This is a genomic window from Lysinibacillus sp. NPDC097279 (genome assembly GCF_044761745.1).
Taxonomy (GTDB): Bacteria; Bacillota; Bacilli; order Bacillales_A; family Planococcaceae; genus Lysinibacillus.
The window spans coordinates 232,477-290,147 of the sequence record NZ_JBIWDA010000003.1 but is presented as its reverse complement, the minus strand read 5'-3'; the positions used below and the strand labels follow the sequence as shown (position 1 = coordinate 290,147).

At 37.1% G+C, this 57,671-nt stretch carries 56 protein-coding genes, 1 riboswitch and 1 other annotated feature (1 of these 58 running past the window's edge); of the genes, 16 read left to right on the top strand and 40 right to left on the bottom strand.

All coding sequences use genetic code 11. The annotated features are described in order from the left end of the window. Positions 1–298: 298 nt before the first annotated feature. Both ACIQ1H_RS15120 and ACIQ1H_RS15115 read right to left on the bottom strand, forming a co-directional pair. Complete coding sequence (locus ACIQ1H_RS15120; protein ID WP_402889816.1) at positions 299–1,603, bottom strand: HD domain-containing protein; 1,305 nt, start codon at positions 1,601–1,603, stop codon at positions 299–301. A 178-nt stretch (positions 1,604–1,781) separates the two neighbouring features. Beyond that, entirely contained in the window at positions 1,782–2,009 is a 228-nt protein-coding gene (locus ACIQ1H_RS15115) for a YuzB family protein (RefSeq protein ID WP_024362844.1), read from the bottom strand. Between the two features lie 234 nt (positions 2,010–2,243). On the opposite strand from ACIQ1H_RS15115, the gene ACIQ1H_RS15110 reads away from it, so the two are divergent. Continuing rightward, positions 2,244–2,894: an RsfA family transcriptional regulator gene (locus ACIQ1H_RS15110; RefSeq protein ID WP_173478662.1), complete on the top strand. Its 651-nt coding sequence runs from the start codon at positions 2,244–2,246 to the stop codon at positions 2,892–2,894. A gap of 24 nt (positions 2,895–2,918) precedes the next feature. Here the strand turns inward: ACIQ1H_RS15110 and lipL are convergent, their stop codons facing one another. After that, positions 2,919–3,752: an octanoyl-[GcvH]:protein N-octanoyltransferase gene (gene lipL / locus ACIQ1H_RS15105; protein WP_402889814.1), complete on the bottom strand. Its 834-nt coding sequence runs from the start codon at positions 3,750–3,752 to the stop codon at positions 2,919–2,921. A gap of 161 nt (positions 3,753–3,913) precedes the next feature. Between lipL and hemQ the strand changes: the two genes are divergently transcribed. Next, positions 3,914–4,666 carry a hydrogen peroxide-dependent heme synthase gene (gene hemQ / locus ACIQ1H_RS15100; protein ID WP_402889812.1) on the top strand — a complete coding sequence of 251 codons (753 nt, stop codon included), beginning with the start codon at positions 3,914–3,916 and terminating at the stop codon, positions 4,664–4,666. A 41-nt stretch (positions 4,667–4,707) separates the two neighbouring features. Here hemQ and ACIQ1H_RS15095 read toward each other — a convergent pair whose 3' ends face one another. Then, positions 4,708–4,890 carry a hypothetical protein gene (locus tag ACIQ1H_RS15095; protein ID WP_139860235.1) on the bottom strand — a complete coding sequence of 61 codons (183 nt, stop codon included), beginning with the start codon at positions 4,888–4,890 and terminating at the stop codon, positions 4,708–4,710. Positions 4,891–5,139: 249 nt separating this feature from the next. Continuing rightward, positions 5,140–5,310 (bottom strand): hypothetical protein, encoded by a 171-nt coding sequence (locus ACIQ1H_RS15090; protein ID WP_337982123.1) that lies wholly within the window; start codon positions 5,308–5,310, stop codon positions 5,140–5,142. 389 nt (positions 5,311–5,699) lie between these two features. Between ACIQ1H_RS15090 and ACIQ1H_RS15085 the strand changes: the two genes are divergently transcribed. Both ACIQ1H_RS15085 and gerQ read left to right on the top strand, forming a co-directional pair. Continuing rightward, positions 5,700–6,125, top strand: coding sequence for a cell wall hydrolase (locus tag ACIQ1H_RS15085; RefSeq protein ID WP_402889810.1), 426 nt, complete (start codon positions 5,700–5,702; stop codon positions 6,123–6,125). A 20-nt stretch (positions 6,126–6,145) separates the two neighbouring features. Then, positions 6,146–6,481: a spore coat protein GerQ gene (gene gerQ / locus ACIQ1H_RS15080; RefSeq protein ID WP_173478664.1), complete on the top strand. Its 336-nt coding sequence runs from the start codon at positions 6,146–6,148 to the stop codon at positions 6,479–6,481. Positions 6,482–6,670: 189 nt separating this feature from the next. On the opposite strand, the gene ACIQ1H_RS15075 is transcribed toward gerQ, so the two are convergent. From ACIQ1H_RS15075 to ACIQ1H_RS15055, 5 genes are all read right to left on the bottom strand, one after another. Beyond that, positions 6,671–7,849: a M20 family metallopeptidase gene (locus ACIQ1H_RS15075; RefSeq protein ID WP_402889808.1), complete on the bottom strand. Its 1,179-nt coding sequence runs from the start codon at positions 7,847–7,849 to the stop codon at positions 6,671–6,673. Between the two features lie 195 nt (positions 7,850–8,044). Further along, a complete protein-coding gene (locus tag ACIQ1H_RS15070; RefSeq protein WP_139860109.1) occupies positions 8,045–8,425 on the bottom strand; it encodes a DUF423 domain-containing protein in 381 nt (126 codons plus the stop codon). A 68-nt stretch (positions 8,426–8,493) separates the two neighbouring features. Continuing rightward, positions 8,494–8,760 carry a YwdI family protein gene (locus tag ACIQ1H_RS15065; protein WP_139860107.1) on the bottom strand — a complete coding sequence of 89 codons (267 nt, stop codon included), beginning with the start codon at positions 8,758–8,760 and terminating at the stop codon, positions 8,494–8,496. Continuing rightward, the gene (locus tag ACIQ1H_RS15060) at positions 8,757–8,936 is read right to left on the bottom strand and encodes a uracil-DNA glycosylase (RefSeq protein ID WP_402889806.1); all 180 of its coding nucleotides are present in this window, start codon (positions 8,934–8,936) and stop codon (positions 8,757–8,759) included. The genes ACIQ1H_RS15065 and ACIQ1H_RS15060 overlap by 4 nt, the downstream gene beginning before the upstream one ends. A gap of 74 nt (positions 8,937–9,010) precedes the next feature. Continuing rightward, positions 9,011–9,688: a uracil-DNA glycosylase gene (locus ACIQ1H_RS15055; RefSeq protein WP_402889804.1), complete on the bottom strand. Its 678-nt coding sequence runs from the start codon at positions 9,686–9,688 to the stop codon at positions 9,011–9,013. A 172-nt stretch (positions 9,689–9,860) separates the two neighbouring features. Here ACIQ1H_RS15055 and thiD point away from each other — a divergent pair, with 172 nt between their 5' ends. Then, positions 9,861–10,691, top strand: a complete 831-nt coding sequence (gene thiD, locus ACIQ1H_RS15050) for a bifunctional hydroxymethylpyrimidine kinase/phosphomethylpyrimidine kinase (protein ID WP_402889802.1) — start codon at positions 9,861–9,863, stop codon at positions 10,689–10,691. A 453-nt stretch (positions 10,692–11,144) separates the two neighbouring features. Here the strand turns inward: thiD and ACIQ1H_RS15045 are convergent, their stop codons facing one another. After that, positions 11,145–11,690, bottom strand: coding sequence for an acyl-CoA thioesterase (locus ACIQ1H_RS15045; protein ID WP_337982127.1), 546 nt, complete (start codon positions 11,688–11,690; stop codon positions 11,145–11,147). Between the two features lie 174 nt (positions 11,691–11,864). On the opposite strand from ACIQ1H_RS15045, the gene ACIQ1H_RS15040 reads away from it, so the two are divergent. The 3 genes from ACIQ1H_RS15040 to bshB2 all read left to right on the top strand — a co-directional run bounded on the left by ACIQ1H_RS15040 (position 11,865) and on the right by bshB2 (position 13,767). Then, positions 11,865–12,146 (top strand): hypothetical protein, encoded by a 282-nt coding sequence (locus tag ACIQ1H_RS15040; protein ID WP_139860330.1) that lies wholly within the window; start codon positions 11,865–11,867, stop codon positions 12,144–12,146. Between the two features lie 567 nt (positions 12,147–12,713). After that, positions 12,714–13,064, top strand: coding sequence for a YojF family protein (locus ACIQ1H_RS15035; protein ID WP_024362827.1), 351 nt, complete (start codon positions 12,714–12,716; stop codon positions 13,062–13,064). 13 nt (positions 13,065–13,077) lie between these two features. Beyond that, the gene (gene bshB2 / locus ACIQ1H_RS15030; RefSeq protein ID WP_139860328.1) at positions 13,078–13,767 is read left to right on the top strand and encodes a bacillithiol biosynthesis deacetylase BshB2; all 690 of its coding nucleotides are present in this window, start codon (positions 13,078–13,080) and stop codon (positions 13,765–13,767) included. 40 nt (positions 13,768–13,807) lie between these two features. On the opposite strand, the gene ACIQ1H_RS15025 is transcribed toward bshB2, so the two are convergent. Beyond that, positions 13,808–14,554, bottom strand: a complete 747-nt coding sequence (locus ACIQ1H_RS15025) for a TerC family protein (protein WP_402889801.1) — start codon at positions 14,552–14,554, stop codon at positions 13,808–13,810. 286 nt (positions 14,555–14,840) lie between these two features. Between ACIQ1H_RS15025 and ilvA the strand changes: the two genes are divergently transcribed. Beyond that, positions 14,841–16,103, top strand: a complete 1,263-nt coding sequence (ilvA, locus tag ACIQ1H_RS15020) for a threonine ammonia-lyase IlvA (protein WP_173478667.1) — start codon at positions 14,841–14,843, stop codon at positions 16,101–16,103. A 217-nt stretch (positions 16,104–16,320) separates the two neighbouring features. Here ilvA and ACIQ1H_RS15015 read toward each other — a convergent pair whose 3' ends face one another. From ACIQ1H_RS15015 to ACIQ1H_RS14995, 5 genes are all read right to left on the bottom strand, one after another. Then, a complete protein-coding gene (locus tag ACIQ1H_RS15015) occupies positions 16,321–17,718 on the bottom strand; it encodes a DUF1565 domain-containing protein (RefSeq protein WP_402889799.1) in 1,398 nt (465 codons plus the stop codon). A 102-nt stretch (positions 17,719–17,820) separates the two neighbouring features. Further along, a complete protein-coding gene (locus tag ACIQ1H_RS15010) occupies positions 17,821–18,615 on the bottom strand; it encodes an ABC transporter ATP-binding protein (RefSeq protein WP_337982129.1) in 795 nt (264 codons plus the stop codon). Next, a complete protein-coding gene (locus ACIQ1H_RS15005) occupies positions 18,608–19,636 on the bottom strand; it encodes an ABC transporter permease (RefSeq protein ID WP_402889798.1) in 1,029 nt (342 codons plus the stop codon). Before ACIQ1H_RS15005 ends, ACIQ1H_RS15010 begins: the two co-directional genes overlap by 8 nt. Positions 19,637–19,863: 227 nt before the next feature. Then, positions 19,864–20,886, bottom strand: coding sequence for an ABC transporter substrate-binding protein (locus tag ACIQ1H_RS15000; RefSeq protein ID WP_173478671.1), 1,023 nt, complete (start codon positions 20,884–20,886; stop codon positions 19,864–19,866). A gap of 359 nt (positions 20,887–21,245) precedes the next feature. Further along, positions 21,246–21,758 (bottom strand): hypothetical protein, encoded by a 513-nt coding sequence (locus tag ACIQ1H_RS14995; RefSeq protein ID WP_402889795.1) that lies wholly within the window; start codon positions 21,756–21,758, stop codon positions 21,246–21,248. A 497-nt stretch (positions 21,759–22,255) separates the two neighbouring features. Continuing rightward, a riboswitch (PreQ1 riboswitch) is annotated at positions 22,256–22,300 on the top strand. A 6-nt stretch (positions 22,301–22,306) separates the two neighbouring features. On the opposite strand from ACIQ1H_RS14995, the gene ACIQ1H_RS14990 reads away from it, so the two are divergent. Beyond that, a complete protein-coding gene (locus ACIQ1H_RS14990) occupies positions 22,307–22,789 on the top strand; it encodes a QueT transporter family protein (RefSeq protein ID WP_173478673.1) in 483 nt (160 codons plus the stop codon). A 107-nt stretch (positions 22,790–22,896) separates the two neighbouring features. Further along, positions 22,897–23,095: a binding site (T-box leader), on the top strand. A gap of 58 nt (positions 23,096–23,153) precedes the next feature. Then, entirely contained in the window at positions 23,154–24,317 is a 1,164-nt protein-coding gene (gene trpB, locus ACIQ1H_RS14985; protein ID WP_402889793.1) for a tryptophan synthase subunit beta, read from the top strand. 118 nt (positions 24,318–24,435) lie between these two features. Here trpB and ACIQ1H_RS14980 read toward each other — a convergent pair whose 3' ends face one another. The 3 genes from ACIQ1H_RS14980 to ACIQ1H_RS14970 all read right to left on the bottom strand — a co-directional run bounded on the left by ACIQ1H_RS14980 (position 24,436) and on the right by ACIQ1H_RS14970 (position 29,294). Next, positions 24,436–26,061: a long-chain fatty acid--CoA ligase gene (locus tag ACIQ1H_RS14980; RefSeq protein ID WP_402889791.1), complete on the bottom strand. Its 1,626-nt coding sequence runs from the start codon at positions 26,059–26,061 to the stop codon at positions 24,436–24,438. Positions 26,062–26,343: 282 nt separating this feature from the next. Next, entirely contained in the window at positions 26,344–27,297 is a 954-nt protein-coding gene (locus ACIQ1H_RS14975) for an L-threonine 3-dehydrogenase (RefSeq protein ID WP_402889789.1), read from the bottom strand. 323 nt (positions 27,298–27,620) lie between these two features. Further along, positions 27,621–29,294, bottom strand: a complete 1,674-nt coding sequence (locus tag ACIQ1H_RS14970) for a methyl-accepting chemotaxis protein (RefSeq protein WP_402889788.1) — start codon at positions 29,292–29,294, stop codon at positions 27,621–27,623. A 173-nt stretch (positions 29,295–29,467) separates the two neighbouring features. Between ACIQ1H_RS14970 and ACIQ1H_RS14965 the strand changes: the two genes are divergently transcribed. Beyond that, complete coding sequence (locus ACIQ1H_RS14965; protein WP_402889786.1) at positions 29,468–30,640, top strand: FtsW/RodA/SpoVE family cell cycle protein; 1,173 nt, start codon at positions 29,468–29,470, stop codon at positions 30,638–30,640. 56 nt (positions 30,641–30,696) lie between these two features. Here the strand turns inward: ACIQ1H_RS14965 and ACIQ1H_RS14960 are convergent, their stop codons facing one another. The 14 genes from ACIQ1H_RS14960 to ACIQ1H_RS14895 all read right to left on the bottom strand — a co-directional run bounded on the left by ACIQ1H_RS14960 (position 30,697) and on the right by ACIQ1H_RS14895 (position 47,037). After that, complete coding sequence (locus tag ACIQ1H_RS14960) at positions 30,697–31,677, bottom strand: N-acetylglucosamine kinase (protein WP_402889784.1); 981 nt, start codon at positions 31,675–31,677, stop codon at positions 30,697–30,699. A gap of 12 nt (positions 31,678–31,689) precedes the next feature. After that, positions 31,690–32,691 (bottom strand): asparaginase, encoded by a 1,002-nt coding sequence (locus ACIQ1H_RS14955; RefSeq protein ID WP_402889782.1) that lies wholly within the window; start codon positions 32,689–32,691, stop codon positions 31,690–31,692. Positions 32,692–32,708: 17 nt separating this feature from the next. Beyond that, on the bottom strand, positions 32,709–33,860 hold the full coding sequence (locus tag ACIQ1H_RS14950) for an ROK family transcriptional regulator (RefSeq protein WP_337982135.1): 1,152 nt from the start codon (positions 33,858–33,860) through the stop codon (positions 32,709–32,711). Positions 33,861–33,874: 14 nt separating this feature from the next. Next, positions 33,875–34,756 (bottom strand): sugar phosphate isomerase/epimerase family protein, encoded by an 882-nt coding sequence (locus ACIQ1H_RS14945; RefSeq protein ID WP_402889781.1) that lies wholly within the window; start codon positions 34,754–34,756, stop codon positions 33,875–33,877. 1 nt (position 34,757) lies between these two features. Continuing rightward, the gene (locus tag ACIQ1H_RS14940) at positions 34,758–35,816 is read right to left on the bottom strand and encodes a Gfo/Idh/MocA family protein (RefSeq protein ID WP_402889780.1); all 1,059 of its coding nucleotides are present in this window, start codon (positions 35,814–35,816) and stop codon (positions 34,758–34,760) included. 13 nt (positions 35,817–35,829) lie between these two features. After that, positions 35,830–36,708 (bottom strand): sugar phosphate isomerase/epimerase family protein, encoded by an 879-nt coding sequence (locus ACIQ1H_RS14935; RefSeq protein WP_139860082.1) that lies wholly within the window; start codon positions 36,706–36,708, stop codon positions 35,830–35,832. Between the two features lie 18 nt (positions 36,709–36,726). Further along, complete coding sequence (locus ACIQ1H_RS14930) at positions 36,727–37,692, bottom strand: ABC transporter ATP-binding protein (protein ID WP_139860080.1); 966 nt, start codon at positions 37,690–37,692, stop codon at positions 36,727–36,729. Next, positions 37,685–38,677 carry an ABC transporter ATP-binding protein gene (locus tag ACIQ1H_RS14925; protein ID WP_402889777.1) on the bottom strand — a complete coding sequence of 331 codons (993 nt, stop codon included), beginning with the start codon at positions 38,675–38,677 and terminating at the stop codon, positions 37,685–37,687. Before ACIQ1H_RS14925 ends, ACIQ1H_RS14930 begins: the two co-directional genes overlap by 8 nt. 11 nt (positions 38,678–38,688) lie before the next feature. Beyond that, the gene (locus ACIQ1H_RS14920; protein WP_139860674.1) at positions 38,689–39,585 is read right to left on the bottom strand and encodes an ABC transporter permease; all 897 of its coding nucleotides are present in this window, start codon (positions 39,583–39,585) and stop codon (positions 38,689–38,691) included. Positions 39,586–39,598: 13 nt separating this feature from the next. After that, on the bottom strand, positions 39,599–40,522 hold the full coding sequence (nikB, locus tag ACIQ1H_RS14915; protein WP_337982140.1) for a nickel ABC transporter permease: 924 nt from the start codon (positions 40,520–40,522) through the stop codon (positions 39,599–39,601). Between the two features lie 64 nt (positions 40,523–40,586). Continuing rightward, positions 40,587–42,170 carry a glutathione ABC transporter substrate-binding protein gene (locus ACIQ1H_RS14910; protein WP_402889774.1) on the bottom strand — a complete coding sequence of 528 codons (1,584 nt, stop codon included), beginning with the start codon at positions 42,168–42,170 and terminating at the stop codon, positions 40,587–40,589. Positions 42,171–42,655: 485 nt separating this feature from the next. Beyond that, positions 42,656–44,008: an aspartate aminotransferase family protein gene (locus ACIQ1H_RS14905; RefSeq protein ID WP_402889773.1), complete on the bottom strand. Its 1,353-nt coding sequence runs from the start codon at positions 44,006–44,008 to the stop codon at positions 42,656–42,658. Positions 44,009–44,068: 60 nt separating this feature from the next. Next, a complete protein-coding gene (locus ACIQ1H_RS14900; RefSeq protein ID WP_402889771.1) occupies positions 44,069–45,601 on the bottom strand; it encodes a CoA-acylating methylmalonate-semialdehyde dehydrogenase in 1,533 nt (510 codons plus the stop codon). Positions 45,602–45,615: 14 nt separating this feature from the next. Further along, positions 45,616–47,037, bottom strand: a complete 1,422-nt coding sequence (locus ACIQ1H_RS14895) for an amino acid permease (RefSeq protein WP_402889769.1) — start codon at positions 47,035–47,037, stop codon at positions 45,616–45,618. Positions 47,038–47,271: 234 nt separating this feature from the next. Between ACIQ1H_RS14895 and ACIQ1H_RS14890 the strand changes: the two genes are divergently transcribed. Next, positions 47,272–48,840, top strand: a complete 1,569-nt coding sequence (locus ACIQ1H_RS14890; protein WP_402889767.1) for a PucR family transcriptional regulator — start codon at positions 47,272–47,274, stop codon at positions 48,838–48,840. A gap of 166 nt (positions 48,841–49,006) precedes the next feature. Here the strand turns inward: ACIQ1H_RS14890 and ACIQ1H_RS14885 are convergent, their stop codons facing one another. Further along, positions 49,007–49,798, bottom strand: a complete 792-nt coding sequence (locus tag ACIQ1H_RS14885) for a carbon-nitrogen family hydrolase (protein ID WP_173478687.1) — start codon at positions 49,796–49,798, stop codon at positions 49,007–49,009. A gap of 612 nt (positions 49,799–50,410) precedes the next feature. Between ACIQ1H_RS14885 and ACIQ1H_RS14880 the strand changes: the two genes are divergently transcribed. The 3 genes from ACIQ1H_RS14880 to ACIQ1H_RS14870 all read left to right on the top strand — a co-directional run bounded on the left by ACIQ1H_RS14880 (position 50,411) and on the right by ACIQ1H_RS14870 (position 53,187). Beyond that, the gene (locus ACIQ1H_RS14880) at positions 50,411–51,109 is read left to right on the top strand and encodes a polysaccharide deacetylase family protein (RefSeq protein WP_402889765.1); all 699 of its coding nucleotides are present in this window, start codon (positions 50,411–50,413) and stop codon (positions 51,107–51,109) included. A 335-nt stretch (positions 51,110–51,444) separates the two neighbouring features. Next, complete coding sequence (locus ACIQ1H_RS14875) at positions 51,445–51,858, top strand: hypothetical protein (RefSeq protein ID WP_402889763.1); 414 nt, start codon at positions 51,445–51,447, stop codon at positions 51,856–51,858. A 159-nt stretch (positions 51,859–52,017) separates the two neighbouring features. Continuing rightward, a complete protein-coding gene (locus tag ACIQ1H_RS14870) occupies positions 52,018–53,187 on the top strand; it encodes a pyridoxal phosphate-dependent aminotransferase (protein ID WP_402889761.1) in 1,170 nt (389 codons plus the stop codon). Between the two features lie 43 nt (positions 53,188–53,230). Here ACIQ1H_RS14870 and ACIQ1H_RS14865 read toward each other — a convergent pair whose 3' ends face one another. The 5 genes from ACIQ1H_RS14865 to ACIQ1H_RS14845 form a co-directional block, all read right to left on the bottom strand. Further along, the gene (locus ACIQ1H_RS14865; RefSeq protein ID WP_173478692.1) at positions 53,231–54,082 is read right to left on the bottom strand and encodes a MetQ/NlpA family ABC transporter substrate-binding protein; all 852 of its coding nucleotides are present in this window, start codon (positions 54,080–54,082) and stop codon (positions 53,231–53,233) included. A 20-nt stretch (positions 54,083–54,102) separates the two neighbouring features. Beyond that, the gene (locus ACIQ1H_RS14860; RefSeq protein ID WP_173478693.1) at positions 54,103–54,771 is read right to left on the bottom strand and encodes a methionine ABC transporter permease; all 669 of its coding nucleotides are present in this window, start codon (positions 54,769–54,771) and stop codon (positions 54,103–54,105) included. After that, on the bottom strand, positions 54,764–55,774 hold the full coding sequence (locus tag ACIQ1H_RS14855) for a methionine ABC transporter ATP-binding protein (protein ID WP_402889759.1): 1,011 nt from the start codon (positions 55,772–55,774) through the stop codon (positions 54,764–54,766). The genes ACIQ1H_RS14860 and ACIQ1H_RS14855 overlap by 8 nt, the downstream gene beginning before the upstream one ends. 247 nt (positions 55,775–56,021) lie before the next feature. After that, on the bottom strand, positions 56,022–57,221 hold the full coding sequence (locus ACIQ1H_RS14850) for a glycine C-acetyltransferase (protein ID WP_173478695.1): 1,200 nt from the start codon (positions 57,219–57,221) through the stop codon (positions 56,022–56,024). A 233-nt stretch (positions 57,222–57,454) separates the two neighbouring features. Further along, positions 57,455–57,671 carry the 3' portion of a nucleotide kinase gene (locus tag ACIQ1H_RS14845; RefSeq protein WP_402889757.1) on the bottom strand. Its footprint extends 860 nt past the window's final position, so 217 of the gene's 1,077 nt are visible here — the last part of the coding sequence; its start codon lies beyond the right edge, outside the window; the stop codon is at positions 57,455–57,457.

The window sequence follows — 57,671 nt, the reverse complement described above, 5'->3', positions numbered from 1 at the left end:
TTGTACCAGTTGTATGTATCCTAAGTTGATGTGATGCCTTTACCAATATAATGGCCTCACCCCCTTTTTAGGTTTTACTTCATTATAAAAAGCATATCTAAACAAATTCTAAACATTACCATATTTTTCATTATCATTTCCTAGATATCTCGCCAACACTTTAAACAAATATGAAATTATACATAATAAAAAACACTAAACTGTCACTATATTCAAGTGAGTTTAGTGCTTTTATATTATATATATACAATTTAGTTTTGTATATTCTTAAAATAGATATAATTTCTTATATTTTCTTTTATTGTATTTGTAATAACTTTAAAATCTGTTGTTTAACTCCCGCTTTTGTACTATTATCCTCTAATATATCAAGCGGGAAATATACTTTATGATCTCGTTTCATTCGACCAGAAATGGAATCAACAATAATAGATTCCCTAGATAGTTCACGCAATTCTCCATTTTTCATCTCTAAAAAAATTGGGACACGTACTTCTTCCTCCCCTGGTCGATAAAAATCATAAGGAAGATCTGCTGTTGTATCATGTACAAGGTAGTATTCTGGATTAATATCTGCTTGTTTAAATAATTCTTGGAGCTTTTGATATTTCTCAAGTTCCACGCCTGGATCTAAATCAATGTACTGGAATAGCTTACGATTGACAAAACGGCGACTTAAATCACTTAATATCGCGTCTTCTTCTTGCATCCATAATTGAAAATATGTAAAAAGAATACTTTCATCAAGAGCAAGATAATCTTCCAATGTAATGGATTTTTGGAAAAATGCTAAAAAGTGGGTAGGCTCATGCTTAAACTTATAGCCCGCTTTGCTTAATTGTTTCGCTCGTTTTAATATATTATTTAAAATAACCTCTGCGCTGCGTGAGACAGGATGGAAATATATTTGTAAGTACATTTGATAGCGGCTCATAATATAATCTTCTACGGCATGCATACCTGTGGCTTTAATTACTACTTGATTTTTGCGTGGACGCATTACTCGTAGTATGCGTTCCATATCAAAATGGCCATAGCTTACACCTGTAAAATAAGCATCACGTTGTAAGTAATCCATACGGTCAGCATCTATTTGGCTCGATATTAAGCTTATGACTTGCTTATTCGGATACGTTTTTTCTATTACTTGTGATACTTTCTCAGGAAAATCAGGTGCTACTTTTTTTAGCACTGCATGTACTTCCGTATCGCCAAGTAAAATTTGTCTCGTATAAAATTCATGATCTAATTCGAATACATTTTCAAATGCATGTGAAAATGGGCCATGCCCTAAATCGTGTAATAGGGCTGCACAAAGCACTAATAGCCGCTCGTCCTCATCCCAATCTTGACGACCTACAAAAATATCATCGACAATACGACGCACAATTTCATAAACACCAAGTGAATGACTAAAGCGACTATGCTCTGCTCCGTGGAATACTAAAAACGTAGTGCCAAGCTGGCGAATTCTACGCAAACGTTGAAATTCTTTTGTCCCTACTAAATCCCAAATAACCTGATCACGTACATGTACATAACGATGTACTGGATCCTTAAAAACTTTTTCCTCTTGTAATTTTGCCTTGGCATAGTGTGTCAATTGTACAGCACCTCCATTTCATCTTTCTTCTATTATATGCAAACAATATAGAACTAGCATAGAGATTGCACTGTAAGTAGAGAGACTATCAACCTAATTGAACGCAATTTTCGCATGTTATAGGTGACTATCGCTCTAAAACAAAAACTACCTTCAGCCACGTGAAGATAGTTTTTTATTACTTATTTTTTAATTTTGCTAAAACTTTTTCCATTAGTTCTTCTTCTGTTAATGCAGCTACAGGGCGACTATTTACAAATGTAAATGTTTTTTTTCGTCCTGGGCCACAATAAGAGTGACATCCAATTTCGATGGTTGCATCAGGATCGATTTCCTTTAATTTTGGAATTAACGTTTTTAAGTTAACGGCCTGACATTCATCGCAAACTTTAAATTCGTTTGCCATTTTGTCAACAACCCTTTCTATATAGTATTTTGTTTAATACAATTTTTTAATGCACGCATAACCTTCACATATTTAAGTATGCAGCATACGCACAAACCTACATCCGGTATTGTATCGCATTTTTCCCCTTGTATTCAAGCATAATTCCTTTCACTTGGATGAATAAAAGGTTAAAAGATTGGTCATGCTAGACATAAATAAGGAAGTTCCAAATAAAGGTGGGAGGATTATATGATGAGTAAAGTAAGACAAGATGCTTGGTTAGAAGAAAACGATGAATTGCTAGCAGAGGCAGTAATTCGTCACGTAACAGAAGGTAGTACACAGTTAAATGCCTTTGAAGAAGCTGGTGATGCGTTAAATCGTACTGCTGCTGCATGTGGTTTCCGTTGGAATGCAGTTGTTCGTAAAACTTATGAAGAGCAACTAGCAGAAGCGAAAAAAGAAAGAAAAGAGAGAATGCGAGTGTTGGGTGCACCAGCAAGACGCCGTTCCTCAAATATGTTTACCATTAATAATAGTGATGCAGATAGCAAGTCAATTCCACTGTCTGCCTTATCTCTTGATATTGTCATAGCATATTTACTACGTTTACAACATTCTGGTGAAATAGGAAATGAGTCTTCAAAATGGAGACAACTTGTACACGTAACCTCTGAGAAAAATAAAAAGCTAGAGAAAACTATTGCTCAGCTAGAAGAGGAAAATCGAGCAATTCGCAAAGATTATGAGCAGTTTGTACAAATTATGAACCGTGCTAGACGCCTTGTAACGCTAGATGAAGAGGAAGAACGCATTGCTCCTGTTTTCAAAATGGAGAAAAACGGTAATCTAGTTGTTAGTGGTCCAACATATCAAAAAGAAAATGGCGATGTGCTTAGTTAGCACATTCGCCTTTTTTATTTACCATTATTTCAACTCAAGCATTTTAGCATTTCGCTCGAGCACACGTTGTAAATAAAATGCATATAGTTGTATTTCTTCATCATGAAAGGGCTCTAATCGTACTTCCTCTGCAAATGCAAGGACCATTTGTTGTAGCCGAATTACAACGGCTTCTACTGTTAATGAGGCATCCACTAGTTCACTTAATGAAGCCATTACATCTGGTGTAATTTTAGGATACGTAAATTTCGTTACCTCTCCTCGTAAACTCTCAGTGTAAAAATCACGAATAAGTGCTGCTCGTTCCGCACCGCTTCCTTCAATACATAAATATATTTGTACCGCGACACCTTGTCGTAATCGTCTTTGTGATATACCAGCAAACTTCTTACCTTCAATACTTAAATCATAGGACCCTGGGCAATAAGAGCCAACAATTTCATAGGCTTCAATTTTATCGGCGGCTTCTGGAAGTAAAGCTTTAATTAGCGCTACCATTACATCATAGCCGTCATTAATGCCAATTGCGCTAGTTTGTTCTGATAAAACAAGGGAAATATTCAGTATACCTTCATCCAGCACTACTGCTAGACCGCCTGAATTGCGTACGATTGGGTGATAGCCTCGTTCCTCGAGCAACTTCATTCCTTGCTGTACATATGGTAAACGATGATCTTGAATCCCGAGCACAACGGAGGCTTTATGTACCCATGTGCGTATCGTTGGTGGAGATTCAAGCTGTCCTACTAATTGACACAATGTATCATCGGTTGCAAACGACTCGAGTGGGGAACTGTTTTTCATGCTAATAGATTGATCATATAAACGCCATATTGGCTGTTGTAAATTACTGTTCATTTATTTTGAAAGCTCCTCTATTTACATCTCTTCTCTTTAGCATACAGCATCCATCGAAGGTGTCAAATTAGTGAATTTCAGTCATGAATTTAGGGATTTTGTACAAACTATGATAAACTAAATTAAGAATGATTTTCACTTAAAAAGGAGTGCTTTGAATAATGAATGAAGCAGCAATTACATTAGATGGTTGGTACGCATTACACGATTTCCGCTCAATCGACTGGGCTTCTTGGAAACTTGTATCTGCTGAAGAACGTCAAGCAGCAGTTGAGGAATTTATTGCTTATTTAGAGAAGCTAAATGAAGCAGATGTTGCTAAAACAGGTGCTCATGCATTTTACGCAATCGTTGGTCAAAAGGCCGATTTTATGATTATGACATTACGTGAAACGATGGATGAATTACAAGAGATTGAAGCGGAATTTAACAAATTGGCAATTGCTGATTTCACAATCCCTACATACTCTTATGTATCTGTTGTCGAGCTTTCAAACTACTTAGCTGGTGAATCAAACGAAGACCCTTATCAAAATCCACATGTTCGTGCACGTCTATACCCTGAACTACCTCGTTCTAAGTATGTATGCTTCTACCCAATGGACAAGCGTCGTCAAGGCAATGATAACTGGTACATGTTATCAATGGATGAGCGTAAGTCTTTAATGCGTTCACACGGTATGATTGGTCGAGGCTATGCAGGAAAAGTAAAACAAATTATTACTGGTTCTGTTGGATTTGATGATCACGAGTGGGGCGTTACACTATTCGCAGATGATGTATTACAATTTAAAAAATTAGTATACGAAATGCGTTTCGACGAAGTATCTGCTCGCTATGGTGAGTTCGGTGCATTCTTCGTTGGTAACCTTCTTGATAATGAAAAATTAGTGAACTTCCTATCAGTTAAATAAAAGAAAAAATGCGCGTCCATATAAAATGGGCTCGCATTTTTTTATGCTTCATGTTCCTCGCTGTTTTCTGATTCTATGATTAAAATAATGGTATGGATAAAAAAGCCTATTAGAATCATTACAAATACTAAATACCAATCATAAGGTTGATTGTAATACTCAGCAATTCCAACAGCCATGAATGCACTTACGATAATTGCTACAAACATACTGAAAATACGCATAGTACTACTCCTTTATAAAAGCCATGATCATTTCAATTTAGTATGTCTCAAACAAATTTCAATATACTTGCAAAAACAAGTTTTTTCATAATATAGACGCAAATATTTATTATAAATTGCCCCATGGCTATGTTAGTCATTAAAAAGATTTTTCATTTACTGCAACTTGTACAGGAAAATAGGGTGCTCCCTGTTCAAAATTGAACGAGAAGCACCCTATTTTCCAATGTTCAATGCGCTAATGTAGCTTCATGAGCTTTCATCCTTAACTTTTAAAATTATAATAATCGTATGAATGAAAAAGCCCACTACAATTATTAATATAAAAAGATACCAATGGAGAGGCTGACCATAGATATTTCCGAGTAAAAAAGCTAGTACAGCACTCAATAAAATCCCAATCCAAACACCAATCTCCATGCCTTCCACCTCACATGTATTAATACACATGCAAACTTTTATTCATTCCCCACACCAATTGCGTCCTGATTATCTCCAAGCAAACTAGAAAAAATTGAGGACGGTGCCTTTAATTTGATTAAGACAGAGTTTACTCCACGCTACACTTACATAACCATTTGGCTTTCATCTCCAAATTATAAAAAGTGAAGGACTTCTGTAAAAATAAATTAAATTTTTTCTATTTTTCTTTACCCCATTTAGATGAATACTATCTAAAAACTTCCTTATTTTTACGGACTACTCACTATTACTAATATATGCTTCTGCAAATTGAAATGTGATTTTCTTTCTTATGGAAATTAAACATGTCTACAACACCTTTGAGCATATACTGGTTGCGAGGAGGTTTGAAAATCGCTGTTATAAAGACGAATGAAGCACAAACTGCTTTGCTTGCAAGGCTTATGCGTTCGGAAGCTGAGGGTGAAGGTGAACTGGGCATGCTAATGGTTGGCAATGTTGGCGTCAATCGTGTACGAGCAGATTGTCTCGATTTTGGTGATATTCGAACACTCGAGCAAATGATTTATCAACGTCCAGGGGGGTTTGAAGCTACAACAAAAAGTTATTTTTATCAACGGGCACGTGATCAAGACATTCGATTAGCAAGAAGGGTTATTGAAGGTGAAAGGTTCCATCCGGCTACTCGCTCGCTGTGGTTTTTCAGACCTGAGGGTGATTGCCCTGAACAATGGTATGGTCAATGGAATACGGGGCGTTACAAATCGCATTGCTTCTTCTCACCAACCGAAGAAGATTGTCCTCAAATTTAAATGAAAGAAGGTCGATACTTATGATGCCTTACTATTGGACACCGACAACTCAACAACAAATGACACCTCCTCCAGTGACGCTTCCAAGCGGACGGCCACCTGGACGTGAGGAGTCGTACATTGAAAACATCTTACGTTTGAATCGAGGAAAACCTGGAACATTCCACTTTTCCTTTGAACATGCTGTTGAGCAAGGAAAAAACACAAAAACGGTACGTGGTGTAGTAGAAGCTGCAGGTAGGGACCATGTTATTTTAAGAGAAATCAAGTCAAATCATCGCTTTTTATTCCCCATGATTTACTTTGATTTCGCTGAATTCGATGAGGAAATGTCTTATTTCAATCAAAATCCATAACTGAAATGAGGTTTGGACAAAAGAGAAAAAGTGTTAGATTGACCTCAATCAATCTAACACTTTTTTTGTTGCACAGTTGTTGTCCAGCACCGTAAGCAGCAACCTTTGACATCATGGCGAATAGCTGTGTCTAACGCTACGTGCGTACCCGCAGGAAGCACCGCCTTCACTCGTTATGTCCAAGACTTACTAGTTATTTTCTTGCAAATATTGCAAAATCGCTTTTCCTAATGTTTTTGCTGCAATTAGCATTGCACGTTCGTCAAAATCAAAACGTGCATGATGATGTGGATAGGCTGTTTCCCACTCAGGTTTTTTGGCACCTGTAAAGAAAAACGTACCAGGAATGTTCTCCAGATAATACGCAAAATCTTCTCCAATCATAAACGGTGGGCACGTAATAACATTTTTCACCCCAGGAATATCCGCTGCAAGCTGTTGAACAAATTGTGTTTCTTTCACATGATTATATACGGGTGGATATCCTCTTGTATAACGATATTCATAACTTGCACCAAAGGCAAGACACGTAGCTTTTAATATTGCCTCTAGCTCATGTTCCATTTGTGTACGTACTTGCTCCTCGAATGTTCTTACAGTACCAGTTAAAACTACTCGATCTGCAATCACATTAAATGGATTTATCGCTTCAAAATGACCAATTGTTAGGACAGCAGATTTTAAAGGGTCTATACGACGAGCGACTAATTGCTGGGCATTTATCACAAATTGAGAAGCTAGTACAACCGCATCGATGGAATGATGTGGCTCTGCACCATGTCCTCCTTTTCCTTGTAAAACAATTTCCGCTTTATCAGCAGCCGCCATAATCGCCCCCTCTCTCACTAAAATATCCCCAAGTGGAGTCGGTGCCCATAAATGTGTACCAAATATTACGTCTACCCCATCAAGACACCCATCTTCTATCATCGGCTTTGCTCCGCCTGGCGCAACTTCCTCTGCATGCTGATGAATGAACACTACATTGCCTGCAAGCTCATCCTTCATAGCATTTAGTACTTTGGCAAGTCCAAGTAGTGTTGCGGTATGCCCATCATGTCCACAAGCATGCATTTTACCGTCGACCTTAGACTTATAAGGCACATCATTTTCCTCTTGGATGGCTAATGCGTCAAAATCAGCACGTAACGCCACCGTTTTTCCTTGCTTGGCACCACGTAACGTTGCCACGACGCCTCGTTCACCGACTTGCTCCCTTACTTCATGCCCTAATGCTTTATGAAAAGCTGCTATGTAGGCAGGTGTTTCCACTTCTTCAAAGGATATTTCTGGATTCTGATGTAAATGACGACGAATTGCTACCATCTCATCAAAGCACTCATCAAGCAAATTAAATAATTTTTCCATCACTATAGCCCCGCTTTCTTTTTGTTCCATTTTTAGTAATACTAGTGTACTCCACTAATCCTTACGAAAACAATAGGAATTAAAATTAATCATAAGCCGTTGCCGTTTTAGCTATAAAAAATAGCATGCCAGCATTACCTAGCACACTACTTTTTGAATATTTCTGTCCAAAGGTGGTGAAAAAATCCCCGTTAATCATTTTGCATGTTTTAATGCGCTAACAATAATCAAAACCCAACCGGCTAAAAATAACACACCACCTATTGGTGTAATTGCCCCAAGTACTTTAATGCCGCTTACCGCTAACACATATAGGCTACCTGCAAAAAACACAATCCCTAGGTTAAAGAAAATCCCCGCTAACTTTAATTGTTTGACCTCACCTAGCAATTTCGAGCTCATTAATAGACCGATTATGAGTAAACCCGTAGCATGGAACATTTGATATTGCACAGCTGTTTCCCAAATGCTAAGACCATAATCATCTACAATATCCTTTAAAGCATGTGCACCAAATGCACCTAATGCTACTGCTAAAAAACCATGAAGTGCACCTGTGACAATAAATTTTTTCATCTTAATTACCCTACCTTTTTCATCTTAGTGCTCCAATTACTAGTATTAGGAACGTTTAATGTCTTTATTTAAAAATCAAAAATCGAATCCCCATTTGCACCATCGTCATGCTGTATCTTAGTTGCATTTAAAGTAGATGGCTTTTGCTCTGTAACTAACATTTGTGGTAAATGTTTTGGTTGCATGTTTGTGTTATTTGTAGGTAAATCCAGTACTACATCACATAATGCACGAATGGCTGTCAGTGCCTCGCGAATTTGCTGTTCATTCGTTGCATTATTTGCACTAGCTAATTGTTTTTCAAGTTGCTGCATGACAGCTTCATATGAAATCATTGCGCTCTCTCACCTTCTGCTTTTGACACAAATTTTAGGCAGTCCATGCCAGACGATTGTTTGACAACAACTGATGGTAGTTGCTTTGTTTTAAAGCCGTATGCTACACAAGCACGCGGTGTTTGCGGGTCCCATGTTACTTTGAAATAATGACATTTAAAACAATTTACCTGCATTGCCGTGCCTCTCTTTCTTCTTATTAACTGTACCATGATTTTTATAGTGTATAAAGCAAACGATTTGTGCCACTTTATCCTAGACACCAATCGATTGGCTGTTCTCCCCAATCATTTAATTGCTCATTTATTTTTGAATACGGTTTGCTGCCAAAAAAGCCTCTATAGGCACTTAATGGACTTGGATGTGGCGCTTCTAAAATGACATGGGGTGTTGCATGTTGATAAATTATTTGCTTTTTACGCTGTGCTGGTTTGCCCCATAGCACAAAAATAATTGGTTTTGGTCGCGCTGCCAGTTTTTCAATAACAGCGTCTGTGAACTGTTCCCATCCTTGGTTTTTATGAGAATTGGCCTGTCCCGCTCTGACTGTTAGTACAGTATTTAAAAGCAGGACACCCTGCTGTGCCCATTTCGTTAACGTACCATGCTGAGGAACTGGGCAGCCAATATCGTCTTGTAATTCCTGTAGCATATTGCGTAAGCTTGGCGGGTGTGGCACATCTGGCTTCACAGAAAAACTTAAGCCATGTGCTTGGTTCGGGCCATGGTATGGATCTTGCCCTAAAATTACAACCTTTACATCATGATAAGCAGTACAATGAAATGCATTCATTACATCGCTTATCGGTGGATATATCGTCTGTGTCGAATATTCATGTGCCACAAATTGACGTAACTGTTGGTAGTATGGTTTTTCTAATTCATCTGCTAGTATTGTTTGCCAATCATTTGGGAATACTTCTTTCATTGAAATTAAGCCCCTTTCTTTCTTACAACGGTACAAAAAAATAATGTGTTATTCAAGTTTCAATTTATACTGACCTTATAAAAATATTGATTTCTGACTATTTTTACAGAACCAGAATAGGACTATACTAAACGGTAGATGAAACTATTCAAAAACGAAGGAGATCTTTCACATGGCTCTTAAAAAAACTTTAACAATTGCAGGTTCAGACACATCTGGTGGCGCTGGCATGCAAGCAGACCTTAAAACATTCCAAGAACATGGCACATACGGTATGGTGGCACTAACAGTAGTTGTTACAATGGATCCAAATGGTTGGACACATAATGTAACTCCATTACCAACAGAGCTTCTTCAAAAACAAATTAATACAGCATTATCTACAGGCATTGATGCAGTAAAAACAGGTATGCTTTCAACAGAGGAAATTATTCGCATAGCTGGTGAAGCAATCGCAAAATCTGGTACTTCTAATGTTGTAATTGATCCTGTTATGGTGTGTAAAGGTGATGATGAAGTATTAAATCCTGGGAACACTGACGCTATGATTCAATATCTTCTACCGCTAGCTGCAGTTACAACACCGAACCTTTTTGAAGCTGGTCAATTAGCTGGCACAAGTACACCTAAGTCAATTGATGACATGAAAACAGCAGCTCGTAAAATTCATGAGCTAGGTGCAAAAGCCGTTGTCATTAAAGGTGGTAAAGCATTAGCAACAGAAAAAGCAACAGACTTATTTTTTGATGGTGCGACATTCTACTTATTAGAATCAGAAAAAGTGGCTTCTACTTATAATCATGGTGCAGGCTGTACATTCGCTGCATCAGTTACAGCTAATTTAGCTAATGGTCTATCTGTGAAAGAAGCTGTAATTGAAGCAAAAGAATTTGTTTCAGCTGCTATCGCACATGGTTGGGCGTTAAACGACTATGTTGGACCAGTAATGCACGGTGCGAAATCTCGCTTCGGCGCTCCAGTAGTGACTGTAACTGAAATTTAAAAATTGTAAAAGTACATTTAAATAGTAAAGAGAGCGTGCTCTCTTCTTATTAACAAAAGAGATTAAGAATGAATTCTTAATCCCTTTTGTTTTTTTATTATAAAAATTAGGCTCTTACTTTCGTCTTGACCATACTGTCTGAACTTGATTTATATTGGCGATACCCTTCTTCGTTTTATAATAGACTGCTTGCATTACTTATAAAGTTGATTGGAGCGGAAAGCGGGCGACTCCTGCTCAGAACGCACAGTACGTAAGATGCAACAGACCGCGCGCTAGCGAGGGTTGCGGCTTACGATGTGCCCGCGGAAAGCGCCCGCCTGTAGATGAAATCAACAGCAGTAGTCATCACTTCTATATTAATAAGACTATTGAATAGAAAAAGGTATCTAATTAGAACTGACCTATCCCCCTTGCCTACAGGTCAGGATTTTGCTAATTAGATACCTTTTTTTACATATAGTTAACCATTAGTTCGAGCCGATAATCCCATGGATCGTTCATGGAGATAAAACTAGCTAATGCTTTACTTTCCTTTTTACGCTCCGCACGTGCTTTTGCTCGTTCAGAAGCAGTCTCATGCAATTTAGTTTCCTCTACTGTTTCAGGTATAACGCGCGGAACTGCCGTAGGCTGATTATGTTCATCAAGGGCAACAAAGGTTAATAATGCTGTCGCAGCAACTTTTCGCTCACCTGTTTTAAGATTTTCCGATATAACTTTCACAAATACCTCCATCGAGGAAGTCCCTGTCCATGTCACATAGGATTCAAAATAAACAGAGTCCGTCGGTCGAATAGGTTGTAAGAAATCGACTGAATCTGTGGAGGCAGTGACACAATCTCTTCTACTATGTTTGGCTGCGGAAATTGATGCGACTTGATCGATATCACTCATTAAGCGACCACCAAAAAGTGTATTATGATTGTTTACATCATTCGGAAAAACACGACTTGTCCGCATAACTCTAGATTCTTTACAAAACTTATAATCCTTCATCCCATCAATTCCTCCTATTACTTATTTTTTGTTCCTATTATAATGCAATATTTTAATTGAAAAATCAATCTTATTTTCTGAAAATTTAAAATTTTTACTTTTACACAATAAAATAGGACAAGATACAGTATCGCTATATATGCCATATATTAGCTGTATATGGGAGGGAGACGTATGAAAAAACAAAAATCTGAGGAAACAACTGAAGAATCACGCTTGTTAGCTGGAGAAATCACTTCTTCTAAAGTTGAAGTAATCGCATCCATTATATTAACTCTCGGTTATTCACTATCTACCCTTGCCACGATTTTAGCGTTACAGGAGGAGGAGGAAGATGCACAATTACTTGCTTCCAATTCACAAGATCAAAATCAACAATTTAAACAAATGTGCAAACAATTACAAGCTGTTAATAATCGTTTAGATTCCATTGAAAAGAAGCTCAATCGTTTTTAAAAGGTACATATCCTATTCGCTCCGTTTGCCTGGAAGATTAGTAAGTAATTTTGATACGTATACATGTAAAAAAACCACAATCCCCCGTCATAAAGAGGATTGTGGCTTTTTTACTATACTATGATAATGAGCTTTCATGTCTTCTCTACACGCAACAGCTCTAAACCTAAATATGTAGAAGAACGTCATCTATTGTACCAAGATAGAAATCGTTTTTGTTCAACTTAAAATCCCCTTCTACATGGTAAGCTGTCCCACTCTACGTGAGAGAAGTCAAATATGCAACATCTTTTTATTTTGTGAAACCGCATACAAATTAAAACGACACTTTTTGTACATATTTGCTTTCACACTCTATATATTGATACATTACAATAACTTTTTCAAGGATTTTGCTTTAAAAAAAGAACTAAAGAATCATAAACTTTTACAATTTCACTATTTTACATGCGTATAAAATATGAAAATCAGCCTCAACAAAAATTGGTCATAAAAAGGTCATTCAATTTCCCTTTGTGACCTTTTTTGACTATACTTAAGAAAGACATAATCGAGAGGAGTGTTAAGATGCAAGAAGTACAAGTAGAGACGTTGCAAGAATTACTAAATTCTTTCGCCAACAAAGACGTTTATATCCATCTTGAGACGACAAACGGTTCTTACGCAGCACACTATGATGAAAAGTTTTTTAACGCTGGTGCATTCATACGTAATGCAAAAATTAATTACGAACTGGCAAAAGTGGTAGATGACTCTCCACATCGTGTCGGCTTAAAAATGGCACATGGTTGGGTTTATGCTCAAGGCATTACACATTATGAATTAGATGATTTAGGCCGTTTGTTAATGGCTGGACTAGACTATTCAGGTAAATTGGCGATAGCACTTGAAATTAGCGAAACGCCATTTACTTATTAAGGGGGACAACTATTTGAATTTACAACCACAACGTCATATTTTAATTGTTTACCCTCACCCAGATGATGAGGCTTTTTCAGTTGCTGGAACGATTGCCTATTATACAAAAAAGATGAATACACCTGTTACATATGCCTGCCTAACATTGGGTGAAATGGGTCGTAATTTAGGAAATCCACCTTTCGCTACGCGTGAATCGTTGCCAGAAATACGCCGCAAGGAGCTAGTTGCGGCAGCAGATGCTATGGGTATTCAAGATTTACGCATGCTCGGCCTACGCGATAAAACAATTGAGTTTGAAGATGATGAAAAAATGGTCAAACTCGTGGAAGGGCTAATCGAAGAATTGATGCCATCGCTTATTTTCACGTTCCTTCCAGGCTTTGCAGTGCATCCTGACCACGAAGCAACAGCACGTGCAGTTGTTGAGGCTGTTCGTCGTATGCCTAAAGCAGCACGCCCTCAAATTTTAGCGTGTGCCTTTGCCAATGATACACTCGAGAAAAACGGTGAGCCACATGTAGAAATCGATATTCGCGAAATGAAGATGGATAAATTACAGGCATTACAAGCTCACGCTTCACAAACAGGTTGGATGATGCAAGAAACAGAAAAACGCATTGACGACGGAGAGCCAATGAGCGAAAGCTGGCTGAATGTTGAAAAGTTCTACATTGTTAATCCTGACAATTATATAAAATAATACGAAAAGCGGTTGTGCCCTAAAAAGGTCACAACCGCTTTTATTTCGCTACTTTTAATTTATTAATTACATGAATAATCATCGTTAAAACAAACGCAATCACTAATATTACAAAAAATAAATAATGTGGTACATGTATACCAAACACAGTCACTAACATTTTGATTGCAATAATGCCAATAATAATAAAAGCTGTTGCTTCTAACTCTGGTATTTTTTCAATAATAATTAAAAATAAACCTGCTATTGTTCGCATCATTAAAATGCCTAACATTCCGCCAACTAATAGTACCCAAACTTGATCAGATATCGCAAATGCAGCAAATATTGAATCAATCGAAAAAGCAATATCCATTAACTCAACAGCAATAACCGTTGCCCAAAATACGCCAAAAATACGTACCATTAAGCCAGACTTTTTTACTTCTTTGACACTATCCTCTTGTCCTAGTTGTAAAAAATGAGCGATACTAATCCACCCTAAATACAAAGCCCCTAACACTTTAATAAACCAAAATTCTACGAGATACACACCAATTCCAATAAATAAAAAACGGAAAAAATAAGCGCCAAGCATACCATACATTAATGCACGTTTACGTTGCTTATCTGGTAAATGTTTGACAAGTACCGCGAGTACAAGGGCATTATCCGCTGAAAGTAATCCTTCAATTATAACGAGCGATGAAATTAATCCCCATGATACTGGATCTGCCAATACTTGTTTCCACATGTCCCAATCGAAAAATTGCATATATGTAGATAGTATCCCATGAATAATGTCCAATTGCTTCCTCCCTACTTGTCCTAAACTAATCTAGTATATGCTCACCAATTATCGTTATGAAATGTCACCGACTTGGCGATTTAAAAAAAATAAAATAATTCAATTACTACTAAACTCGAAAATAGGACGTTTTTTCTCGAACATTACAGATTATGCTGCCCCATTAAAACGCTATGATAAAAATAGACACCGAAAATTTAGAATTTACTAAAAATTTATACCAAAAGTCGAGAAAAATATGCTATCATAGATGAATGTTTTATACGTAAAACGGAGGATGAATACTATGGAAGTAGCTGATACTAAAACGGTGCAAGTAGAAAATATCTTAATTGCACATCACTTTTTAAAGGATGTAGTGGTACATACACCACTGCAGAAAAACGATTATTTATCGGAGAAATACGGAGCCCATATTTATTTCAAACGCGAAGATTTACAACATGTTCGCTCTTTTAAACTACGTGGTGCTTACTATAAAATTAAAAAAATTGAGGAAGAAGCTCGTGAAGCAGGTGTAGTTTGTGCAAGCGCAGGAAATCATGCACAAGGTGTTGCATATGCCTGTGCACAACTAAAGATTCAAGCTAGCATTTTCATGCCTCAAACTACCCCTAAACAAAAGATCGACCAAGTTCGAATGTTTGGCCGTGATTGTGTTGAAATTATTTTAGCAGGAGATACGTTTGATGATGCTGCTGAAAGTGCAATGGTCTACTGCGAGGAACAAGGTAAAATCTTTATCCATCCTTTCGATGATTTTGACGTCATCGCTGGACAAGGAACGGTCGCTGTTGAAATAATGAACGACATGGAAGAACCAATCGACTATGTATTCGGTAGTATCGGTGGAGGCGGATTAATGTCAGGTGTTTCAGCTTATGTGAAAAACCTCTCCCCCAACAGTAAAATTATCGGTGTAGAGCCAGCTGGTGCAGGCAGTATGAAAGCCGCGTTTGCAGAGGGCGGTGCAGTGGCTCTTGATTGGATTGACAAATTCGTAGATGGTGCGGCCGTAAAATGCGTTGGTCACCACACATATGATGTTTGTCGTCGTTACTTAGACGATATCGTACTCGTTCCCGAAGGAAAAGTATGTACAACAATATTAGATTTGTACAATAAACACGCTATTATCGCTGAACCAGCTGGCGCGTTATCGGTCGCTGCTCTTGATAGCTATAAAGAAGAAATTAAAGGAAAATCTGTCGTCGTGATTATTAGCGGTGGTAATAATGACATTGGCCGTATGCAAGAAATAAAAGAGAAATCTTTAATACATGAAGGATTACTATACTACTTTATCGTAAGTTTCCCTCAACGTGCAGGTGCACTTCGCCAATTCCTTACAAGTGTTGTAGGACCAAATGATGATATTACTACATTTGAATATACAAAGAAAAACAACAAGGAAAGTGGCCCAGCCTTAGTCGGCATCGAGCTCGGTAATCGCGATGACTATGACGGATTACTAAGACGCATGAAAGAATTTGGATTCAACTACAAAGAAGTAAATAACGATATCCAATTATTTGGCTTACTCGTATAAATTCTAGTGCCAGTCACCCAAACAATTCTGAAAATTAAATTAATAATTAAGAAAAAATTCACGTAGACTCCTGCGTGAACAGCATAAAAAGTAAGCCGCAACAGACGGCGCGACAGCGACGGTTGCGGCTTACTACAGTGCCTGGCACTCAAACAATTCTGAAATCTCCCGACACGCACACTACAGTTCTGAACGAATCGTGTCCTAAAAAACAAAATTAGTTTACAATTTTTCTTGCAGGCGAATCCTCATTTAGCCTAAAATCATATTCGTTTGCATTAAGATATTTCGGGTCTATATAACTCGACTTGTTATCACTTTTTGAGGCTTTTTGGAATTTAGAAAAGGAAGTATATTCTTGTTCTTTCCATACCCAAATACCCCTTTCGCCTTTTTCTTTATGAAATACATTCTTTATTAGTTTGTTTTTTTGATTAGTTGTAAAATAGTTGGAGATAAAAATCCGCGATGGTCCAGCAGTGAGAATATTTTTTTCTATTACATTGTTTTTTGTTTCATATTGTAATAATAGTTGTCCCCCACCTAACCCCTTCGTGTCATTTCGATAAAGAATATTTTGAGAGATAGTAGAATTCCTCGTTCCTCCTCGATGTTCATCATAACCACCTATCGATATCCCAGTGTAAAAGTTTTCATAAATACTATTATTCTTTATTGTAATATTATCAGCGTATTTTTTAGCATGCTCGGAGGTAGCTTCTATTCCAATATCATTTTTATAAACAGTATTCTTTTCAATAGTTATATTTTTTCCACCATCTACATAAATTCCACCTGCAGAATATTCCTCCCCATAAGCAGGATTGCCGTAAGAGGATATTTCAGTCACTAGATTATTTTTGACGACGCCATTCCGCACAAAGTCTACTGTTTTATCTTTTGAAATGCCTTCATAACCAATTAAATCAATCCCGATATTATCACTCCGACGGACTATATTATTATTTACTTGAAAACCGTCAATATTTCCATTTAGAACAAGTGATTCACTAGCCCCAAGTTTCAAATCTTCCAACGTATTATGAGAAATATTTATATCTTTCATTGTGCCTGTTCCGTATATAGCAATCCCATGCCCATTCCCATCAGCTGCATTTGTTTCAATGCGCTGCACATGATTATTTTCCAGTGTAATATGGCTACTAGAGCCTGTAACATATAGCCCTATTACTGTTTCATCTGCTAAATCAGTAAATAAATCCTGAATTGTTAGATCACTGATAGTTACATAATTTTTATTATTTATCGCTACTATAGCTGTATCCCCTTCAACATCCTTCATGTCCTTTCCACTAAGAACAACTTTCTCCTTATTGTAAGCTTTAAATGTAATGGGTTTTGACTTTGTGCCACTATGTTTTACGACAAGCTTTTCATGATAGTTTCCTTTTCGTATAAAAACGGTAGTACCAGCATTTGCTTCTGAAGCCGCTTTTTTTAAGGTACGATATGGCTTTGATTTTGTACCATCATATTGATCATTTCCATCTGTCGCAACATAAATAGCTTGATTTTGCTTATCTTCTTTATTGTATAAAACAAAGACAAGCACCGTAGCAACTGCAAGTAAGAGGATCACATAAAATTTTTTCATTAAATCATTCCTTATTAAATTTATAGTGCCAGTCACCAAAACAATTCTGAATTCTCACTTGGACAATAAAAACGCCCATACTAATGTATGGGCATTTCAATTTTATCCTAGCAACGCACGGTCTGAATTCATTTTCTCGCCACGAATGCGTTCAAATTCAGCCATTAAATCAGGAATTGTTAGTTCGTGTTTACGATCCTCACCAACTTCCAAAATGATTTGACCTTTATCCATCATAATGAGGCGATTTCCTAAATCCAATGCTTGTTGCATATTGTGTGTGACCATCAGCGTTGTAAGGTTATCTTTTTCAACTAAATGCTTCGTAATACGCGTAATAAGCTCCGCACGAGACGGATCGAGTGCCGCTGTATGTTCATCTAGCAATAAAATTGATGGCTTAGTAAACGTAGCCATTAAAAGTGATAATGCCTGACGCTCTCCACCCGATAGGAGACCAACCTTTGCCGACAGGCGATTTTCCAAGTTTAAGCCAAGCATCTCTAATGATTCCTTAAAAACTTGTCGACGCTTTTTATCAACGCCGATACGTAAGCCCCGACTCTTATTTCTAGAATACGCTAGTGCTAAATTTTCTTCAATTGTCATTGTCGGTGCTGTCCCCGCCATAGGGTCCTGAAACACTCGCCCAATAAAATGCGAGCGTTTATATTCTGGCAACCCCGTTACGTTATTGCCATCGATTAATACAGAACCGAAATCTGGCGTTAACGCGCCTGAAATCATATTCATCATCGTTGATTTACCAGCACCATTACTACCGATAATTGTAACGAAATCACCTGGCGTTAAATGCAGGTTTATTTCCGCAAGTGCGATTTTTTCATCAGGTGTACCTTCATTAAAAATTTTATTAATGCCGTCTAATTTAAGCAAGGCCTTTTCCCCCTTGCTCTACTGGTTTTACTTGTTTTCGCTCCGCCGCTCGCTTTGCTTTACGTTTCCGTTCTTTATTTTTATCAACAAATTGAGGTACAACAAGCGCCAAAATAACGATAATAGCCGTAATTAGCTTCATATCTCCTGAATCTAGGAAATCTACACGTAATGCTAATGCTAAAATGATACGGTAAATAATAGCACCTGCGATTACAGCTAAAGTAGTTCGCATAATTGTTTTTGTGCCAAAGATTGCTTCACCAATAATAACAGAGGCAAGACCGATAACAATCATACCAATCCCCATACTTACATCGGAGAACTTCGAATATTGTGCGATTAAAGCTCCAGAAAATGCGACAAGTGCATTTGAAAGACCTAGCCCAAGAATAATAAGCGTATCCGTGTTTGCAGAGAAACTACGAATCATTCGTTTATTATCACCTGTTGCTCGAATAGCTAGCCCGACTTCTGTTTTTAAGAACCAGTCCGCAATAAATTTAATTAAAATCGTGATGAGTAAAACTACAATCAACGTACCCCAAGTAGTCGGTACTTGCTGAATGCCGATGCTTTTTAATACGTTATTTAATGCAGCATCGATACCTAAATTACTCCAAAATGTTTGAAACTTTGAAAACAACGTTTCAGAGTTTAACAATGGAATATTCGGACGACCTATCGTATTTTCTGCAGTTAACCCCATGATACGTAGGTTAATAGAATACAAGGCAATCATCATTAAAATCCCTGATAAAAGCGGATTGATCTTCCCTTTTGTGTGAAGAATTCCTGTCATACATCCTGCAATAAATCCAGCAACAATTGCCACTAAAGTCGCTAAGATTGGGTGGTAGCCAAGCAGAATCATTGTCGCTGCTGTTGCCGCCCCTGTTACAAAGCTTCCATCAACCGTTAAATCCGGAAAATCTAACACACGGAATGTTAAGTACACACCGAGTGCCATAATTGCATAGATGATTCCTTGCTCCACAGAGCCAAATATTGCTGTAAACATCGTTGAATCATCTCCTAAAAAATTATCGTATCATTAAGCCTCATCGCAATTTCGTCCGTGTTTTTAAGCTTGCTCGAAAAACACCTCTCAAAACATGTGGCAACCGCCATTACTTTGGCATCATTCCCTCTAGCGAAGCGGCAAACACTTACTGAAGCAAGTTAAAATGAAGATAAAGCGGGGATAATTCTCCCCCGCTTCAGCTTAAAATTGACTTCACATATGCATTATTTCTCTAAAAGCTCTGCGCCCCAAGAATCTTTAATTTCGATTCCTAATTCGTCAGCTACTTTTTTATTCACTACTAATTTTAAATTTTGAGGATATTGAGCTGGCGTATCAGCAGCCGTAGCCTCACCTTTTAAAATTTTCACAGCCATTTGACCAGCCTCATAACCGATATCATAGTATTCAAAGCCGAATGCTGCTAAGCCACCACGTTCCACAGAATCAAGCTCTCCTACAATAAGTGGTAATTTATTTGCATTAGCAACATCAATGACAGATTCTAATGCAGAGACTACTGTATTATCTGTAATAATATAGAAAGCATCTACTTTACCAATTAATGATTCAGCCGCTTGTTTTACATCTGCTGAAGTTGCAGCTGAAGCCTCTTTTACTGCAAGACCTTGCTCAGCCATTACCTTTTTCACTTCTGTTACTTGTGCTACTGAATTTTGCTCACCAGCGTTGTAGACCATACCTACATTTTTAGCACCAAGTTCTTTTAAGAATGCTACTGTTTTAGAAATCGTTTCAGGATGTAAGTCAATCGTACCTGTTACATTTTTCCCTGGTTTCTCCATTGATTCAATTAATTGCGCACCAACTGCATCTGTTACTGAAGTAAAGATAATTGGCGTTTCACTAGTTGCAGTCGCTGCTGCTTGTGCAGAAGGTGTAGAGTTAGCAAAAATCAAATCTACGCCATCACTTACTAGGTTATTGGCAATTGTCGTATTCAGACTATTATCACCTTGTGCAATTTGTTGATTATATTCCACTTGTAAGCCAGAATCTTCAATCGCTTTTTTAAAGCCTTCCGTTGCAGCATTTAAAGATGGATGCTCAACAATTTGTGTAATCCCGATTTTATATGTTTTTTGATCTACACTACCGCTTTCACTTGCATTATTTTTTTCGTCGCCTTTTGAATCAGATGAACTAGAACCTCCGCTACCACAAGCAGCAAGCAGTAATACTAATCCAAATAATAGGAACGAAAGCTTTGTCATATTGCGCTTCACAATTAATCCCCCCGACTAATATCTCTATTATCTATCACACTTCACTCTAGCAAAGTGTGAATGTATCGCTATATTATCGTTATTATTGATATTCGTCAACAACATTATGAATGTTCTGACTTTTATATTTGACAAAATATTTTACTTTTTCGTACAATTTGGCGCTTTAAACCGCTAAACCGCTGCATTTCTAGCGTTATAATTCTTTTGTAATATAATAAAAAATTGTATGTCAATTTTTCGAAAGTTAAAGGTTGCTTCCCTAATCCAAAAGTCTATACGTGCATAAAAAGACCAGGTTTATAAAACCTGGTCTTAAAAATAAATTGGAATACTTCTTCTTTTTAAAATACTACTTATTAGGAACTTACAGATTCAATAGTAGCAAAAATTTGCGAGTACACATCTTGAATATTTTGTTTCTTTCCCAACGTATATCTCCATGTATGTTCTTTAATTTTCTCATCTGTTCCTAAATCGAGAAAGCCTGTAGCGAAATTAGCAGGGTCAACTTCGATAATATCATCATACTGAACACCTTCATTGACAAATGGTACGTGTACTTTAGATGATTGCATAAAAAATGTAGGAATTGTTAACGACCTATAAGCAGCTACATATTGGTTATCATCTGCTTCATGTAAAAATTCCTTCATAATCATAATGGCATCTAGCTCTTTAGATAGGAATTCTGTATTATATTTTAACTCCTCAAAAGTAATAACTTGAAAATCTATATTTTCTTCCCTTACTTCTGGAATCGCCCCAATTACCCCGATTTTTAAATCTCGTCCTTGATAAATACTAAATGTATTATCGCAGCCAACGACACAGATTAAAACCCCGATAAGCAAAGATGCAATTTTCTTCAAACGACATCCCTCCAGTTACGGATAAGATCATTTTACTTTATCCTATCTAATAACCTAACACATCCCGTTTTGTCCTTAAGATTGTTAACGCTGCATAATAATTACTAGTTGAGGCAACTGAATACGTAGCACTGAAAACCGTAGTGACCCCAACAGTTCCTGTATGAGTTGTCATTGTTGAATTATAAAAATTCCCATGCGTTGTATAAAAGAATCATGCTTTGCACCCCTTTTTCCTTTTCCAAATCACCTTATATTTCTAAAGTCATTTAAAGTTGGTGCTATAGCAAACAATATACTCGAGTTAATTTAATTTTATCTAACACAACACCGACATTTCAACCGACATTTTTTCTGTCGGTAGCCCAGTCCCTTACACTTAAAAATTGGTTTTTTATACCTGCACCAATAGATGCAATACTACGAATATTCAGGCTACACTTATTTTACACATACCTATTTACAAATCCGCATGAACACTGATATGATTGCATTTGCTCTACGTGGTTCGTAACCATCCCACGAAAAAAAACTAAGGAGAAATGAATATGAAAGTAAAGTTTTTAGCAGCAAGTGGTATTATTGCCGCGCTCTACATTGCTGTTACATTGTTAGTCGCACCATTCGGGTTTACAGAGGTGCAATTCCGTGTTTCAGAAATTTTTAATCATTTAGTTGCCTTTAATCCTCGCTTTGCTGTTGGGATTATTATGGGCGTCTTTATTTCTAACCTATTTTCACCACTCGGTGCTTACGATTTAGTTTTCGGCGTTGGTCAGACAATGATTACGCTCGGCCTATTGATTCTTATTTGTAAATTCGTTAAAAATACGTGGGCACGATTAATCATTAATACATTTTTATTTACGTGCACGATGTTTATTATCGCTTTCGAATTGAACTTAGCACTTGAATTGCCATTCTTCTGGACATGGCTCACATGCGCAGCAGGTGAATTTGTTGTAATGGCTATTGGTGCGCCGATTATGTATATGCTCAATAAGCGCTTAAACTTCAAAAACTTGATTTAACAGACGGGTCTTTATAGATTCGTCTTTTTTTATCCCTAAGTCCTAACATGCGAACCCATTTTCTTTCTCTTGACACTATTTTGAAAATACTTTAAAATTTTTCAATAATAAATGCTAAGAAGAAGAATAGTAGCGAGAGCTTATACTTTTAGAGAGCTGATGGCTGGTGCAAATCAGTAGTATATACTCGTGAATGGACTTTGGAGCAGCCTCAGTAATAGGAGGCCGAACTAACTCCCCGTTACAGGAGTACAGAAGCGCGCAATTTTGCGAATAAAGGTGGCACCACGGTTACTCGTCCTTTTATAGAGGGATTGAAGTGGCTTTTTTTTATGGAAAATTAGATTAGAGGAGTCGAGAGCAGATGAGTACAACAGTCGAGCAAAAAGGATATTTTGGTGAATTTGGAGGTAGCTTCGTTCCTGAAGAGCTTCAAAATGTTTTAAATATTTTAGATGAGAATTTCCAGAAATATAAGGATGATGCAGAATTTAATAATGAACTAGATTATTATTTCCGTGAATATATAGGCCGTAAATCGCCACTATACTTTGCTGAAAACTTAACAAAACAACTAGGTGGCGCTAAAATTTATTTAAAGCGTGAAGATCTAAATCATACTGGTTCTCATAAAATTAATAATGTACTAGGTCAAATATTACTTGCAAAACGCATGGGTGCTAATCGTGTAATAGCAGAAACAGGTGCAGGTCAACATGGTGTTGCCACAGCAACTGCTTGTGCAATGTTTGGCATGGATTGCACAGTTTACATGGGTCTCGAAGATACAAAGCGTCAAGCATTAAATGTCTTCCGTATGGAGCTACTCGGTGCTAAAGTCGTTGCGGTCGATAAAGGGCAAGGTCGTTTAAAAGATGCTGTGGATGAAGCATTCGCTGATTTAGTAGAAAACTATCAAACAACTTTCTATTTGTTAGGTTCTGCAGTGGGACCACACCCATTCCCTTCAATGGTGAAGCATTTCCAATCGGTTATTAGCCGAGAAAGTCGTGAACAAATTTTAGAAAAAGAAGGTAAGCTCCCAGCAGCCGTACTTGCTTGCGTAGGTGGAGGCAGCAATGCAATCGGTGCATTTGCAGAATATATCGCGGATGAGGGCGTTCGTTTAATCGGCATTGAGCCCGATAAAGCTGCGACATTAAACGAAGGTACACCAGGTGAATTACATGGTTTCAAATGCTTACTATTGCAAGATGCACAAGGTAATCCGCTACCAACGTATTCAATTGCAGCTGGTCTTGACTACCCTGGCGCAGGTCCTGAGCACAGTTATTTAAAAACAATTGGTCGCGGTGAATATGTAACAGTTACTAACGAAGAAGTACTTGAAGCATTCCAAGTGCTTTCTAAAGTTGAAGGTATCATTCCTGCACTAGAAAGCTCCCATGCTGTTGCACATGCATTAAAATTAGCACCCACTTTATCATCTGAAGAGAGTATTATTATTAATATTTCAGGTCGTGGCGATAAGGACGTTGAACAAGTATTCCATATGTTAAATAAATAAAATCCCTCAAGAACAGCACGAGCTTTTAAATTGAAGTCGTAGCTACACATAGGGAAATCCCAATAGTTGTTTCATACTGAAGGCATCGAGAAATCAATTCTCGATGCCTTTTATCATGTTATACAAGCGTACTTAATTTCGGATAAATTTCAGCCACATTGTCTCGTAATTTAGCTTTTAAGAACTTCCCGACAGACGTTTTTGGAATTTCATCTAAAAAGACAATATCCTCTGGCACCCACCATTTTGCAAATTGACTTTCTAAAAAGGCTAGTAATTCTTCACTCGTCGCTGACTTTCCTTCCTTTAAAACGACACACGCTAGCGGACGCTCCTGCCATTTGGCATGTGGGATTGCAATTACCGCTGCTTCAAAAATGGCATCATGTGTCATTAATGCATTTTCTAAATCTACAGAAGAAATCCATTCACCGCCAGATTTAATCAAATCTTTTGTACGGTCGGTAATTTTAATAAAACCATCTGCTGTACGGACCGCAATATCCCCTGTAAATAACCAACCATCCCGATAAGCGTCTTTCGTACGCTCATCACGATAATATTCATGTGAAATCCATGGACCACGTAGACGTAATTCCCCCATCGTCTCACCATCCCACGGTACTTCACCATGATCATTGACAATACTAGACTCAATACCAGCCATCGTCATACCTTGCATAGCACGTGCTTCAATACGTTTTTCAATCGGCCATTCATCCATCCATGACATATAATTCGATAATGCAACGATTGGTGTTGTCTCTGTCATCCCATAGACAACGATATATGGAATACCATATTTCTCTTCAAAAGTACTTATTAATCGTGTTGGTGAAGCTGAGCCACCACAGCAAATTGCTCGTAGCGAACTAATATCTCGTTCACGCTTCTCCTGTTCCTGTAATGCGCCAATCCAAATTGTCGGTACACCCGCCGTCAACGTCACTTTTTCTTGCTCCACTAAATCTAAAATTAAATCAGAAGTAAATTGTGGACCTGGCAGTACTTGTGTTGCACCAACATTGACACTGGCAAACGGTAATCCCCAAGCATTTGCATGGAACATCGGCACAATTGGCATCACAACATCACGCTCAGCAATCCCCATTGAATCGGACATACTAAGCATCATACTGTGTAATACTAAGCCACGATGGGAGTAAACAACCCCTTTTGGATTTCCCGTCGTTGCACTTGTATAACACATACCTGCGGGTGCTTCCTCATCTAAATCATCTGGAAATTCAAAGTTTTCATTCGCTGCTGCTAATAATTCCTCATAAGACAAGGCATTTGGTAATGTCGTCACTGGCAATGTCTCTTTGTCTGTCATAATAATATAATGTTTCACAGTCTTTAACTCGGAAGCAATAGTTTCAATGATAGGGACAAGGTCTTCATCTATCATTAAAATCTCATCTTCCGCATGGTTAATAATATAAATTAAATGTTCTTCCGATAACCGAATATTGACCATGTGCAATATAGCACCAGCACATGGCACAGCAAAATACGCCTCTAAGTGGCGATGCTGATTCCAAGCGAAGGAACCAATCTTCTTGCCCTTTTCCATCCCCAGCTTTGTAAGCGCATCTGCTAACCGACGTGTTCTTTTTGCCCATTCCCCATATGTTAAACGGTGAATTGTATGCGGGCTTGTACGTGACACGATGGTCTTTCTAGCAAAATAACTTTCTGCACGCTTAAAAAAGTTTGTTAATACTAACGGTGCTTGCATCATCAAACATCCATCCCTTCTTCTTGTGAATTCCCCCAAACTTTGTAGAATATTAACATCAATTTTAACAGAATAATATTAATATTCTGAATATGATTATATTAAAAAATTAATTACGATGCTATATATTCCAAAAATTTTCTTTCCCATCCTTACATTTTCTCTTCTATCCTTCTTTTCTAACACATTCAATAATGCATTTCCAAAACAAAAAAACAGGCAAAGAAAACAAAATTGTTTTCCCGCCTGTCTTAAAGTACAAACTTTCGATTTAATATATGTTTTTTATGAAATGGCTTTTTTTTGCAACTTAATTTTTAATTTCTCTAACATATCAATAGTCATTTTTGCTAAATCATATTCCGCTTTAAAGCCCCACTCATTTTTGGCTGCATCAGTATTGATAGAATTTGGCCAACTATCTGCAATCGCCTGACGCACTGGATCTACCTTATAATCCATACGGAATTGTGGCAAATGCTTTTTAATTTCAGCAGCGATTTGAGATGGTTCAAAACTCATTGCCGTAATATTAAATGCATTGCGGTGAATTAACTTGCTACTGTCCGCTTCCATTAAATCTACAATAGCTTGTAATGCATCGGGCATATACATCATATCCATGTAAGTACCTTCTTGAATATATGATGTATACTTTCCTTGCTGAATTGCTTCATAAAAGATTTCAACCGCATAGTCAGTTGTACCGCCTCCAGGAGGCGTTACATAAGAAATTAAACCTGGAAAACGCACCCCACGTGTATCAACGCCAAAACGATTAAAATAATAGTCACATAATAATTCACCAGCAACTTTGTTAACACCATACATAGTTGTTGGGCGCTGTAACGTATCTTGCGGTGTATCATCCTTAGGTGTTGATGGTCCAAATGCACCGATTGAACTTGGTGTGAAAAACTGTAAATTTAACTCACGAGAAACTTCTAACGCATTCATCAATCCACCCATATTTAAATTCCAAGCAAGTAATGGATTTCTTTCTGCTGTTGCAGATAATAATGCCGCCAAATGCATCATCGTATCCGCCCCAAAGTCCTTAGCTAAATCATGCATTCTTTGTCCATCTGTCACGTCCAGTACTTCGAACGGACCCTTTGTATGTTCAAGCTTTCGTATATCCGTCGCTAATACATTGTCCTCTCCATAAATACTACGAAGTTTTTCTGCTAGCTCAGAGCCAATTTGACCAAGAGCACCTGTAACCATAATCTTTTCCATTTCTCCAAACCTCCACATATGAACAATTGTACTCCTGAGAAGCACAATATTTTATACTAAAACATTGATTTAATAACACTTTTGATGAATTTTATTATAATGTGTTCATATTAAAAATACAACAACAATATGTGTAATTTTCTAAAAAAGAACATACAACACCTTGTTATCAGTATATGGTTTCACATTCAAAGTGTTCTACACCATCTATATAAAACACAATTGTATTTTCCACATGTACAATTATCTATTTTTTTACATAATAAAAGAACCTCTTTGCACTTAAAAAAGAGGTTCTTCATTTTTTAATTTGAATTTTATCATTAGATTGAAAAGCGTTTCACTGCGATTTGTAATACCTTTGAAACTTTTCTTAAATCTTTTATATAATTATGAAATTGTTGCTGTGCATTTAATTGATCTGTCGTCAACTTTGCCACATGTTTGGTCGAGGCAGCATTTGTATCTGAAAGAGATGTTAACATCACTGCATCTTCGTTTACCTTTTTCGTATGCTCTGCTATTTCTTGAACTGTCGACGATACCTCAACTATATAAGGCTGTATATTATTTACTTTCTCTAGTATTTGATCGAAACTTGTTGCTGTTTCTGCAGTTACTTTTACACCCTTTTCGGTAGCAATTAAAACACCTTCCATCATCTCTACAGCATAGTGAGAATCTGTATGAATGTTTTGTACAATTGACGTAATGGTATTTGTTGAATGAACGGTTTGTTCCGCAAGCTTGCGTACTTCATTTGCAACGACCGCAAATCCCTGCCCATGCGTGCCCGCTCTAGCGGCTTCGATGGATGCATTCAAAGCAAGTAAATTTGTTTGTGCAGTTATTTTTTCAATAACTTCAACCATTTGGTCAATTGTAGCGGCACGTTCAACTAAATTAAAAATAGCTGTATTTGATTTTTCTACCGCTAGTTTAATCGCTTGAATTTGCGTTAAGTTTGCCTGTACAATTTCTGTACCACTCTCTGCTTCGTGAGCAGTATCGTGTGCAAAGCTCTCTACAAGATTCACCTTTTCTAATATAACTTGCACACCATTCAGTACTTCTTCTAATGAAGCTGAATTGGACGCTAATTTTGTAGTTGAAGCAGTAGTCAACTCGGCAATATTTTGCACATCCTTTGCAATTTTAAGCGTAGTTGTAGAAGATTGCTCAGAGGATTGTTGCAAATTCTCCGTCATCACTTCTACCTCTTGCGCACTATTTGTCACCGTATGTAGTAATTGTTTTACTTCTGTTGCCATCTGATTATAGGACAGGACAACTTCTCCAAGCTCATCATGCGCCACGTAACTCGCATTGGCTGTAAAATCTCCCTGCTCAGCACGTTTTAATAAAGATTTTAATTGACGTGTCGGAACATTCACTGCTTTTGTTGCAATCAAACCAATGAAAATAACTAATAGTACAACAAACATACAAACACTACCTAATAACCAATAACCAAATTGTACATCCTTTTGGTACGCTTGCTGCTGTTCCTCTGCTCTTTGAACTAAGTAGCTCTGGGTTTCTTCTAATAATGCATGAATTTGTTGGCTAACAGGTAAATAGGTTTGCTCATAAAATTGCTGACGCTCTTGCAAATTTAACTGCTCATAGCTTTCAACTAAATCTACCTGCTGGGCGAATATCGTATTATACTTCTTTACTTGATGATTCATCTTTTTATCAATCGTTAATTTTTCTAAATGACCTACAGGCTGTTCAATATTAGTTAGAATACCCGTCATCTCTTGGTAATCACCATTGGAATCCACTAAGAAATCCAATTGTCGTTGCGCTTCTTCTAGTTCATTTAGCCAACCAATCGGTACAAGCCCCTCTGTATAACTCTCGCTTGCATGCCAGGACATTTTCCGTAAATAATCTACACTAAATATACCTATTAGGATATTTGATAGTACACATACAACCATGAGTACAAGCAGCTTATCTTTTACCTTAATATAACGAAAAAAATGCATCATCTTCGGCTCCTTCTCCAACTCTTACCATTAATCATAGTATGGAGATATAAAGCCAGTGTTATGTTTTTGTAAAATTTTCTAGAAAACTGAAGAAATGATCATATGCTTCACGGAACCTTCTTTAATTCCATTCGTTCCCTATTACTAGTTGGTTTTTCCAAAAACGAAAGGAGGTGAAACTGTTGCAGCTAAAAAAATTGGATAATAGTTTAGCAATCAGTCTATTGTTGCTCGGTATTATTAGTTGCCTTTTCGTTCATTCTAGCAGTATCGCATTTGAACAATATGCAAGCTTGTTTATTGTAAAGCAATTTATCTATTATAGCCTTGGATTTTTAATTATGTATGGCGTCGCAACACTTGATATTGAACAGCTTAAAAGAATAGGATGGCCATTTTATTGGTTTATGGTAGTCCTCACTTTTGGCTTATTTATTGCTCCTGAAAGCATCGCACGAACAATCAATGAAGCGAAATCTTGGTATCAAGTACCACTTTTAGGATCATTTCAGCCATCAGAGTTTTTAAAGTTTGCATTTTTAATTGTTGTGAGTAAAGTCATTGTTGCCCATCGAGCAAAATATGTACAGCCATCCTTCCTATCAGATATGCGCCTACTAATTACGATTGGCATTATTACTCTTCCACCGACACTTGCTGTCTATAAGCAACCTGATACAGGCATGGTTATGCTATACATGGCGATGATTATACCGATGATATACTTCTCAGGCATTCAAACTAAATTACTCGTAATCTTTACAGCCATCCCAGTGTCAATTGTGACTGTTATCGCTACTCTTTATATAAAGTTTAATGATTTTTTTACCGAGAAGCTATTAAGTAAATTATCAGGGCATCAGGTTTCTCGTATTTATGGGTGGCTACAGCCTTATGAATATACGGATTCATCTTTTCAGACTAGACAAGGCTTTATGGCTATAGGTTCAGGTGAGTTCATAGGGAAAGGCTATTTGCAAAATAATGTCTATGTTCCAGAAAAGCATACCGACTTTATTTTTTCTGCTATCGCAGAAGAAGTAGGATTTGTTGGTGGGGCTTTTGTTATTGCACTATTATTTTTTGTTATTTACCGTATTGTCCTAATTACAGTACAAGCAAAGGATCCATTTATGACACTAATGGGCGCGGGTATCTCCAGTTTATTAGCATTTCAAATTACGCAAAATATTGGTATGACGATAGGACTTTTACCTGTAACAGGCGTAACATTACCGTTTTTAAGCTACGGTGGAAGTTCACTACTTTCAAATTTCATGTTAATGGGGATCGTCATGATTATCCATAACTCTTATAAGGGATATATGTTTAAAGCAGGGGACTAACAAAATGCAAGTAGAGATACGTACATGCCATCTCTACTTGCTAGGTTAAAGGGGGATTAATTAGTTAAAAACTCTTTCATACTTACATTAAATTGATCGATAAATATCTTTGCTTCATTACGAGGTAATTTTAATGCAGCTAAAGCTGCACCACCAACTGGTAAGCTATAAGCACCCATGAAGTCATACTGATTACGATTCTTTTTATCAATAGCTTCTAATTTTTCAATAAATAGCCCCAACTCATTAAAAACTCCACCAGCCAGCACTACTTTAACACGTTTCTCTGCAAACGGATTTTTTTTGTAACAAGCTTCTACACTTTGATAAAAAACATGGCATACCTGATTAATGATTGTATTGGCTTCTGCATCCCCGCGTTTAGCGCATGCGATTGCTACCTTACTTAAGGGAGATATTATGTCACGCGGATGTCCTTCACCATACACCACTTCGATTATTTGCGGAACAGATTGTAATTGAAAATATTCTAATACCGCTGCTGTTAGGAGCGTTTTAGAACCTCTTTTATCAAATGCCTTAAATACCGCTTTTAATGTGCGAATACCAATATCATAGCCACTGCCCTCATCATCAAAAATATAACCCCAGCCTGCTGTACGCTCAATTTTTCCAAACGAATCTATACTGAGTGTAATCGCACCTGTACCAGATATTTGTACAATGCCAGGCTGACCTAATGTACCCGCATACAGCGCATTCAAGCCATCATTCGATAGTGCTAGTTGACAGTCTCTAGGTAAAAGCGAGGTTAATAATGCATGAGTAATTTTCTCATTATTATTTTCTGTTACACCAGATAATCCTGCATGGCATTTTGTAATGTGTTGAAATTCGTGAGGTCGTTGTCTTTTTAAATCATTTATGAGTTCTGTTATCGTCTCAGTAAATTGCTCTAAGCTCATCGATGTAGGGTTACTTTTGCCCGTTTCAGCTAGCGCCATCATTTGGCCACGATATGTTGAGATTGTTGCTATTGTTTTTGTTCCACCACCGTCAATTGCCAAAACATACAAGTGCCTTCACCTCTATACAATTTTAATTGTCGAAACAATTTCCCCTACCTCAACTCCTGTGTCATTACGCACAAATGAAGGAGACAATGCTTTAATACGCTCAATTGTTTCCTGATTTGTATACTGAATTTGTTCCAATATAGAAGCAATTACATTCGGCCACGGACTTTCTGAGCCATTCATAATTTTCAAGGCAAAACTTAACCCTTCTTTCCTTAGAGCAAAACAGTATACCCCCTGTGCCCCGCCCTTTGCCACAATATTAGGGTCCTGTAATAATGCCGTACAAATAAAGTTTTGAGATGCAATGATACGATTCTCTTGATTCATTACTCCAGTAAGCTTTATTACTGCTTCACGAATTAGTTGATCATCAATTAATTCTGGTCGTGCTAGCTTTAAATAGGCTATTGCCATATTTTTTAGCGGAATCGCAAAGACTGGTGCACCACAACCATCAATCCCTGTACGAATTCTCTCCACATCATATTCACTTAAATAAGCAATGTATTTTTTTATCATCTGCTGCAGTGGATGATCTGGATCGCAATATTGCTTAACGTCAAAGCCATTTGCTAAACAGGCAGTTAAAAATCCTAAATGCTTGCCCGCACAATTATGAAATAGTTTCCTCTTTTCAAATCCCTGTTGAATATACTGTGTTTTAGGTTCCTCATTTAATGGATAGGATGCAGCACAAATTAACTCATTTTCATCAATAGGTATTTTTCCTAATAAAGAGATTAACGCCTCTTGATGATAAATTTCACCTCTTTGTGAAGCCAGAAATAATGCACTTTCTGTTGCAGTAATGCCGTACTTTTCTATAAAATCGGTCATAAAAATAGGAATAGCTTGAAATGGTTTTGCTGCAGAACGAAAATACACAGGCTCATAATCTTGACCTACAGAAATAAATTCTTCCTTCGTCAGATTCACAGCACTCATTTGTCCATAATGCACATTTTCCATTAATCCTGAACGATACTCCTTTAAAAATTCTGAGTAAGCCATGAATAATCAACCTTTCTTTAAACAGAAAGCAACTGCTTTTGTGCTTGTAATGCCGCTCCTTTTACAACCCCTTCTTTTAGTTGATTTGAAAACTGCAAATCAAAGTAGGGCTGTAATTCTTTCCATATATATTGTTTACACTTTTCACTTAGTAGTTTTTGAAATGTTGCATTGTGTTCAATCATTTCCCCACTGACTATGACAGCCTCTGGTTCATATAAGCAAACTAGATTATTGATGGCAATAGCTAGAAAAGTAGCTACATCTTGTTGAATATCGATTGCCCATGGCTCACCTTGATCAACACAATGCAAAATTTCTTCCATTGATTGAATATTAAGATTTTTAGGTGTTCTTTTTAACAACGTATTTTCAGAAACATACATGGATAAGCACCCTCTTTTACCACAGTGACACATTTCACCAAAGGGATTAATCGTTATATGGCTTATTTCTCCAGCTTTATTTTGAATGCCACGATAGACCTCTCCATTTAATAATATAGATGCTCCTATTCCTGTTCCAATTCCGACTAAAATACAATTTGAATACAGCGGCGTATAGATATTACCAATTTCAGAAATAATTTGCATTTTTAATTCATTATCTATGATGACTTCACAACCAAAAACACCATTTAAATCTTCTCTTATGTGGCAGTTTTCCCACTTCAATTGCTCAGAAGAAACGATAATTCCTTCCTCGTTATTGATAACTCCTGGAATTCCTATCCCAATGCCTAGTAATTTATCTTGGGCAATCTGATATTCAGTCATTATATTATTTATAGACTGTTTCAGTAGATGTATAGCTTCTTCATATTGATGTCTGATGCTACATTTGACTTCCTGAAAGGCGATAAGCTTCCCTAAGAAATCTAATATACCTATCCGTATAGTAAAGCAATCAATTTCTATCCCAATCGTATATAAAGCATCTTCACGCATATGAATTAACGTAGGACGTCGACCAATAGCTGTTTCTTCCGAAATCCCTTCCAGAATAAAGCCTTCCGCTTCTAGTTCCTGCACAATACGAGTAATGGTCGTAGGGCTCATTTTTGTATATTTAGATAATTGAATTCTTGAAATTGGTGCCATCTGTCTTATTGCGTCAAGCACAATATATTTATTTTGCCTTCGCATTTGTACTTGATCTTGCTTTTTCAAATTAAATTCAACCCCTATTTAAACTTTTCTATGAATAGTACAGCTTCTTTGATGTCTTTTTCGGGATTTAATCTCACTTCTCGTTCAATAGTTAAATAGCCATTGTATCCGATTTCCTGTAAAGCTGAAAAATAAAGCTCGAAATTGACATCTCCTTGACCTAATGGAAGTTCCCTAAAGAAATCCCCATTTTCCACCATTTCTTCTATTTTATCATGAGATGTTCCAGAATCGTATCCTAAGTAGCCATACACATCTTTTGGATTCGTTTGCTGTAATTGAATGCCATCCTTCACATGCGTATGTACGATATAATCCTTTAAAAGCTTAACGCCAGCTATAGGGTCATCATTTGTTACCATTACCATATTGGCAGGATCAAAATTAACCGATACACCATTTGTTGATAGTTTATCTAAAAATCGCTTTAATGTATGACTCATTTCTGGACCTGTTTCAATTGCAAAGTAAGCATCTAAAGATGTAGCATATTGACCTAATTCTTCACAGGCTTCCAGCATCGTTTGATAAATTGGATCATTTTCATCTTCAGGAATGATTCCTATATGAGTTGTCACAATCGATGTGCCCAGATCTTTTGCTAATTGCATAATTTCTTTCGATTTTTTTATTTTCCAGGCATTTTCTGTTTTATCTTGAAAGCCATGTCCTCCTAAATCACCACATAATGCGGAGATTTCTAGACCTAACGCTAAAATGTACTGCTTCAATTCTGCTCTTTGTGTAGCATTTAAATTATCTGGGTCCAAGTCACCTGACACAGCATACATTTGTACCCCTTGTGCCCCAACCTCTTTCGCCTTTAATAAGCCTTCACGAATAGGCAAACGAAAACTGTCTACTATCACACCAATTTTATTGTCCAATTTCACCATCTTAATAAACCACTTCCTTTCCTTCATTTGCAGAAATATAAATACCTTCTAAGATTTTCATAATTTCTACCCCATCCTCAACTGGTGCCACTGAATCATATTGATGGAGGCAACAATCAACAAATGCATCAATTTCATTTTGAAAGGCTTTCGCAAAATCAAAGGTTAAATCGTTAATTTGAGGATGAATATTTAAAATCGTATTATGCTCTTCACTCACAATTTTTAATTCTGGTTCTAGCTCCGCTCCACCGTTCGTGCCATATAGCTTAATGCTTATTTCATCTTTTATGGCATGTAATGTATAAGAAACATCCACCATTAACGACGCGCCATTGTCAAAGGTAATAAGGGCATTTGCTAAGTCTTCTACTGTATTTTTAGTAGCATCATAGTCTGCCGCCTTATAAAAGGATAAATTTTCAACATGATTTCGATTTCCTAATTGATTGTAAGTATGACCTGTTATCCGTTTCACCTTTGGTCTGCCCATTAAATACCAGCAAATATCAATGACATGTACACCTAAATCAATTATAGGACCGCCACCAGACTTCTCGATTTCTGCAAACCAGCCTCCTGGATTTCCTAATCTTCTAAGACAGGACGCTTTCGCATAATAAATATCGCCTAGTTTGTTATCGTCGATGAAGCTTTTCAGCACTTTGGTATTTGTGGCAAAGCGTCTTACATAACCTACTTGAAATACTTTCTGATGCTGTTCGGCAACTTTTTGAATGTTTAAAGCTTCCGCATAAGTCATCGATAAAGGCTTTTCAATCAGCACATGTAAGTCATTTTCCAATGCAAGAATGGCGAATTCGGCATGCGTATTATTCCATGTACAAATACTGACAGCGTCTATATTTTTGTCTGCAAACAGCTCTTCTTTTGAAGAAAAAACGTGGCTTGCTCCAAATTGAGCTGCCTTTGCTTTACCGCGCTCAATGGAGGCATCATACACCCCATATAACTCGACCGCTGGATTTTTCATATAGGAACCTAAATGATAATCGGAAATAGACCCTGTACCGATTACACAAACTTTTAATTTATTCATGTTCTTTCCTCCTTTAGAGCTGGCATTCGTCCCATAAACGACGTACATTATCCATCCCTATTTTTGAACCAACTTGGCAATCTTCCATGCCTTCGAATTCCACCACAATATATCCATCGTAGCCACTACCTTTTACGAGCTTAATAATTTCTCGAATATTCAGATCGCCATGCCCGACAATTGCCCCTCTAATGTAGTTGTTATGCACTGTACGGAACCATTCGCCATCACCTGGATTTTCATAATAAGGACGAATATAAAAATCTTTGAAATGCACTGTAGCCGCATAAGGAAGGTTTTTCATTACACCAATTAAAGGTTGTTCATCGATGCATAAAAAATTTCCAATATCTAAAGTTGTTTTAAAGTTGTCTCTGTTTACTGCATGAATTAATTGTTGTACACGATCACTCGTTTGCACATTAAAGCCATGATTTTCAATCGTTGTCGTAATATTAAATTGTTTCGCGTAATCGGCAATCAACTGACAGCCTCTAACCATTTCTTCAAAATGTTCATTGTAATAATGAATGGTTGTTTGCTCCTTTGGTAAAGTAAAGAGCGTAACGTCATGGCGCATAATGTTAATGCCCATATGATGTACTACATCAATATGTTTCTTTAAGCGTTCAACTTCTTCTAGAAAAGCTTCCTCCGTATCCTGAATAAAGTTTGCTGGTAATGAGTAGGCAGATAGCTCTAATCCTAGCTCTGCTGCTTTTTCTTTAATTTGTGTTGCAAGTTCATAGTTATCTACAACAGTAAATTCATAGGGCACTAATTCTACATGCTGTCCCCCGTTGTCTGCTACCCATTGCAAAACATCTAGAACAGTCATTTCCCCCTGCCTCATTTTTTTGACCATACTGTATGTGCTTAACCCAATTTTCATTTCTGAACACCCTTTCTATTAGTGAACAAAGTGACATGCAACACTTTGCTCTTCGTTAATTTTTTTCATTTCTGGTATAGCTTGCTTACATATATCTGATGCCAATGGACACCTTGTGTGGAAGGTACAACCACTTGGCGGGTTTTTAGGATTCGGTATGTCACCAGTTAAAACGATTTTCTTTTTTCGTAATGTTGGGTCTGCTATCGGCACGGAAGCAATGAGTGCTTGCGTATAAGGATGCTTAGGTTCATTAAATATAGTCTCTTTTCGCCCGATTTCTACAATGGAACCTAAATACATGACACCTATATAATGGCTAATATGTTCTACAACACTTAAATCATGAGAAATAAAAAGATAAGATATTTTATATTCTTGCTGTAATTGCTTTAATAAATTTAATATTTGCGATTGTATAGATACATCCAATGCCGACACAGGCTCATCAGCAATAATCAATTTTGGTTTTGTTATTAAAGCGCGTGCAATACCTAAACGCTGTCTTTGTCCACCACTGAACTCATGTGCATAGCGGTCAGCATGTTCAGCATTTAATCCAACAACATCCAGCATTTCAAGAACTAGTTTTTCACGCTCGGCTTTTGAAAGTTTTGTATGAATTTCTAAAGGCTCACCAACAAGCTCCTTTACCTTCATTCTTGGATTCAATGAGGCATATGGATCTTGAAAAATCATTTGAACAGTTTGTCTTAAATGCTTTAAATCGGATTGCTTTGCAGTAGCCACATCTTTCCCATCAACAACAATACTTCCATTTGTTGGTGCTATTAATCTAGTGATTAATCTACCTGTAGTAGATTTTCCACAACCACTTTCCCCAACTAGACTAAATGTCGTGCCTTCTTCTATTTCAAAGGAAACATCTATGACCGCGTTAACATATTGCTTTTTTTGAAATAATCCACCCGCTATTTGAAAGCTTTTTTTCAAATTCTCCACTTTTAAAATACTATTAGGCATTTACTTTCACATCCTTTTTCGCATATAGCCAGCAGCTACATTGCCGTGTAGCTGAAATTTCCACTGTCGGTGGACTTTCCTGATGGCATATAGACATTGCTTCATTACATCGTGGAGCAAATTTACAACCATTTGGCATATTTTGCGGGGATGGCACTTGACCATTGATAGAATCCAATATTTCTTTGTTGTCACCAATTTTCGGTACAGATGCAATTAAACCTTTTGTATAAGGATGATTTGGGCTAGCAAATAACTCAAAGACATCAGCTTCCTCTACAACCTGCCCTGCATACATTACAACTACCCTATCGCACATTTCTGCCACAACACCTAAATCATGTGTGATTAATAAAATAGCTGTGTCATTTTCTTCCTTTAGATTTTTCATTAACTCTAAAATTTGAGATTGTATTGTAACATCAAGCGCAGTAGTTGGTTCGTCAGCAATAAGTAAATTAGGATGACAGGCCATCGCCATAGCAATCATTACGCGCTGGCGCATTCCTCCTGATAGCTGATGTGGATATTCATAAATGATTTCCTCGGCTCTTCCTATGCCCACGTTTTTTAACATTTGGATGGTGTGATGTCTACTTTCATTCTTCGGCAGCTTCAAATGCATCTCAATTGCTTCCATTAACTGTTTGCCAATTTTTAAGACTGGATTTAAAGAAGTCATTGGCTCTTGAAAAATCATCGCCATTTGCTTGCCACGAATCTTCCGAATTTCTGCTTCAGACATTTTCGTCAAATCATCACCATTAAAATGTATAGAGCCATTGACAATCTTACCTGTAGTCCCATGGAATAATTGCATAATGGATAACGATGTTAAGCTTTTCCCACTACCCGATTCTCCTACTAAGCCTAAGATTTCTCCTTTACGGATGGCAAAGTTGACACCCCTTAAAATCTTGATTTCCTTTTTATCACGCGTAAAGGACGTTTCTAAGTCAGTTACTCGCAGTACATGTTCTGACATAGGCATTCTCCTTAATTATTTTTTATTTTTGGATCTAATACATCTCGTAATCCATCACCTATTAAGTTAAATGCTAGTACGGTTAAAAATATAGCAATGCCCGGCATGATGACTACGTGCGAAGATGTTCCTAAATAGTCACGCCCGCTACTTAGCATGACTCCCCACTCTGGCGTTTCAGGGCTGGCACCTAAGCCTAAGAAACTTAAACCAGAAGCTGCTAAAATGGCTGTTCCTATACGCATTGTGACAAAAATGATTAATTCACTCATGGTTTCAGGGAAAATATGTTTCCACAGCACTCTAACATGCGAAGCCCCCATGGATTGTGCGGCCTCTACGTATACATTCTCTTTCGCATTCAATGTAGCACCTCTTACTAAACGGGCAAAAGATGGCACACTAAAGATCATCACAGCAATAATGACATTATTAATACCAGGACCCAATAAGGCTACAATGGCAATAGCTAACAATAAATCAGGAAATGAAAATAATACATCACAGCTACGCATGATGATTTTGTCAATCCACCCACCAAAATAACCGCTAATTAAACCTAAAATCGTTCCTAATATTAAGCCTAAAAATACGGCACTAAAACTCACCATTAAGGATATTTTTGCTCCTACTATTAAACGACTAAAAATATCGCGACCGTACTCATCCGTTCCTGCCAAATGACTCGCACTTGGTCCCTCTAATAAAGCATCATAATTCGGTTCGAAAGGATCATATGGCGCGATATAAGGACCAATAATAGCAACTACAATTAATAATCCTATAAAGATACTTGCTACCAATGCAGCCTTTTGTTTTTTAAAAGACTTCCAAAATTCTTTAAGAGGAGAGTATTTTCTTTGTGTATTTTGCACTTGGCTATTTTGCACAGTAGTTGGTGAAGTCATTTTGTTCCCTCCCTTAAGCATCTAATTGAATTTTTGGATTTAACACTGTATAAAGCACATCTACGACTAAATTTACTAAAATAAATTCTAAAGCAAATAACAGCAATGCTGACTGAATAACGGGATAATCACGAAATGCGATAGAATCGATCAGAAGTCGTCCCATTCCTGGAAAACTAAAAACTGTCTCTACTACCACCGATCCACCTAATAAAAATCCAAATTGCAGCCCTGCTACCGTTACCACAGAAATCAAGGAATTTCTTAAAGCATGTGTCACAATAACAGAGCGTTCTTTCAACCCTTTTGCTCTCCCTGTTCTTATATAATCTGCTTGTAACGTTTCAAGCATGGAAGATCGAGTAAATCTAGCGATCATTGACATAATGCCAGCCCCTAAGGTCAAGGAAGGTAGAATATAACTAGAAAAGCCATCTAATCCACCTGTCGGAAGTAACCCTAGTTGCACTGAAAATAATTGAATTAATAATAGGCCTAGCCAAAATCCTGGAATCGAAATGCCCGAAACAGCCGTTACCATTCCAAAATAATCAGGCCATTTATTTTTATTGATGGCAGAAAAAACACCTATCGCCAAACCCATTAATGTAGCCCAAAACATGGAAAGGAAAGTAAGCTGAAGAGAAGGCATAAACCTTGTTTTAAACATATCGATGACAGGTAGCCCTGTTGTTAAAGACGTGCCAAGCTCACCCGTCACAAGATTTTTCATATAATCCACGTATTGTTTAAGAATCGGTTTATCTAAACCCATCTCATGTCGTACATTTTCAACATCTTCTAGCGTGGCATCCTTACCTGCTACTAATCGTGCTGGATCACCAGGTATAAAATGAATAAATAAAAATGTTAATATGGAAATGACAATTAAAATCGGTATCATTTCAACAGTTCTTCTTGCTATATATTTCCCCATGCCGCCTTCCTCCTTTCTATTTTGTAAAAAAGGAATTGACTAGCATCAATTCCTTTTCTGTGCATTACTCTACTTTGGCATTCTTCACATCAAGTCCACCTGTAGGGTTTACTAACACACCACTAACATTTGAGCGCACGCCATATACAACCTCATCCACCCCTAAGAAAATCCAAGGCGTATCTTGATAAACGATTTCCTGTAATTTTTCATATAGTTCAGCTTGGCGATCTACATCTGAAATGGAGTTAGCTTCATCCATTAATTGATCTGCCTCCTTGTTATTATAGTAAGCTGTATTTGCACCATTTGGAGGGAATGATACGCTATGGAAAAGAGGCTTTGTCGCATTCGTTATATCCGAAGCATAGGCTGACCAACTCACATACCACATTTTCAATTTCGCATCATCTGGTGTTTGTGCACCATAGATTTCATCTGATAAAGTGCCTTCCTCCATTGATTTAATTTCTACTTTTACGCCGATTTGACCTAACTGTTGTTGAATAAACTGCATACCTTTCATCGTATCTGAGTTTGTGTTCCCCCAGATTTCAATATCGAAGCCATCAGGATAGCCAGCCTCAGCCAATAATTCTTTTGCCTTTTCAATATTGTGTTCATACATTTTTTGTTGCTTATAATAAACCGTTTTAGAAGGAATAATGGAGTCTAATGGTACACCTAGCCCCGCATTAACCACTTTTATATAAGCATCTTTGTCCACCGCATAGTTAAAGGCTTGTCGAACTTTAAGATCATCCAAAGGTTTTTTATAAGTATTTAATGAAACGTAGTGTGCAATTGTAGAAGGAACTTTATTAACCTCTACATCTTTACTATTAGAAAGTTCATCAATATTTTGAGATGGCACAGGATAGATAACTTGTGCATCCCCCGCTTTTAGCATCGCCACTCGTGATCCATTTTCGGGTACTGGTTTATAGATAATTTTAGAAACACGTTGTCCGCCATCCCAATAACCATCAAAATTTTCAATTGTTAAATGGTCTCCTTGTACCCATTCAACAAATTTATATGGACCTGTACCGACAGGTTTTTTGGGTATTTCTGCTAAATTTTCTTTAATCATTTTTGGACTAATCATTTTGGCAACCCCAAAACGAGTAATCATTGGTCCATATGGTTCTTTTAAAGTAACTTTAATTTCATAATCGCCTAGAATTTCAACGTTGTTTATTAAGCTAAATCCACGAGAATATAAGCGTAAGCTTTCATCATTCATGATTCGTTCAATGTTGACCTTTACAGCATCAGCATTAAACTGTTCCCCGTCATGGAAAGTAACCCCTTCTCGAAGTTTGAACGTATATTCGAGCGCGTCTTCACTTATTGAATAATCATCTGCTAAAACCTTAATAATTTGCCCATCTGCATCGAAGCCTAACAATCCTTCTAGCATCGTCTCCTGTACAGAGTTCGAATTAGTATCCCCTGTGTTATGCGGATCCATTGAAATAAAGTTTTCATTTACAGCGATGACAAGCTCATTTTTTGAACTTGCTGTGCCTGAATCTGTAGTAGACTTGTCTCCCGTATTTGGTGCGTTAGAATTGTCTTTCTCTGTACATGCCGCTAAAAGCAACGTACATAGAATGACAAAAACCAATTTTTTAATAAAATTCATTTCATCTTCCCCCTTAGTAAAAATATATAAAAATATTTCTTATAGCTTAAAATAAGAAATATAATTACTAAAAATATTTATTTTCTCCACTGCTGAAAATAAATAGGCAAAAAATAAAACTATATTTTCTTACGATTAGACAATTCAATTCAGGAAAGACATTGCCTCCTCAACTATCAAAATTGCTTTTAATCAGAAAGTATAGTTCAAATTACAAAGTGTATTTATTCCACTGCTGAAAATAAGTGATTAAAAAAATATTCCCTTTCGCAATATTTTTTAATTATCAGAAAATTAATTATTTTTTTACAACTATAAACTATGAAATCTAATATTTCCAGTATTTTTTTAATAATTTTCAGAATTTTATAATTATTTTTATTGTGCAATAATAAATTTCTTGAAAAATCATTTAAGCTTCAAAGTGCCACAATAAAAGTTCTAAAAGCCATTAACACGGCTTTTAGAACTTACTTGAATAGTTACTACAGCGTATTTATACTATTCACAACCACATTTAGTATGCGATCAAGATCTTCTTGTGCAATATTAAGTGGTGGTGATAATGTTAAGACGTTATTATACCCCGCTACGGTAGCTCCATTTTTCCCGATGATGACCCCTTGCCCTTTACATGCTGCAATGACAGCATTCACTTTTTCCACTGGCAAAGGTTCTTTTGAGATTTTATCTACAACTAATTCTATCCCGATCAATAAGCCTTTCCCACGAACATTGCCAACATTTGAATGCGTGTTTAAAGCATTTTGAAGCGTTTGTAATGTTTTAGCTCCTACTTCCTTCGATCGCTCAAATAACGCTTCTCTTTCAAGGATTTCAATATTTTTCAAAGCGACAGCACAGGCTACAGGTGATCCACCAAATGTATTGACATGACGGAAATAACCGTATGCATCTGTTCCTGTAAATGCCTCATAAATTTCCCGCTTCACTGCCGTTGCTGACAGTGGTAAATAAGCACTTGTAATCCCTTTAGCCATCGTAATAATATCAGGCTTCACACCGTAGTTCATAAAACCAAATGGCTTTCCTGTACGTCCAAACCCGCAAATGACTTCATCGACAATCATTAATGCTCCATGTTTTTTACAGATTGCCTCAATGCCCTTCATATAATTTTCTGGAGGCATAATAACACCGCCACCTGTAATAATCGGTTCTAATATCATTGCTGCAATAGTATCGCCCAGTTCCCATGTCATCATTTTATCGACAGCTTTTACACTCGCTAAGTCAGTTGGTGCTAACGAGTCATTTTCTGGTTCCCGATATTGATCAGGTGGCGCAACATGAATAAAGCCTGGTGATAGTGGTTCATATTTATATTTTCGTTCTGCTTGCCCTGTCGCAGCTAAAGCTCCGAATGAATTTCCGTGGTATGCCCGATAACGCGAGACAATTTTATAGCGTGCACTTTCACCTTTTTGTTGATGATATTGGCGGGCTATTTTAAACGCCGTTTCGTTTGCCTCAGAGCCACTATTAGAAAAGAAAATGACATAATCGCCGCCAAGCATTTGGTTAATTTTTTCTGCTAATTCAACAGCGGGCAAATGGCCTTGTGATAGAGGCGCATAGGCATTTTTCATCATTTGCTCATGTGCAACGTCCGCTAATTCCTTACGACCGTATCCTACATTTACACACCATAACCCCGCCATTGCATCAATGTATTCATTACCCTCTGTATCAACGATTCTTGCACCATCCGATTTTTCTACAACATATGTTGCTTGCGGATTATAAGGCTTCATTGAATGCCAGACATATTGTTCATCTTTTTTTAATACATCACTCTTAAGATTTGTTTGAACCATTTACATGCACCCCTTTAATTATATTCAGGTAAATTATTGAAGCAGCTTAAACTGTTCCACTTAATGTAATGTGGTATCGCTATTACTTGGAAAGGCAAATGAACTTGTTGTATTCTCCGCTTCATCAGGCCATCGTTCAGAAATCGTTTTTGCCTTCGTAAAGAACCGCGCTTGATCTGGCCCAAACATATGCCCTTCGCCAAATTTAGAACGCTTCCACCCTCCAAAATTGTGATAGCCAACAGGAATTGGAATAGGGACATTTATGCCTACCATCCCGACTTCTATTTCCTCTTGGAATTTACGCGCTGCACGTCCACTACGCGTAAACATCGTCACACCATTTCCAAGCTCATGGTTATTAATTAAATCAATGGCTTCCTGTAATGTCTCGACACCCAATATAATGCGTGCTGGTCCAAATACTTCTTCTTTAAAAATCTGCATATCTGGTGTGACATGATTAATTAGGGTCGGTCCTAAATAAAAGCCTTTCGACGTTTCACAAATGCTAGGATTTCTTCCATCTATGACGAGGTTGGCCCCCTCAGCAACCGCTCCGTCGATGTATTGGATAATTAAGTCTTTTGCTTGCTGCGAAATGACAGGGCCAAAATCGATAGTAGGATCTTTGTAACAACCAATTTTCAAATTTACTATTTTCTCTTTTAACACTTTTGTTAATCGTTCTTCTGTATCCTTCCCAACAACTATAGCTCCCGAAATCGCCATACAGCGCTGTGAAGCAGCACCATATGCTGCGCCTAAAAAGGCATTGGCAGTTTGCTCAAGATTGGCATCAGGCATGACAATCATAAAGTTTTTTCCTCCACCAAATGCAGCTACGCGCTTATTATGCTTTGTACCTGTGTGATAAATATATTCTGCTACAGGTGTCGATCCAACAAATGAAATGGCTTGAATTTCTTTGTTTTCAAGTAGTTCATTGACAGCTTCTTTATCCCCATTAATAACTGTCCATATCCCATCTGGTAAGCCTGCTTCTTTCCAAAATTCGCTTATTAACAATGCTGAATGCGGTACACGCTCAGATGGCTTTAAAATAACAGCATTACCTACCGCAATCGCCATACTAGAGATTGCTAGAGGTACCATTACAGGAAAATTAAATGGTGCAATTGTTGCTACAACACCGAGAGGCGCCTTTGCAGAAAAGGCATTAATATCGCCTCCTACATTTACTGAATATTCGCCCTTTAATAATTGCGGTGCACCAATTGCCATATCTACAGATTCTATTCCACGAATGATTTCACCTTTCGCATCTTCAAATGTTTTACCACTTTCCTCACAAATAACTTGAATTAGTTCATCCTGCCTCGCTACTAATATTTGACGGAAACGATGCAATACTTCAATCCTTTTGCCAATTGATGTTTTTTTCCAAGCAGGAAAGGCTGTTTTCGCAAACTGAATAGCTAGCCTTATCTCTTCTTTTGAAGCTAATGGAACCTGGGCAATAATCTCTCCTGTCGATGGGTTATAAACAGCTGAAAAGCGACCACTCGTTCCTTCCATTTTTGTGCCATTTATAAAATGTGATAGCGCTTTCGTTTTTTGTTGAATTGGCATCTCTTTACCACTCCTTATTCTGTATCGTTGTTTAATATCAAGTTTTCCTTTTGGAAAGATGAACTCGCTTCTCCCACAGGATTAGTAATCTTTTTCCTTTGTGTTACGACATAAAGAATCATCACTATTGCTACTACAACACACGTAAATAGAATTTGAGAACGCATAGAATCAATAAAAAACATCGACACTAGTAATGCAGTTGTTGCCAATATGGTAAAATACGTTAAATAAGGGAATAACCACATTTTCACTTTTAATAACGCTGGATTTTCTTTTTCAATTTTCCGACGCATTCTTAATTGTGAAAACGAGATAATTAAGTAAAGAATTAACGTTATTGCACTACAGGAACTCAATAAAAACATAAAAACTTTATCTGGCGAAACATAGTTCATAATTACAGCAATATATGAGAAAAAAGTGGCTGCTAGAATTGCATTTACAGGAGCGCCATTTTTATTTAGTTTTAAAAATGCTCTTGGTGCCTCCCCTTTTTCTGCTAAAGAAAAGACCATTCTTGATGTTGCATAGAGCGCCGAGTTTAAACACGATAAAACCGCTGTTAATACAACAAAATTCATTATTTGTGCTGCAGCGGGTATACCGATATAATCTAGAACTGCTACATATGGACTTGTTAAAATATCTGAAGAATGCCATGGTAATAATGTAACGACTACCGTTATTGACCCAACATAGAAAATTAAAATACGCCATGTAATCGAATTTGTAGCTTTAGTCACTGCAGCTAACGGTTCATCAGATTCTCCCGCAGCGATCGCAACAATTTCTGTACCCATAAAGGAGAAAATAACAATTACTACCCCCATTAATACAGCTCCAAATCCATTTGGTAAAAAACCACCCTCACCGATTAAATTGGCAGTACCAATAGCATTAAAATTTGGCGCTATCCCGAAAATGATAAATGCCCCAAGTGCTAAAAAGGCAATAATACTTACAACCTTGATAAGAGAGAACCAGTATTCAAACTCACCAAATGCCTTTACTGACAGTACATTTGTTAAAGTAAGTGCGACAGTTAATAGTAGACTTAGCAACCACAAAGGAATGCCGTCATACCAATATTGAATAATTGCGGCGGCAGCAGTTGCTTCTAGCGCAATTGCGACAACCCAGAAAAACCAATATAACCAGCCAATCATAAAACCAGCCCACGGACCAATTGCTTCATGTGCGTAGTGTGCAAATGAACCACTTGTCGGGTTTACAGCTGCCATTTCACCTAGCATTCGCATAACAAGAATGACAATTATCCCAGCAAAAATATAAGATAATATGGCACCAGGCCCAGCCAAGTTTATAACCGAGCCACTTCCCATAAAAAGGCCAGCGCCTATCACCCCTGCAATAGCGATCATTGTCATATGTCTTTTCTTTAACCCTCTCTGTAAATGCGTTTGTTGTTCCATATCTGTCACCCCTTTTGCAAGATTGGATTAGTACTTACAAAAATCTTACATCTTTCAAAGAGACGAAGTAATAGACAAACTGTAAAATGCTATGATTTTGTTTTAAACATAATGTAAAATAGAATAAATAGTATCGAAAGACAATATTTCGTAAAATAATAGCTAAATCATTATTTTTTATTTAAAATTCAATCATTTTCTATGTACAATGCAATATTTGATTGGAGGGCTACAATGAGTCAATATAAGCTTCTAGTAAAGGACATATTAGAAAATGAACACTTTAAAAGCGCCGAGGTTGTTGCAGGCAAAGATGGATTATTACGAATTGTAAAGTGGGCACATGTTATTGAAATTGTGCAAGTTGATAATTTCCTAGCTGGGGACGAATTGGTTTTAACGACGGGAATTAGTTTACAGCATTGTATTGAGGACTTTATCTTTTTTGTGGAGTCTTTAATTAAAAAAAACTGTGCAGCACTTTGCATAGAATACGGTACTTATTTACAAACAATACCAGAATCCATTCTTTCACTTGCCAACCAACATGACTTCCCAATCATAGTTTTTCATGAAACAGTTCCTTTTGTGAGGATTACACAGGATTTACATAGTCAAATTATGAACCAACAATATTTTATGATTTCTTCATTAGAAACTTACTCACAAACTTTAAACAAAAATGCTCTGTTAGGACAAACCGTAGATGATATTTTGCAAACACTCTATCAGGCACTACGTACACAAATCATTTTTTCTATTAAAGGTCGAGACCCTATCTTTTTTCCGAATATACCTACAGTCAAACGACGGGATTTATTAAAGATGCCAAAATCAGCAACACAATTTATACATGAGCCTATTTTTATTGTCGATCAACATTATGCAGATTTAACCCTTTATCGAGGGGATGGATTGTTCTCTGAATTTGAATTACTGATTTTAGATCGTACAGCGACGGCACTTGCTCAGCTTTTAATGCGTGAATTTTATATTGAAGAGAAAAGGGATATTGAGGATGCAACGATTTTAGCGGATTGGATTGATCACAAGCTAACGAAAGAGGAAATTTTTAAATTTATCGTGTCCCATCATTCGAACTTTACTTATTATAGTAGCGCAGTGTTTATTTTATCTTCACCCTATACAATTATGAAGGTACAAGAGGATATTGTGTATAGCAAGCTTTATTATCGCAATCTATTTGAACAAAATGGTTTTATCCCTTTTTTATTCGAAAGGAAGAGCTATGTTATTTTCATTCTCCTCCATACAAAAGACTGTAAAGCGAGCCGAGAATTACTAAATACGCTTTTTTCTACGCTTAAAAAAACGGATTTTTATAAAAAGCAACTATCACAAGGATATCAACTAGCGATTGGTAAGGTCGTTTCAGATGTCGAGGAAATTCCGAAGAGCTATCAAACGGCTTTAGAAACATTATATATTTGTGGCAAAGTGCAAACGACCTCGTTTTTCTATGATGACTTACACTTATACCACCTCATTTACAAATTGCAAATGCAAGTGGATTTACAAGAAGTCATTCAAGACTATTTACAGCCTGTTATTGAATATGATAAAAAGCACAACAGTAAATTGCTCGAAACACTTCAAGTATATCTACAGACAAATGGATCCAAACAACAAACTGCTAAACAATTATTTATTGTACGGCAAACACTCTATCATCGCCTAAAGAAGCTTGAAAGTTTGCTAGGGGAGGATTTTATGAAGGGTCATAATCGCATTACACTTGAGTTTATGTTACTTGCCAATTCGCTCATAGAAGAAAAGAAGTAAGTCCACTGTCAAATTGTTTGAGTGACTGGCACTCCTCCATATAAAACGTAAAAATCCACTTCACTTTCGGCGCGCATCACTCCATAAGCCGCGGAAATCTAAGTGGATTTTTACTTGGATATAGAATTCAGAATTGTTTGGGTGCCTGGCACTCTAAGAGTGGCACTTATTTGTTAACTACGCCACTATACAGGCCTGGTCTACGGTCATCATAAACTGGAATTCTTCCTCGAACTTCATCGACAATTGAAAAGTCGACGTCTATAACGGCTACTTCCTCATCTTCTGCTCCAACCCATAATACTTCACCCCAAGGTTGAATCACCATAGATTGACCATTAAAGTTTTCTACCTTGTTAGCAATACGATTAACGGCAATGACAAAGCATTGATTTTCAATTGCACGTGCCTGCAATAATGTTTTCCAATGATCGATACGAGGTGTTGGCCATTGAGCTGGTACGAATATCACCTTTGCACCATCTAATGCATGCGCACGTAACCATTCTGGAAAACGAATATCATAGCAAATAACACCCGCTGCTTCAATATCCCCCAATGCAAAGCGGTTCATTTCATCACCCGCTTCTAAATAAAGATGTTCATCCATCAGGCGGAATAAATGTGCTTTACTGTATTCACCAACCAGATTTCCTTCCTTATCAAAGGAATACATCGTATTGTAAAATTTATCGCCCTTCTTCGTTGCGACAGAGCCCCCCACAATATGTACACCAAGTTCGATTGCCAAGCTTTGTAGAAATGCCTTTGCTCGTTGGCCATCTGTATCTGCAAGTTCGGCTAGTTTTTCAAGCGCATAGCCTGTATTCCACATTTCGGGAAGTACTATAATCTCCGCGCCTAAGCGTGCCGCTTCGCGAATTTTTTCCTCTGCTCTCACAAAATTTTCTTCTACTTTACCGAATCTTACATTCAATTGAATACAACCTATTTTCATGTTTATTCCCCCATCCATTCGTAAAAAATAGTTTTAACATTCAAGACATATGCGTACTTCCTATACCGTGTAGCTTACTACACTACATTTTTCTTTGTTCCATTATATCACTGAGTGCACATGGCATGTCGATGATATCAGGGTAAAGATTCCATGAAATACTTAAAGACAATTGTCATCAATTTCAGGCTATGTTCATCTTTTAATGTTTTGTTAACGACTTTAAAAACGATAAATATATACATTTTTATCGTTTAATGACAACAAAAACCATTACTGATATACTTATTACATACATTGATATGATAATAAAGGTATTCCCGAAAGTAAAAATCATAATCAAGAAGGAAGGTCACATCATTTATGGAAAGCGCATTCTTCGTTTTTTTACCTCTCTTAAGCTTATTAATTTACATAGCTCCAGCTGTATTTGTCATTTGGTTTCTGCTTAAATTTCTTAAAATACAACAAGAGCAAATACAAATCCTTAAAAGTATTTCTGATAAGTTAGATAAGCAATAAAAAAGATGGGAATCCCATCTTTTTTATTTTTCTTCCTTACTCCCGTAAGACTAGGCTTTCTAATATGCAAAATAAGAAAGAAGGGTTGTTATGAAAAGGAAAGTAATCATCACTGTGACAAGCTTTCTGCTAGTTTTTCTCCTATTACTGGCCACATATAAATTAATGAATTCTAGGACATATCAGTTGTTCGGAAATATAACGAAACAAGTAGAGACAACTCAAAAAGTGGTTGCATTAACGTTTGATGATGGCCCAACAGAAAATGTAAATATGATACTGCCACTATTAGAAAAATATCATGCAAAAGCGACCTTCTTTCTAATTGGCGAAGAAATTGAAACACATCCAGACGAGGCAAAAAAAATTGTAGAGCAAGGACATCAAATCGGCAATCACACCTATTCTCATAATCGGATGGTTTTCAAAACCCCTTCATATTATAAGAAAGAAATTGAAAAAACCGATCTATTGATTCGCAATGCTGGTTTTAAAGGAGAAATTGATGTTCGGCCTCCCAATGGGAAAAAACTTATAGGATTTCCATACTACCTAAAGAAACATCATCGAGACACGATAACTTGGAATCTCGAACCAGATAGTTATTACAGCTTAGCGACAGACAAAATAAATTATGTACAAGAAAATATCGAGCCTGGTTCAATTATATTGATTCATCCAATGTATGATAAAACCGATAATACGCTTCAAACAATTGAAGGCATTTTACAAGAGCTTTCAAATGAAGGCTATACATTTGTTACTGTTAATGAACTTCAGGATATGTAAAACATGCAACCTTACTCAAAAAGACTAAAACTGAAACTAGTGCCACTTTCGAGTAGCATTTTTAGGAGGTAAATATGACATATATAAAAGGGTTTTTAGGATTCATCATGATATTGTTCGGAAGTATGCTCATCGCTATAACGATTGATGATGTTCTGATAAAGAATATTCTTTTGAGAATAATTGGCGCTTTCCTTGTTTTCATTGGAGTTGATATATTACATAGACAATTCCATCCTCATAAGTACAAAAAAGACCAAGGCAACAATTAGACGTATTTTTATAAATAACTTTCACAAAATAAATAATACGGTGAAAAACGAGAGGAGATACTTGTGAAAAAATTTATACCGATAGTCATAGCTACTTTATTTATTTCTAATTCAACATTACTTAGCGATATAGTTAACGCTGAAGAAAATACGAATGACTCTACAACAGAAAAACAATATGAATATAGCCTCAAATATAATTACGAAGAGATTTATGCGTTATTAAAATTGTCTGAGGAGGAGTTTAATTTATATTGGCACCAAGGTCTTTCTATAGCTGAAATGGCTACAAAACAAGGCATTGACAGAAGTGTATTAGAAGAGTATTTTGTAACTTTCCATCACAAAGTTTTACGAGAATGGCAAATACGTGACGAAGTACCTGAACATCTTTACTTCACACAAGTTTATCGATTAAAAGATGAAATCAACGAATTTATAGATCGTAACCCAAATAAAGACCAGGCTCAAAATTAAATGAGTCCTGGTCTTTTCTTTCCACATAAGTCTCTTTTTGGTCTTCTTTATACGTTTTTTCCCCTTGATAAAGAAAGACTATAGACAATCTATTAAAAAAGTAATAGTATTTGCAACATATCTATAATAATTATTATATTCTGAAAAAGGTGAACATACATGGAATTATCAAAAAAACTACAGCAACTCCCTCCACAATTTTTTGCAGCACTTGTACAAAAGGTCAATGCAGCACTAGCGGAAGGACGCGACATTATTAATCTTGGTCAAGGCAATCCCGACCAACCGACTCCCCCGCATATAATTAAAGCACTTCAAGATGCAGCAGAAAATCCACAGCATCATAAATACTCTCCGTTTCGTGGCATTACTGAATTACGCCAAGCGGCAGCTGATTTTTATAAACGTGAATACAACGTTGATATTAATCCTGATACAGAAGTAGCCATTTTAGGTGGTACGAAAATTGGACTTGTGGAACTACCAATGGCAGTGTTAAATCCTGGTGACACCATGCTGTTACCTGATCCAGGGTATCCAGATTATTTATCTGGTGTTGTGTTAGGTGACGTGCAATATGACGTCATGCCACTTTTTGCAGAAAATGATTTTTTACCTGACTATGATGCATTATCCGATGAAGTAAAAGAAAGAGCTAAGCTTCTTTACTTAAATTACCCGAACAATCCTACTGGTGGAACAGCAACAGTTGCATTTTTCGAAGAAACAGTAAGCTTTGCAAAAGCGCATCAAATGATTGTAGCACACGATTTCGCCTACGGTGCGATTGGCTTTGATGGCAATAAACCAGTAAGTTTTTTGCAGGCCGACGGTGCCAAAGATGTCGGCATTGAACTGTATACATTATCAAAAACCTATAATATGGCTGGCTGGCGCATCGGTTTCGCAGTTGGAAATGCACAAGTTATAGAAGCTATTAATCTTCTTCAAGATCATTTATTCTGTAGCCAATTCCCTGCTATTCAACAGGCAGCAGCTATCGCTTTAACTTCCTCACAAACTTGTGCACAGGAACTTAAGGAAACATATGAACGTCGACGAAACGTTCTTATCGAAGAAGCACAGCGTATCGGTTGGCAAGTAACCGCTCCAAAAGGTTCGTTTTTTGCTTGGCTCCCTGTTCCACTAGGGTACACAAGTGAACAATTTGCCGATGTATTACTTGATAAAGTGGATATTGCTGTAGCCGCTGGTAATGGCTTTGGACAGTTTGGTGAAGGCTATGTACGTGTCGGTTTGCTTGTAAGCGAAGAACGCTTACGTGAAGCTATTGGCCGAATTGAAAAGCTTAACCTTTTTAAACGATAAGTCAAGAAGCACTCGCCATATGACGAGTGCTTCTTGTTTTTTATTATTTACGATTTTCCATCCACTCTGGTTTACCAAAGCCTTTGAAATCTGCATCAATAACTTCTTCGAATTTAGCCGATTCTACAATTTCAACTAGATCCTTTGATAATTGTGAATCTTTATTATCAGCCTTTACCGCAATAACGTTACGGAATTGGTCAGGCATGTTTTCTAAAAATACCGCATTTAGTAAATCTAGCCCCGCTGCTAAAGCAAAGTTACCAGGTACGCCAGCTAAATCCACACTTTCCACTGTACGCGGAAGTGCAGCAGCCTCGATCGGTTGGAATACTAAATTTTTGTCGTTTTTCACAACATCTTTTTCTGATGCTTTTAATTCTTCAATGCTAGGGTCAATCTCGATTAAGCCTTGCTCCTGCAATGATAATAATGTACGTGCTGCATTTGAAGGATCATTGGCAATTGCCACAGTTGCCCCATCAGGAATTTCATCGATTGATTTGTATTTGTTCGAGAAAAAGCCCATTGGCGCAGTCGGCACAATAATTAATGCTTCTAAATCCATGTTGTTCTGCTCTTCAAAGTTTTCTAAGTACTTCGTATGCTGGAATAAGTTCGCATCAATATCGCCATTATCTAAAGCTTTATTTGGTTGCACATAATCACTGAACTCTACTAATTCAACTTTGTAACCTTTTTCTTCAAGCTGTGGAATAATTGCTTTTTTAAGCATATCACTATAAGGTCCTGCTGTTGCACCTAGTTTAATAGATTTACTATCTCCCGCTGCATCTGAACCTTTTTTTGAATCGGAACCTTTGTCGCTAGAACCACATGCTGCTAAAACGACAGCAAGGATAATTGTCAAAAATGCTAGTAATGATTTTCTCATCTTTTCTTTCTCTCCTCTTCTTATCTTTTATCAATTGATTTTGCAAACCAGTCGCCAGCAATTTGTATCGCTTGCACGAGCAAAATTAAAATCGCAACGGTAGCAATCATAATTGTATTATCATAACGATAGTAGCCGAATCGGATAGCTAAATCACCAATACCACCGCCACCTACTACACCTGCCATTGCAGAGAAAGCAACTAAACTAATGACAGTAACTGTCATTGCTTGAATGATGCTTGATTTTGCTTCAGGAATTAAAACATCTTTAATAATCATCCACGGTGTGGCACCTACTGCTATTGACGCCTCAATAACACCTTTATCAATTTCTCGTAATGACGTTTCCACTAATCGTGCAAAAAATGGAATGGCTGCAACTGATAACGAAACACTCGCTGCAATCGGCCCAATTGTTTGTCCAACTAGTAGTTTCGTTAATGGGAATAACGCGACTAATAAAATGATGTATGGAATCGACCGAATAAAGTTCACCGCAAAGCCGAACACACTTTTAATTAAACGATTTTCCCAAAATAGCCCCTTATCCGTAACAAATAGTAAAATGCCAAGTGGTAAACCTACCACGATTGACACAGATAGCGAGATGCCAATCATAATAATCGTTTCCTGAAAGGCTTTCAATATATCTGGAATCATCTCGATAAAATGGGTTACATCAAACATGCTGAACCACCTCCACAATAGCACCACGTTCGGTCATATAGGCAACAGCTTTTGCTAACTCACTGTCCTCACCTTGTAGCTCCATTAAAAAAATACCGAGTGGTCGTTCTTGTATGTATTCGATTGTGCCATGAAGGAAATTCCCTTTTACGTAAAAACGTTGCATCGTGTCAGCAATAACGCCTTCTCCTGCTACATTTCCTTTAAATAAAATTTTGACGATTTGACCTTGTACATTTTTTAAAATTGTTTGTGGAATATCAAAAGATACCACACTACTAATAAATTCTTGTGTTAATACTTTTTGAGGGCTAGCGAAAATATCATATACTTCGCCTTCCTCGATGACTTTACCATCCTGCATAACAGCCATACGATTGCAAATTTCCTTCACAACATCCATTTCATGTGTAATAAGGACAATCGTAATCCCTAACTTATTATTAATTTCCTTTAACAGTCGTAAAATGGATACTGTTGTTTTAGGATCGAGAGCAGACGTGGCTTCATCGCAGAGCAACATCGCTGGATTGTTTGCTAAAGCTCTTGCAATCCCTACTCTTTGCTTTTGACCCCCACTAAGCTGCGCAGGATACACATCCCTTTTTTCTGCTAAATCAACCATTTTAAGCAATTCGTCCACTCTTGCAGGAATATTAGTAGCTGGCATATTCGCCGCCTTTAGGGCGAAGGCTATATTTTCGCCTACTGTTTTTTGGCTTATTAAATAGAAATGTTGAAATATCATTCCGATTTTTAAGCGCGCTAAACGTAGTTCATTTCGTGATAGCTTTGTCAAATCCTTACCATTAATTAATATTTCACCGCTAGTAGGCCGTTCTAATAAATTTATACAACGTAAAAGCGAGCTTTTACCAGCTCCCGAATAACCTACTATTCCGAAAATATCGCCACGATTAATTGTTAAGGATACATCGCTAACACCAACAACTTCTTTTTTCTTTGAGCTATAAACTTTTGATACATTACGAAATTCGAGCATTTTGTTCTCCTTATTCAATTATTCAACAGCTATTATAACCTACTATTTCAATATGCTTTATAGAATAGTTCGAATTATGTTATTTGTCAATCTCTTTTGACAATCTATCATATCACCGAATAGTTATTTTCCGATTAAATGATTATATCTTAAGCAATATAGCGAATTTTCGAAGCAAAACTGTACGTAATATAAAAGAAAAGAAGGCACTCCCTGTTCTATTCGAACAAAAAGTGCCTTCTAGTCATTATGAAATTACGCCTAATTCACGGCCTACTTTTTCATAAATTGTCAATGCGTTGTCTAGCATTTCCTTTGTGTGAGCAGCTGTCGGCATATTACGAACACGGCCAGTGCCTTTTGGAACAGTTGGGAAAACGATTGATTTTGCATAAACGCCTTCCTCAAATAAGCGACGAGAGAACGTTTGTGTCAGCTTTTCATCACCAATAATACATGGTGTAATCGGTGTTTCTGATTCTCCGATATTAAAGCCTAATTTCGCTAACCCTGCTTTTAAGTAATCGCCATTTTCCCATAGCTTATCATGTAGTTCTGTTGAATCAATAAGCATTTGTACTGCTGCCGTAATAGCCGCCACATCACCTGGTGGTAATGCTGTTGAGAATAAAAATGGACGAGAACGGACTTTCAACCAGTCAATCAGATTTTTCTTGCCAGCAACATAACCGCCGACCACTCCAATTGCCTTTGAAAGTGTACCGATTTGGAAGTCGATTTCTTTTTCTAGACCGAAATGTTTTACAGTGCCCTTCCCTTTACCAGTAACACCTGATCCATGTGCATCATCGACATAAGTAATTAAATCAAACTCTTTCGCAATTTCAACGATTTCTGGTAGTTTGGCGATATCGCCATCCATTGAGAAAACACCATCTGTAATTACCATTACTTTATTATACAAACCTGATTCTGTAGCCTCTTTTGCTTTTGCGCGTAAATCTTCCATATCCGAGTGATTGTACGCAATGATTTTTGCACGCGATAAGCGGCATCCATCAATAATAGAAGCATGGTTTAATTGGTCTGATAAAATGGCATCGTTTTTATCCATAACAGCTGAAATAGCAGCCATATTACAGTTAAAGCCTGATTGATAAGAAATAGCCGCTTCTGTACCTTTAAATTCTGCAAGCTTTTCTTCTAATTTAACATGCAGATCAAGTGTACCATTAATTGTACGAACAGCCCCTGCACCTACACCATATTTTTCTGTTGCTTCTTTAGCAATTTGCTTTAATTGCTCATTTGTTGCCAAGCCAAGATAGTTATTAGAGGAAAGATTGATAAGATTCTGACCTCGAACCTGAATAACTGGCCCATTTGCGCCTTCTACTGCGTCAATTTCATTGTATAAGCCTTGATCACGTAAGGCTTGTAAGTTTTCATCTAAAAATGTATTTAGTACTTTAGACAAGAGTATCATCCTTTCTAAGATCAGTTTTGTCTCGGCGTCATAATATTCGGATTTTATTTTATGCATGCATCCTACAACTCAAAATCCAAGGCTTCTGCCAGAGGCATTCTCTTCATTCAGCTTGCTGTTCACATCTATGCAAATAAGGGGTCATTTGCATCCATTTCGCTTTCGCTAGCAGCTATTGAATAAAGATCGACTAGTCTACTCATAGTGTAGCATAAGCAACCAATTAGAATAAATTACTTTGCTAATCTTTCAAATAAAGGAGCTGTTTTTTCACGCCAAATCGCAGTCGACAAACATTGATCCATGAGCTGGCGAATTGTTTTCTCTGCTTCTGCATATCGCGTTGTATAGCCGATTGCATCTTGCATTGCGCTTTTATAGTTCACACGGATTTCTTCAATTTGAGCTTCGGCTTCCTCTGTCAAAACACAATGTTTCCCCATATCAAAA

What these genes read in the sequence shown, in the direction of transcription:
- ACIQ1H_RS15115 (WP_024362844.1), bottom strand. Translation starts at nt 2,009, where the DNA reads ATGGCAAACGAATTTAAAGTTTGCGATGAATGTCAGGCCGTTAACTTA.
- ACIQ1H_RS15110 (WP_173478662.1), top strand. Translation starts at nt 2,244, where the DNA reads ATGAGTAAAGTAAGACAAGATGCTTGGTTAGAAGAAAACGATGAATTG.
- lipL (WP_402889814.1), bottom strand. Translation starts at nt 3,752, where the DNA reads ATGAACAGTAATTTACAACAGCCAATATGGCGTTTATATGATCAATCT.
- hemQ (WP_402889812.1), top strand. Translation starts at nt 3,914, where the DNA reads ATGAATGAAGCAGCAATTACATTAGATGGTTGGTACGCATTACACGAT.
- ACIQ1H_RS15095 (WP_139860235.1), bottom strand. Translation starts at nt 4,890, where the DNA reads ATGCGTATTTTCAGTATGTTTGTAGCAATTATCGTAAGTGCATTCATG.
- ACIQ1H_RS15090 (WP_337982123.1), bottom strand. Translation starts at nt 5,310, where the DNA reads ATGGAGATTGGTGTTTGGATTGGGATTTTATTGAGTGCTGTACTAGCT.
- gerQ (WP_173478664.1), top strand. Translation starts at nt 6,146, where the DNA reads ATGATGCCTTACTATTGGACACCGACAACTCAACAACAAATGACACCT.
- ACIQ1H_RS15075 (WP_402889808.1), bottom strand. Translation starts at nt 7,849, where the DNA reads ATGGAAAAATTATTTAATTTGCTTGATGAGTGCTTTGATGAGATGGTA.
- ACIQ1H_RS15070 (WP_139860109.1), bottom strand. Translation starts at nt 8,425, where the DNA reads ATGAAAAAATTTATTGTCACAGGTGCACTTCATGGTTTTTTAGCAGTA.
- ACIQ1H_RS15065 (WP_139860107.1), bottom strand. Translation starts at nt 8,760, where the DNA reads ATGATTTCATATGAAGCTGTCATGCAGCAACTTGAAAAACAATTAGCT.
- ACIQ1H_RS15060 (WP_402889806.1), bottom strand. Translation starts at nt 8,936, where the DNA reads ATGCAGGTAAATTGTTTTAAATGTCATTATTTCAAAGTAACATGGGAC.
- ACIQ1H_RS15055 (WP_402889804.1), bottom strand. Translation starts at nt 9,688, where the DNA reads ATGAAAGAAGTATTCCCAAATGATTGGCAAACAATACTAGCAGATGAA.
- thiD (WP_402889802.1), top strand. Translation starts at nt 9,861, where the DNA reads ATGGCTCTTAAAAAAACTTTAACAATTGCAGGTTCAGACACATCTGGT.
- ACIQ1H_RS15045 (WP_337982127.1), bottom strand. Translation starts at nt 11,690, where the DNA reads ATGAAGGATTATAAGTTTTGTAAAGAATCTAGAGTTATGCGGACAAGT.
- ACIQ1H_RS15040 (WP_139860330.1), top strand. Translation starts at nt 11,865, where the DNA reads ATGAAAAAACAAAAATCTGAGGAAACAACTGAAGAATCACGCTTGTTA.
- ACIQ1H_RS15035 (WP_024362827.1), top strand. Translation starts at nt 12,714, where the DNA reads ATGCAAGAAGTACAAGTAGAGACGTTGCAAGAATTACTAAATTCTTTC.
- ilvA (WP_173478667.1), top strand. Translation starts at nt 14,841, where the DNA reads ATGGAAGTAGCTGATACTAAAACGGTGCAAGTAGAAAATATCTTAATT.
- ACIQ1H_RS15015 (WP_402889799.1), bottom strand. Translation starts at nt 17,718, where the DNA reads ATGAAAAAATTTTATGTGATCCTCTTACTTGCAGTTGCTACGGTGCTT.
- ACIQ1H_RS15005 (WP_402889798.1), bottom strand. Translation starts at nt 19,636, where the DNA reads ATGTTTACAGCAATATTTGGCTCTGTGGAGCAAGGAATCATCTATGCA.
- ACIQ1H_RS14990 (WP_173478673.1), top strand. Translation starts at nt 22,307, where the DNA reads ATGAAAGTAAAGTTTTTAGCAGCAAGTGGTATTATTGCCGCGCTCTAC.
- trpB (WP_402889793.1), top strand. Translation starts at nt 23,154, where the DNA reads ATGAGTACAACAGTCGAGCAAAAAGGATATTTTGGTGAATTTGGAGGT.
- ACIQ1H_RS14980 (WP_402889791.1), bottom strand. Translation starts at nt 26,061, where the DNA reads ATGATGCAAGCACCGTTAGTATTAACAAACTTTTTTAAGCGTGCAGAA.
- ACIQ1H_RS14975 (WP_402889789.1), bottom strand. Translation starts at nt 27,297, where the DNA reads ATGGAAAAGATTATGGTTACAGGTGCTCTTGGTCAAATTGGCTCTGAG.
- ACIQ1H_RS14970 (WP_402889788.1), bottom strand. Translation starts at nt 29,294, where the DNA reads ATGATGCATTTTTTTCGTTATATTAAGGTAAAAGATAAGCTGCTTGTA.
- ACIQ1H_RS14955 (WP_402889782.1), bottom strand. Translation starts at nt 32,691, where the DNA reads ATGGCTTACTCAGAATTTTTAAAGGAGTATCGTTCAGGATTAATGGAA.
- ACIQ1H_RS14945 (WP_402889781.1), bottom strand. Translation starts at nt 34,756, where the DNA reads ATGGTGAAATTGGACAATAAAATTGGTGTGATAGTAGACAGTTTTCGT.
- ACIQ1H_RS14940 (WP_402889780.1), bottom strand. Translation starts at nt 35,816, where the DNA reads ATGAATAAATTAAAAGTTTGTGTAATCGGTACAGGGTCTATTTCCGAT.
- ACIQ1H_RS14935 (WP_139860082.1), bottom strand. Translation starts at nt 36,708, where the DNA reads ATGAAAATTGGGTTAAGCACATACAGTATGGTCAAAAAAATGAGGCAG.
- ACIQ1H_RS14930 (WP_139860080.1), bottom strand. Translation starts at nt 37,692, where the DNA reads ATGCCTAATAGTATTTTAAAAGTGGAGAATTTGAAAAAAAGCTTTCAA.
- ACIQ1H_RS14925 (WP_402889777.1), bottom strand. Translation starts at nt 38,677, where the DNA reads ATGTCAGAACATGTACTGCGAGTAACTGACTTAGAAACGTCCTTTACG.
- ACIQ1H_RS14920 (WP_139860674.1), bottom strand. Translation starts at nt 39,585, where the DNA reads ATGACTTCACCAACTACTGTGCAAAATAGCCAAGTGCAAAATACACAA.
- nikB (WP_337982140.1), bottom strand. Translation starts at nt 40,522, where the DNA reads ATGGGGAAATATATAGCAAGAAGAACTGTTGAAATGATACCGATTTTA.
- ACIQ1H_RS14910 (WP_402889774.1), bottom strand. Translation starts at nt 42,170, where the DNA reads ATGAATTTTATTAAAAAATTGGTTTTTGTCATTCTATGTACGTTGCTT.
- ACIQ1H_RS14905 (WP_402889773.1), bottom strand. Translation starts at nt 44,008, where the DNA reads ATGGTTCAAACAAATCTTAAGAGTGATGTATTAAAAAAAGATGAACAA.
- ACIQ1H_RS14900 (WP_402889771.1), bottom strand. Translation starts at nt 45,601, where the DNA reads ATGCCAATTCAACAAAAAACGAAAGCGCTATCACATTTTATAAATGGC.
- ACIQ1H_RS14895 (WP_402889769.1), bottom strand. Translation starts at nt 47,037, where the DNA reads ATGGAACAACAAACGCATTTACAGAGAGGGTTAAAGAAAAGACATATG.
- ACIQ1H_RS14890 (WP_402889767.1), top strand. Translation starts at nt 47,272, where the DNA reads ATGAGTCAATATAAGCTTCTAGTAAAGGACATATTAGAAAATGAACAC.
- ACIQ1H_RS14885 (WP_173478687.1), bottom strand. Translation starts at nt 49,798, where the DNA reads ATGAAAATAGGTTGTATTCAATTGAATGTAAGATTCGGTAAAGTAGAA.
- ACIQ1H_RS14880 (WP_402889765.1), top strand. Translation starts at nt 50,411, where the DNA reads ATGAAAAGGAAAGTAATCATCACTGTGACAAGCTTTCTGCTAGTTTTT.
- ACIQ1H_RS14870 (WP_402889761.1), top strand. Translation starts at nt 52,018, where the DNA reads ATGGAATTATCAAAAAAACTACAGCAACTCCCTCCACAATTTTTTGCA.
- ACIQ1H_RS14865 (WP_173478692.1), bottom strand. Translation starts at nt 54,082, where the DNA reads ATGAGAAAATCATTACTAGCATTTTTGACAATTATCCTTGCTGTCGTT.
- ACIQ1H_RS14860 (WP_173478693.1), bottom strand. Translation starts at nt 54,771, where the DNA reads ATGTTTGATGTAACCCATTTTATCGAGATGATTCCAGATATATTGAAA.
- ACIQ1H_RS14855 (WP_402889759.1), bottom strand. Translation starts at nt 55,774, where the DNA reads ATGCTCGAATTTCGTAATGTATCAAAAGTTTATAGCTCAAAGAAAAAA.
- ACIQ1H_RS14850 (WP_173478695.1), bottom strand. Translation starts at nt 57,221, where the DNA reads ATGATACTCTTGTCTAAAGTACTAAATACATTTTTAGATGAAAACTTA.